The sequence below is a fragment of the Parapedobacter deserti genome, assembly GCF_042646065.1.
Taxonomy (GTDB): Bacteria; Bacteroidota; Bacteroidia; order Sphingobacteriales; family Sphingobacteriaceae; genus Parapedobacter; species Parapedobacter deserti.
Window position 1 is genome coordinate 346,030 of sequence record NZ_JBHRTA010000008.1, and the last position, 56,976, is coordinate 403,005.

A 56,976-nucleotide genomic window follows, 5' to 3' on the forward strand; every position below is an offset into this window, starting at 1 on the left:
TTATTTGCCATTTACAAACTATTGATGCAACTTTGCTGCGAAATTAATGGGTTGTAAAAAACATATCGCCGACTTGTTCATGTGTGTTGCTGCTTTGATTACGGTCATGGTAGTAATTGCTGTACCTGTGGTATATGCTACGCACACCCATGATGAAACGGCTGACCGGCTGGAAGCGCATGGCGACTGTGGGCAGGGTCATGATCATGACACTGAGGATTGTAGTCTCTGTGAATTTTATATCCGGTATTTCCCAAAAGATGCTGAACCGGCCTCGTCGTTTGGCTTTCGGGCGTCCGTTGCTCCATTAGCCAAATCATTGGTCAACCGGCCGAGATGCCAAGTACTTTTTAACGGATTGCAGAACGTACACATCAATAGAGGACCCCCTTCTTCATTAACAGTGCCGAATCCCTGATCGGTCACCTTGGGGAGCTCGTGGAGTACTCCATGGTAAACAACACTTGATGTCGCTTGTTTTTATTAGTCATTGATATTTCATACCCCATGAAGATAGTTATTGGTATGCTTGCTGGGCTGCTGTGCTTCGGAAGTGTAACCGGGCAGGATTACCGGTTGTCGGGGCGCATCGTCGACACTGCCGATGTTCCCCTCGTTGGAGCGCGGGTTGCATTGCCGGAAGCGGGGATTCACACGATCACTGGACGGACGGGGTCGTTTTTTTTTGAAGGCGTCAAAAGCGGTGTTTATCGGATCGATGTCGGGAAAGAAGGGTATGAAAGCCTGAGCGAAAAAATCACATTGGACGGGGACCGCCAAGTGGTTATGCGACTTGAGCGTACCATGCGCGTACTTGATGAAGTATTAGTAGTAGATAACCACGTGACGCGCAGGAAACAGGAAGAATCGCTGAACGTTGAGATCGTCGGCAAAGACTTCATCCATAAAAATCTCGGCGGCAGCCTAATGAAGACGCTGGAGCGTTTGCCAGGCATTCAGACCATTGGCATTGGATCGGGGCAGTCCAAGCCGCTTATCCGGGGTCTGGGGTTCAATCGGGTGGTAGTACTGGACAAAGGCATTAAGCACGAAGGGCAGCAGTGGGGGGCAGACCATGGCCTTGAGCTCGACCAATTTGCAGCAGGGGAGGTTGAAATTGTCAAGGGGTCAGCTTCCTTCGTTTATGGTTCGGATGCCATTGGTGGCGCTATAGATGTAAAACCGGAAGCTCTGCCCGCACCGAATACCGCTTTTGCTTCGGTCGATCTTGCCGCCCGAACCAATAACGGCAGCTACGGTACCTCCGTACGTGTCGGTGGACGTAGCGACAGATGGTATGCAGATGCGCGCGTCACCTACCTGCAATATGGCGACTACCGGGTGCCCACAAATACGGTCTATGTATATGACTACGCCGTGCCACTTCACAATCAGCGGCTGCGGAATACAGCTGGAAGGGAGACAAACTTGCACTTCGCGGGAGGATATCTCGGTGAATCATTCAATTCCATTCTTTACGTAAGCAATACCTACAGCAAAGCAGGCTTCTTTGCCAACGCGCATGGCCTGGAACCGCGGAGGGTCGACATCGGACTGCACGACCGTTCAGCAAGGGACATCCTGATGCCGAGGCAAAACGTGAACCATTTTAAGGTCATCAGCCGGAACGCCCTTCACCTTGGGCCGCACCACCTGCAGATCGAGCTGGGTTTTCAACACAATTTCAGGCAGGAATACAGTCAATACGCCAATCACGGATATATGCCCCCTGTCTTCCCCGATACGCTCGGCACGCCCCCCGGCCTGGAACGGGAATTTGACAAACACGTCTATTCGCTGAACATGAAGGACTATGTGAAGTTGGGGCGCCATGAGCTGACTTTCGGCGTTAACGGCGAGTATCACGACAATGCCATCGGTGGGTGGACGTTTCTTGTCCCTGCTTTCGAGCAGGTAACGGCAGGTGCATTTGTTTACGATAAGTACCGCTTGGGCGACAAGACATTGCTGCATGCGGCTGTGCGTTATGATCATGGCAATCTGCGGATGTTCGAATACCGCGACTGGTTTCCATCTGAGGTAGACGGGAGCGGCGCACAGGAACACGTTATTCGGGCGGCAGACTTGCGTCGTCACTTCAACAGTTTGGTCTGGTCTGCCGGGGTAAATTACGATCCGACCGATGCCTTCTCGCTGAAGGCCAATGTGGGAAAGAGCTTCCGAATGCCAATTGCCAAGGAACTGTCAGCTAATGGCGTAAATTACCATTATTTCAGCTACGAGCAGGGCAACCCGTCTCTATCGGCGGAGCAATCGTACCAGGCAGATCTTTCTGCCGAATGGACCAATGGGGGATGGCGCGTTCAGTTAAGCCCATTCTACAATTATTTCCCCAACTATATATACCTGAACCCGACCGCGTTTTTTGACCACTACTACGGTGCGGGCAACCAGGTATTTCGCTATGAGGAAAGCCGTGTCGTGAGGTATGGAGGCGAATTGCAGGTGTCTCGTCAGATCGGTGACGCGCTGAAAGCGGAAGTGCTCGGGGAGTACTTGTTTTCCAAGCAGCTATCGGGTACCAAGAAAGGGTTTTCACTGCCGTTTGCCCCGCCTCCATCCCTGCTGATGAACCTCACATGGGCACCGCAATGGACCGGAAATCCCTTCGTATCGTTGGATTACAAGATAGTCGCCAAGCAGGACCGGATCGTACCCCCTGAGAGAAAGACTGACGGCTATGGGGTGGCCGCTATACAGGCCGGCTACACGGTGTCCGTGGCACATAATCCCGTACATTTGAATTTACAGGTTCAAAACCTGTTGAACACAAAATACATGGATCATACAAGTTTCTACAGGTTGATTGAATTGCCCGAAATGGGCAGAAATATCGTCCTTTCCGTGCGAATCCCGGTTATGATGGCGAGTAAGCACAGAAGTAATGATCATCATTAATTTAATGGCAGATGAAAGCGCAAAAAATTAATTATATTATCGGATTTATCGGATTTGCGGCATTGGGCGCATCATCCTGCAAGAAGGATACGGCACCCGACCCCATCGCGCCCGTGATTGAGAATGTCGAAGTTGGGCGGGGCGATAATGGTATCGGCGTCGCGGGTGAGGACTTCCACTTAGAAATTGATGTTGTCGCCGGCGATCGGATCGATATCATCCTGATCAGAATCGAGCAGCGCCCTGATGAAACCTACGCGCGGGAATGGAGCCACGAGGTTACCTGGGAGCAATACCGGGGTGCGAGAAACACCAATGTACACCAGCATTTTGATATTCCCGAAGACGCCCCGGCAGGCAGGTACGACTTCGTCATCATCGTCCACGACCAAAACGGTACCAGGTTAGAGGAGCGAAGAACGTTGAATATTTCTGCTCCTCAGGTCCTCGGGATGGTTTATATCCACTCAAATATAGCGGTCGCCTAAATAAGTTTTAGAAAACAAAAAATGCAGATCATGAAAAGAATACTTAGCGTCTTAGTTCTCGTATCCACGGTGCTGTCGTGCAGCAAGGATACTGCCACCGATACGGAATATCCGGAGATCGATGCAGCTTTTGCAGATGCCTTTCCTGTACAATGTAGCACCCTTCAACGTGGGGAAACTTTCGTGTTCAAGGCACGGTTCAGTGATAATGTAGCCTTAGGCTCCTTCAGCTTGGATGTACATCAAAATTTCGACCACCATTCTCACAGTACCGAAGTGGAGGAGTGCGATATGGATCCGGTAAAGGCGCCGAAAGATCCTTTTGTGTACATCCAGTCATTTGATATCCCGGATGGGTTGACGAGCTACGAAGCCACCGTCGAGATTCCGGTACCCGAAGGCGTTGATTCCGGCGATTACCACTTTATGATCCGGGTAACCGATAGGGCAGGGTGGCAAACCATGAAAGGACTGAGCATAAAAATCCATTAGACTCATCATTAACATCCGTCAATGGACTTGAGGATGCCCGGTGTCTAGTGCGCCATTGCCGCCAGACCGGCCCGGTGAATAGATCAGGCAGGCCGGTGCGGCAGCACTTCGACAGGTTTTACATAATGTATGATCCGCAGCCATTTCAGCAGCATCGCAATGGGATACACTGGATCGATTTCATGCCAGCGCCTGCCAAAGTTGATTGATGAGGGGTGTTTATGATGGTTGTTATGATACGATTCGCCCAGCATCAGGACGTCGACTACCAATAGGTTCCGCGACGTATTCTTCAGCTTGAAATTGATGTACCCGTATTTGTGTGCAAACCAGTTAACCACCGCGCCGTGGAAGGCACCTGATGTGATAACAATGGGCAACAGCAGGAACCACCAGAAACTGGTTGCGAATAGCCAGAAGTAGGCCACGTAAAGGAGTACCCACAAAGCGCGCGAAAGGAACGAATTGCCCCAGCGGTCAAGCGACTTCCACTCCGGTAGTCCTTTTGTAAAGCGTTCCTCCACCGGATATCTGCCCTTAACGATGTCGACGTAAATGTTCCGTGTACGCCACATCATGGCGAAGATATTACGCGAAAAACTTGGTGAATGGGGATCCTTCTCCGTATCAGTATACGCATGATGCATACGGTGCATGATGGCGTAGGCACGGGGGCTCATATAGGAGGAGCCTTGCGTTACATAGGAAAAAAGGAAGAAAAAGCGTTCCCAGAATCGGCTCATTGTAAAAGAGCCATGCGCGGCATACCGATGCTGGAAAAATGTTTGAGAAAACAGTGAGAAATACCATATCCCGATAAAAAACAATAAAATAGCCATAACAATGAGCTTTAATGTGAAGAAATGGAGACAGAAAATTAAATGCTAAAGCTCACTTGGTTACAGGTTGAAAGGAAGCGGTAACTAAAGATCTGTTTCTGAAACTTTCTAATTCCCGTAAAAATAAGCAAATAATTCCGGAAGTGCAAATTGCAATGCTGTTGTTCCCTAGTTTTATGATTGAACTGACGGAATAGCACACGTACAGCAGTTAGCAAACCCTTCACTCCCGGTGCCATCGGTGCATTTATACGTTGCAAACCGTGCAGCGATTTGCTGTACGATACTCAAATTGACCAGGGCTGATTCATATGGTGAACGCATCATTGCGCACTATTTTTGCAGCATAAATTGCCCATAGCAAATAAAACTTGCATATTAGCGCCAACAATTATTCGCTTTACGACCATCATAAAAAAATGAAAAGATTCACTTTCATCCGCTTTGCTTTCGCCGTATGCGGAGCACTGTTTTTGACATTATCTGTGTTCGCCCAGTCTCGCCCACCGCACCCCATCCAAGTGCTGGTGTCGCCCGACAAACCCGATTGGAATTACGCGCTGGGAGAGGAGGCTACGTTTACCATCCGGATCTTGAAGCATCAGGTACCTTTGGAGGAAGCCGATATTTCTTTTTCGGTAGGGTTGGAAAAAATGACTCCGAACAATCAGGGTACCATAAGACTGAAACAGGGCATCGCCAAAGTAAAAGGTAGGCTTACAGAGCCCGGCTTTTTGCAATGTCAAGTGCGGATCAACGTAGATGGTATCAGCTACCGCGGCTTAGCTACTGCGGCGTATGCGCCCGAGGCGATTCAGCCGAAGCAGACGCTGCCGGACGACTTTTGGGATTTCTGGAACAACGCCAAAGCCGAGGCAGCAAAAATCCCCATGGATGCTAAGCTGACCCTGCTGCCGGAACGTTGCACGGAGAAAGCAGATGTTTACCAGGTGAATATTCAGAATCACGAAACAGGAAGCCGTATCTATGGTATTTTAGCCAAGCCCAAGGCCAGCGGCAAGTATCCAGCTGTGCTGCAAGTGCCGGGTGCCGGTATCCGTCCTTATGGCGGGGTTGTCGACCTTGCCGAAAGAGGAATTATCACGCTGCAGATCGGTATTCATGGCATCCCGGTGATTTACGAGACCGCATTATACGACGATCTCCGGGCAGCGGCGTTAAAAAACTACCAGTTTTTTAACCTGGACGACCGGGATAAGTATTATTATAAGCGCGTTTACCTGGGCTGCGTGCGTGCTGTTGACTACATCTTCTCGCTTCCTGAGTTCGATGGCAGCAACCTTGCCGTATGGGGCGGAAGCCAGGGCGGTGCGTTGTCTATCGTCACGGCAGCATTGGACAGCCGGGTAAAATGCCTCGTTTCGTTGTATCCGGCACTGTGTGACCTGACCGGTTATCTTCATGGCCGTGCCGGCGGGTGGCCGCACATGTTCAACGAAGCCAATGCACCGTTCATGGCGAAGGACGAAAAGATTAAGGTGTCTGCCTATTACGATGTGGTCAACTTTGCGCGTTCAGTCAACGTGCCGGGATTTTATACCTGGGGTTATAATGATGAAACCTGTCCGCCGACTTCCTACTATGCGGCTTACAACCAAATTGCCGCGCCTAAAGAGCTTTATTTGATCCAGGAAACCGGACACTGGACCTTTCCTGAACAACAAGCTATGATTCAGGAATGGCTATTGAAACAGTTAGTAAAATAATTTTATAGCGGGTTCCGATATATTATGCTTACCTTTACAGTAATTAATTAAATATTCATTCTTACTTACACAAAAAGCCATGCAAAAAGGCGTAGTAAAATTCTTCAATGAAACCAAGGGTTTCGGATTCATAACCCCCGCCGATGGTGGACGCGAGATTTTTGTCCATTCATCAGGGTTGGTTGAGACAATCCGGGAAAACGACGACGTTTCATTTGAAGTAGCCAACGGCCAGAAAGGCCTAAATGCGGTAAATGTCAAAGTGATTTAATTCATTTTTCCAGATATTGTATAAACCATCCGGTGTATTTGCCGGATGGTTTTTTTTTCGAATGTGTAGAGATAGGCAGGATTTAAGTGGAAGAATGAGCAAAATAGCATGAGACAGCTGAAAATATCCGAGTCGATTACTAACCGGAGTAACCGATCGTTAAATACTTACCTGCTTGAGGTTGGAAAATATGATATGCTTTCCTCTGACGAAGAAGTTTCGTTGGCCGTTCGGATACGGGCGGGAGACCTGGTCGCCCTGAACAGATTGGTCAATGGAAATCTGCGGTTTGTTGTCTCCGTGGCCAAGCAATATCAACACCAGGGGTTAGTGCTTGAAGACCTAATCAACGAAGGCAATCTGGGCCTTGTGACCGCAGCTAAGCGGTTTGACGAAACAAGGGGTTTTAAATTCATTTCTTATGCCGTTTGGTGGATCCGGCAAAGCATAATGTCAGCTATTTCTACGCAGTCACGCACGGTGCGTTTGCCTATTAACCAAATCGGCGACCTTATCAAAGTCAAAAGATCACAATCGGCGTTAGAACAACAATTAGAACGAGATCCCACTGCTGAGGAATTGGCAGAAGCATTGAATGTTACTGTAGACAAAGTTAGCCGGACATTGCGGAATGGCGAGAAGCAGGTCTCTATAGATGCGCCGTCCCTGCACTCGCCGGATATTACATTGTTGGATTCGCTGCCTGACGGCGGGGCTCCGGCAGATCACGGAGCGATGGGCGGTTCGCTGAAAATTGTGATACATAGCGTGCTCCAACACCTCCCTGAGCGGGAGCGAATGGTTCTTAGTCTGTTTTACGGCCTTGAGGAAGCTGAGCCGAAAGGGTTAGCGGAAATCAGCCTACAACTCGGCCTGACTCCGGAGCGAGTCAGGCAAATCAAAGCTAAGGCGTTGATTTGGATACAGCGTTCGAGATATGGACAAAGTTTGTCAGCATATCTCTGATTTGACCCCTGGTGCGTTTAAGACTGCGTCAGTTGCTTTGTCTTTCCCCTGTTGGGTTTCTGTGGCTCTTTAATTTTGATGTATACATGCTTGATCTTAGTTTTTTCCGTGCTCTTTTCTTCGACGTCAAAATATGCACTTAGCGATTTGAACAAGGGTGAAAGTTTGGAAAAACCATAAACTCGGGGATCAAAGTCCGGCCTTCTTTTATTAATTAATGTACCTATCGCAGCCAACGGAGCCCATCCGCCTTCATCCGCCACGTCGTTGACCGTGGCCTTCAGTAAGTCAATCGTTTCCCGGTCTATCGGCTCGTACGCTTGTGCACCTTGTCCAATTTGTTTGGTAGCTTTGCCTGCGGTCGCAGCCGCCTCGGGTACCGGTTTTTCCTTGGCCTGTGATCGAACAGCAGCCTCTTTGTCCAATATTTCAATGTAGATGAACTTGTCGCAGGCCGCTATGAAGGGTTTGGGCGTTTTTTTCTCACCTACGCCGATTACCATTTTTCCCGACTCCCTCAGGCGGACGGCCAGCCGCGTAAAGTCGCTATCGCTTGATACGATGGTAAACCCATCCACTTGCTGACCGTGTAAGATATCCATGGCATCGATGATGAGTGCCGAGTCCGACGAATTTTTACCGCTTGTGTAGCTATATTGTTGTATCGGCGTGATGGCGTGGGTGAGGAGCGGCTCCTTCCAGCCTGCCACGTGAGATTTTGTCCAGTCGGCATAAATCCGTTTGATAGATGGGATGCCGTATCTTTTCACCTCGTCCAGAATGCTTTCAATTTTAACGCTCGACACATTGTCGGCGTCGATCAATACTGCTATCTTTAAATCGGTCTCTTGGGCCATAGTTTTTCCCGCAAGGTAGTCAATTTCCCTGGAATCCTATCTACAACAACGAGCACGTCAATAGCCAGTACCTACAGTGGTTTAATCTTTCCTGCGTTTCTCTGCCTGCTTCAGCTTTTTATCTGCTCTTTTTTCTTTGAGGTTCTTTACGGCTTCTTTTTTGCCGCTTTCCTTTTTCGCACCTTTATCTTTGGCCATAATCCTGAAATATTTTTTGGTAAGATAATGTATTTAACTGAAATATCGTACATGCCGACCAAATAAATTATTACAGTAAACACGCGCTCATCAATAAAAATTCGCATCTTTGGGTATGCGGAAAACATTCATCTACGGTGCTGGCTTTGTTCTGGTCGGCGTTGCATTGCTCAGCATTTGGTGGCCTCCGATCCTCTGGAGCTTTTTGGTCATTGGTCCACTCATCCTGTTAGGTGCATTTGACATGATCCAAACCAGACAGGCTATACGGCGCAACTTTCCGTTGTTCGGACGCCTAAGGTACCTGTTTGAAAGCATCCGGCCGGAAATACAGCAGTATTTTGTCGAAAGCGATACCACCGGGCGGCCATTCAGCCGGATGTTTCGCAGCGTGATCTATCAACGGTCCAAACGGGTGCTGGATACCACACCCTTCGGCACGCAACTCGATGTTTACGATAATAACTACGAGTGGTTGAGCCACAGCATCGCCGCCATCGACTATTTCAAGATAAACGAGCACCCGCGGGTAACAGTTGGCGGCCCTCAATGTACGCAGCCATATTCCAGCAGTGTCTTCAATATATCGGCGATGAGTTACGGCTCATTGAGTAAGAATGCTGTGATGGCGCTGAATGAGGGGGCAAAGATGGGTGGCTTTTACCATAACACCGGCGAGGGAGGGCTTACCGACTATCACCTAGAGGGTGGTGGCGACGTCGTATGGCAGATCGGGACGGGATATTTCGGGTGCCGCCAACCGGACGGAAACTTTGATGCGGAGGCATTCGCTAAAAAAGCCAGCCATCCGCAAGTGCGAATGATCGAGATCAAACTGTCGCAGGGAGCCAAGCCCGGCCACGGAGGTATCCTGCCGGCGGTGAAGGTAACACCGGAAGTAGCGCGCATTCGCTCGGTAGAGGTTGCCAAGGAAGTCGACTCACCACCTTTTCACCGGGCGTTTTCTACTCCTATAGGCTTGTTGGAGTTTGTCATGCAGTTGCGCCAGTTGTCAGGTGGAAAGCCTGTAGGCTTCAAGCTTTGTATCGGGCATCGCAGCGAGTTTATAGCGATCTGCAAGGCCATGGTGGAGACAGAGATCTATCCGGATTTCATTGCGGTTGATGGTGGTGAAGGAGGAACCGGGGCTGCCCCGTTGGAGTTTTCCAACTCTGTGGGAATGCCCTTGCGAGACGCGTTGGCTTTTGTCTACGACTGCCTGACAGGCTTCGATCTGAAACGACACATCAAAATAATTGCTGCGGGGAAAATCGCCACAGGATTTGATTTGGTAAAGTACTTTGCGCTTGGCGCTGATATTTGCACCAGTGCCCGGGGGATGATGATGGCGCTTGGGTGTATCCAAGCGCTGCAATGCCACGCCAATACCTGTCCAACAGGAGTGGCAACCCAAGATCCGGAACTGGTAAAAGGGTTGGTGGTAGCCGACAAACGGGCTCGCGTAGCCAACTTTCACCGTGAAACAGTGAAAAGCGCGGGCGAACTAATGGGCGCAGCGGGCATTAAACATCCGGACGATATTCATCGTGTGTACATTCACCGGCGGATATCACCCAACAAAGTGGAAACGTATTTAGACACCTATCCCTACATTCCCACGGGAAGTCTGCGCCAAGCGCCCTGGCCCAAGTCGTTTGAGTTGCTGATGAAGATCAGCCGGCCCGATTCGTTTAAGCCGGATTTTTCACCGATTGACTTCGTAGAATATTCCTGGGCGAAAAAGCCCATGACAGGGTGATGGATGCACCACCATCCATAATGCTTAGTATCCTACCCCGGTGCGCCTCGGCTGCCGGATGACAGGCCATTGCTGCGGCTGCCCGTCCCTGCCCAAAGGCATGATTCGCTTTTCGCGATTAACCAGTTCCGGTTCTTCGCTTGCTTTATAGGCGAGGGTGGCAATAAGAATGACATTGTCCCTTAGGTCATCGAAGACGAGCTTATCATAAGTATCCAGATTCGTATGCCAGGTGATGGTGCCGTAGCCCCATGATAGTGAACTCATCATAAACGCCGGGATCCCTGCGGCGACGAAAGACGCGTGGTCCGATCCGCCGCTGCCGGGCGAGCCAGGGTAGTCGGTTCGAATGTCGCGTGTAATTTCGCGCGGAGCGGCAGCCATCCAACGACCCATGAAATCATATGCATGGATGAAACCCGAACCGTTGAGGTTGGCCACTCGTCCCGTACCGTTATCCTGATTGAATACCGCCTGCGTCTTTTCGACGATCTCCGGATGGTCTAAGACAAACGCTCGGGAGCCGTTCAGCCCTTGCTCTTCACTCCCCCAAAGGCCAACTAATATGGTGCGCTTGGGATTCGGGTATAATTTTTTAAGAATGCGTGCAACTTCCATCATGGTAATCGTTCCTGTGCCATTATCGGTGGCACCTGATCCGCCTTCCCAAGAATCGAGATGCGCAGAGAGAATTACATACTCATCCGGCTTTTCCGTTCCCCTGATTTCCGCGATCGTATTGAAGGTCGGTACCGTACCCAAATCTTTGGAGTCCGTCTCCACCTTAATGCGTGGCTTCAATCCGTTCTCCGCAAGCCGGTAGAGCATTCCGTAGTCTTCCAGTGAAATGTCAAGCGTGGGGACCTTCGTTGTACGCGCTCCGAAGATCTTGTTAGAGCCGAACTCGCGTGACCAATAGCATTCGAGAATTCCTGCAGCGCCTGCATCTTCCAATATCCGCGGCAAGGAGCGCGCCGAAACGCCTGTGGCTTGGATTTTTTCATTCCACACACTCGTCAATGAGTCGCGTTCTTTTTTCATTTTTTCGAATGATTCGGGACGCGCATATTCTTCCCAGTTGTAATCAGGGCGCCCCGTAGGTTGGGGCATCGAAACCAGTACGTACTTGCCCTTTACATTGGGCAGCCATGCCTGAAAGGCCACTGAATCTTGCACGTCAGGCAAGGTGATGACTTCGCCTTCAACGGCTTTTCCTCCGGTGGTCGGACTCCAAGCCAGTTGGGTTCCTGCCAAGGTTTTCATACGGGGGTGCACCATGTCGATATGGGAGATGCCGCGCTCCCATCCACGCCACTCGCCGAACTCGTCATTCCGCGCTTCAATACCCCACTCCTTGTATTTGGCAACGGCCCAATCGTGGGCATGCTCCATTTGTGGTGTGCCGACGAGCCGGGGGCCTACTACGTCCAGCAATTCATGGGCAAGCTGCTTCAGTTGCGAGTGCTCGCTGGCTTCTTTCACGATTTGTTCAACGATCGGCTCCAGCTTCTGCTCCTGCACCATCCATTGGGGCTGGGCGTTTACAAGCGTCAGGCTTACTGCGAATACAAAAATCAAGGCTAAGCATTTGGCCTTACCGTGTGAGCTAAGTAAAACGTTCATGTGTTTCATTTTTGGTTAAATAAGCAAGTTAAAAGAACCAACCGAAGTAGCCCTATCCAATAGGGTGCTCAAGCTACCTGCAGTAAGCAGGCGAAATTCATTGCTAAAAAGCAGACGATTCTAGTAAAAAATGCTGAGAAAAACGATTGTGTGGCAGAAATTTTACGTATCGGAAGAGGAGATAGATCAAGCCGGACCGGCGAGCGCGCTATTTCGGCCATGTGGCAGGCGGCTATGGCAGTACGGACCGGTATACGACCGGTGGCAAACTCAATTTCTTCGGCGGAGACCGCCGGCTTCACTTACGCTGTCGCAAACAATGTGAACCAGCAGGGCTTCGGCATGGCTGATATCGGTGGCCGCGGCGGAGGAGGCATGGCAACTATTTTTATTGGCGTGTATTCGTTAGTTGTGCAACTTGTCATAATCATCCATCGTTGTTCCCCGCGAAAAATACCGCAAATCATACGTAAAACTCAACATGAAATAGCGCTGCAACACGTTCGACTGCGAATCCTGTATATATGTTTCCGTGATATTGCGCTGAATGTTGTTGTTCTGCCCGAACAGGTCGTAGACATTTACACTGATTTCGGCACGTTCGCTTCTGAGTAATTTTTTGCCGATTGCCATGTTCACCAAAAAAATGCTGTTGTCATATCCTTCAGACAACCCGGTATTGAGCTGATGGTCGATATTCAGCCGGTAGACTAGGTTCTCCCAAAGAATCCAATTGTAATTGATGCGAGTCGTCTGGTTAAAAAAGTTGTTGTTGAGTGCCGGGCGTAGTGAGTTTTGGACTGTGTTGTAGGACGATCGCGTCCAGACGTTGAAATCGATGCGGTCACTGATGTTGCTGCTCAGCGAGACGCCCCCACTATAGCGCGTGGTATTGACTGCATTGACCTGGTCATTAATCATTCCGGGGCTATGGGTGTACCGAATGCCACCGTGAAAATTAAAATTGGAAGGGACTATGCGTACGGGTAAACCGTAGTGGAAAAACGAACGCAGGTGCCAGTACCCGTCCAGGTTAACCGGGCGGGTGAGCTGTGATCCCCGCTCCAGTATGATTCCTTGGGCCAATTCAATTGGCTCCTCGGCGACGGTCGTATTCGTGACAACATTGTTGGAGGTTACCGTAGAATGTATCATTGCAAAGAAGCTGCGCTCCGTTTGCGGGTTGTAGCTGCGGTAGCGCAGGTTGAAGCGGTTGCTATACGATTGGTCGAGGTTAGGGTTCCCTGTTCGGAGGTGCAGTGGGTTCGAGTTGTCGATGACGGCTTGCAGGTCGCCGACGCTCGGCGCATTCGTACGTGCGTCGTAATCAAACTCTAGGTTTTTTGAGGCCGAGAACTGGTAGTCGAGCCGCACTGAGGGCAATATGCTCCGGAAAGTCCGATGCAGCGCAAAGATACTGGGAAACTCTTGATTGTTTTTCAGCTGTGCATGCTGAAATTCTGCTTCTACCTGAACGCGGAGTTTTTCCATCCGATATTGATAACCGATTTCAGCTTCCTGCGTGAGGTACCTGCTGTCGAAGGTGTTGCTAAGCGCTGTGTCGAGCCGTATGCGGTTTCCCGGGCCGTCTATGTCATACGTCAGTTGATCAGAGTCGTTGTGCCGGTTGCCGATTTCATACTCAAGTTCAATGATGCCACGCTTGCCGATCGGCTCAGTATACGAGGCGCTGGCTTCCCAATCAAATCCCTTGCGTGTACGCACAATCTGCTGGTTAATGGTCTCAATACGTTCTGCTGGATCGAAGAATATATTCTCCGCTTGCCGGGTGGCGTCATCGTTGTTTCTATGATCGCCGGTTTCCAAACCAAGTCGCAGGCTTCGGCCGGCTTTGGCAAAGCGTCGGCTATAGTGCAGTCGGCTATTGAAGTCAATATCGGAGTTATCCGCCTGCCTGCTGTTTTCCGTTTGGTTCATGGGGCCGCTATCAGCAAAAGTATTTCCCTTGAAAAAACTGTTTTCTTTATCTCGTTGAGCTGAAAAGTCAGGCCGGAACAGGATATGGTTATTGCTGTCGATTTGATATTCGAGCCGCATGTTAAATCGGTGGTCGGTGTTCCGGCGGGTGTTGGAGTTCGACTCCGTATAGCGCTGCCCGTCATCGGTTGGAAGCACATACTCGCGCAGCAACGAAGCTTCACCAAAATTTTTCCGGTGGTTAAACAGGTAGCTCGTGTTAATTTCAACTTTTTCCCCCCAAGTGTCCGTATAATTTAACCCGATTCGGTTTGTAGTGATAATGCCATTTTGTGGGCGGGTCTCTCCCTGGCTATTAGGAGCAGCTGAATAGTCGACCGCGTTGATGTTGTTTGTCAGCCCCGTTATGGTGAGCCGCTGGTTCTCGTTAAAAGCATTTACGCTGGCCCCCACCATGTAGCGTTCGTCATTGCCGTATCCAGCTGAAGATTTACCGAAAAGACCTCTCCGGCTATCCGGTTTAGTAATGATGTTGATGGTTTTCAGCCGCTCGCCGTCATCAAAGCCGCTTAGCTCGGCCTTATCGCTTAATTTGTCAAATACCTCAATGCGCTGGACGACCTCCGCGGGCAGATTCTGCAGGGCAGCTTTTACGTCCGTACCGAAAAACGGCTTGCCGTCAACCAAAATCTGTGCAATATTTTCGCCTTGAGCTTGCAGGTTGCCGTCTTCGGCGCCCATACCTGGCATCTTTTCAATAAGGTTTTGGGCAGAGGCGTCTTTCATGGTCTGGAACGCTGCCGCATTGAAATGAATGGTGTCACCCCGTTGTCCACCTACAGGAGGACGACCGATAATGGTTATTTCGTCGAGTAGCCGTGCGCCTTCCCGGAGGGGCAGTGTGCCTATGTTCAAATCGCTGTCCACTTCTATGGCTTTATCCAGCTTTTCATAACCTAGATACTGTACGCGTAGCAGATAGTTTCCAGCATCCACCTCTTCGAAGTCAAATGTGCCATCAGCGTTGGTTACAGTCTCTTGGGTGACCGTTGAATCCGGCACGGTCAGTAATGAAACCGTAACGTTTGGAAACGGAATATTGTCGCTGGCGCTGCGCACCATACCCTTGACTTTATATTGTTGAGCAATGGTTGACTGAATACATAGCAATGAGAGCACCGCATAAAGTAAGTATTTCATTTAAGAACGTATGTTGTAGTATCTGCTTTGGCCGCACAAATATCAGACCGCCATTAGCGTCATACGTCGGTGAACCAGCGTTGTCACATGTTCGTTATGTAAAATAAATGTTAAGTTGAACGAAACAAGCGATGGTGCAGTACCGCTAAAAAGCGATTTCCGCGTGGCTGGCTTCAGCTCCTTCCATAAGCCCTTCCTCTTCGGTTGGCTCCCGGTCGTCATCGCGTATCGAGTGCTCGTCAGAAATGTCGGCAACCCATTCCACGATATCGTCTGGAGAAGGATAAAGGTTCGCAATGCGATCTTTGTATATTTGCGGAAGTTCTGGATGGTTCAAGATAAAAGATTTCGTAGCGATAATGTACTCGCCCAATCCGTGATTCATCGCAAACGAGTCGGCGCGGTATTCTGCGCTTTGTATGAATGGACGAGATAGCCAATATGACAGACCGAAGCCAATCAGATTCCACGTACTACGTGTTTCATAGTCCATGATATGTCCGAGTTCGTGGGCTAACCATCCAATCATGACGCTGTCTGGGATATGCTGTCTGGGATCGTTGTGGTGCCCCAGCTTAAAGGCCGGATTAATCAATATTTCATAGCCTCGCTTATTACGACTTTTGAATAATGTGCCAGTAATGGGCCGGGCTGCCATCACCGTACGTTTAAGCTTACTGGTAAAAACAAACCTGATTGAGGTTTCCTCGAGCTCGGGATAATGGGATAATGCCACCAAGGCCGTTTTTTCGATAGCCGCCGGAATGATTTTATTCGTATGATTGTTAGGCGAATTTTCGCGGATGGAATCGGGTTGCAAAAGATGTGAAAACGTTAACGCAATAAGTAACAGCATAATATAAGCATGAAGTGACTGGGAAACCAAATCGTAAGGACGTACCCTGGCTTACAAACTTAACCAAAATTTCCGCTTTTCGCAAATGTGGGCTTTTATCTGGCTCCTCCAAAGTAAGGTGATACGCAACAGCAAGATAAAAAAAATACTCGTACCTTTGTATTCTATGGAACGGATAGCAGTATTGGAGCGGTTTGACGTTGATCGGGTCAGGAAAGACTTTCCGATCCTCACCCGTACGGTCAATGGAAAGCCTTTGGTATACCTTGACAACGGCGCTACGACGCAGAAACCGCAGCAGGTGATCGATGCCATTGTAGACTATTATACCCAATTGAACAGCAATGTACACCGAGGTGTTCACCATCTTAGCCAATTGGCCACAGATGCTTTTGAGGTAACGCGTCGAAAGCTGCGGCCTTTTCTCAACGCAGCCTACGAACACGAAATAATTTTTACCAAAGGCACCACCGAAGCCATCAACTTAGTGGCCAGCTGTTATGGCAAGGCTTTTGTCAACGCCGGGGATGAAATTGTTATTTCTGCTATGGAACACCATTCCAACATCGTGCCTTGGCAGATGCTTTGCGAAGAACAGGGTGCCATACTGAAAGTGATTCCGATCAATGAAGCCGGCGAATTGGATATGGATGTTTATCAAGCTACGGTCGGCAGTCGCACCAAGATGGTAGCCATCACCTACGTATCCAATGCGCTTGGAACAATAAATCCGGTAAAGGAAATCATTGATGTAGCGCATGCAGCCGGGGCACCCGTATTACTTGATGCCGCCCAGGCGGTGCAGCATCTACCGGTGGATGTGCAGGCGCTGGATGTAGATTTCCTAGCATTTTCTGGGCATAAAGTATATGGTCCTACCGGTATCGGCGTTTTATATGGAAAGGAGAAATGGCTCAATGCGATGCCGCCCTATCAAGGCGGTGGAGAGATGATTAAGGAAGTATCATTTGCCCAAACAACGTACAACGAATTGCCATTTAAATACGAGGCCGGTACACCCAATATTGAAGCTGGTGTCTGTCTGGCGCATGCGGTTGACTACCTCACCGCGATAGGACTGGACCAGATAGCGCGTCATGAGCAAGAACTACTGGACTACGCTACCGAGCGTTTGCTCAGTATTCCGGGAATCCGCATCGTCGGCACAGCTAAGCAAAAATCGAGCGTTGTATCTTTCCTGCTTGGTGGAGTACATCCCTATGACGTAGGGGTTATCCTCGACAAGTTAGGCATAGCCGTACGCACGGGTCATCATTGTACACAGCCGCTCATGGACCGGTATGGCATCCCCGGCACTGTGCGCGCATCAATTGCAATGTACAACACCAAAGAAGACATTGATGCGCTGGTAGCTGGCGTGGAGCGGGCCGCAGCCATGTTGCTGTAGCAGCTAAACAAGGTCCGGCATCTCAACTATCATATTTTTCTTATGACCATAAACGAAAAACAGGACGAGCTGATAGATGATTTTGCATTCTTTGACGATTGGATGGCGAAGTACGAATACATCATCCAACTTGGAAAAGATTTGCCGCTGATAGACGACCAATATAAAAAAGATGAATACCTCATTAAGGGCTGTCAATCCAAAGTTTGGCTGCATGCCGATCATTTGGACGGCAAGGTAGTGTTTTCAGCGGATAGCGATGCAATCATTACGAAAGGACTGGTCGCGTTGATGGTGAGGGTGTTGTCGAATCACACTCCTGAAGAGATAGCCAATAGCGAGCTCTATTTTATTGACCAAATAGGTCTAAAAGAACACCTTTCACCTACGAGGGCCAATGGGTTATTATCGATGGTCAAGCAGATGAAACTCTATGCGTTGGCGCTGAGTTCAACTTGATACGGTAGCAAACTAAAAAGGCCGTCACCGATGCATCCTGATTCCGATGATTCTGAATTAATACGGCGATTGCAGGAAGGCAACGAAGAAGCTTTCAGGTACATCTACGATGCCTTTGGCAAAAGGCTATTCTATTTCGCGCGTAGCTTAAACCTAAATACCGAAGACGCACAGGAAATTGTGCAGGAGACGTTTATACGGCTATGGGAATCCCGTCATCGAGCAGATGCAAAGCAGTCTCTCAGTGCTTACGTATTTTCCATTGCACGCAACCTCATCTACAACCAAATGAAGAAATGGGCGGTAAGACAGCGGTATCTTACCAACGTGTTGCAAGGGGATGAGTCGGTTAGCGAAATACGCGACAGCGAGCTTGGGTCGCTCATAAACCAAGCAATGGAAGAAATGCCTGAAAAACGGCGCGAAGTTTTCCGGATGAGCCGATTTGAAGGCTACCTCAACCAACGGATAGCTGATGAACTGGGTATTTCCAAAAGTACCGTGGAAAACCATCTCAATAAAGCTTTGAAACATATGAAAAAGCGATTAGCACAGTTTGGTTATGGGGCTGGCATAGCGTTATGCTTCTATTTTTTTGAAAATTTTTGAAAAAAAACAAAAACAGAGTAGGTGCGATGGGTAAGCTAGTTGTATATCGTATTAAATACTGCTCTGATATAAACTTTATATGAATTGTGGAACGAAGCGTTTTAGAACGGTATTTTGATAATACCTGCTCGCGGGAAGAGCGAGAGGAAGTTCGGGAGTGGCTAGCGGATGAACGGCATAGCGAAGATGTGAAGCACCTACTATCAACGTTGTGGAGCAATTTTGATGAAGCTAAATGGGCAGCTATGGGGGGACAGCCCCCACAATATGAGCAGATTCAATCAGCCATTCCGGCATTGGCCGTTGGTGCTGAAGGGGTACCCGTCAAGCGTTTAAAAAGGTCGTCGATATACGACAAGTGGTTGTACGTGGCCGCTGCTTGCGTGGGGTTTGTAGTGACCATTGGAGCCCTGCTATGGCTGGACCGCGGTAGCATAAGCGGTGACGAATACATCACCGTACATACGGAAAAAGGTGAGCGGAAACAGATCACCCTTAGTGATGGTTCCGAGATTTACCTAAATGCCGATAGCTGGGTGGCCTATCCCCGGGAAATGGAAATGCAACATGCTGCCATTTACATTGAAGGCGAAGCGTTCTTTAACATGACGGAAAGTGACAAACCCAGGATCATCAAAGCTGGCGGAGTAGAGACCCGCGCTGTTGCTGGGTCTTCAAAGTTCAACATCACTGCTTTTCCAGCTGACAGTGTGGTTACGGTGTCTGTAGATGATGGCAGGGCTGAGATCCGTACAGAATACGGGCCACTCCTCAAATTGCGAAGACCCGAACAATCTCGAGATAGCGTATTGCCACTGACGAAGCTGCGTTTCCCCGAGACAACACCTTTAATCAAGCTGCGTCCGGCAGTGAAGATGGAAAAGCGGGAATATGCGGTGGTGCACAAGGAGCGCGGAGAGGTAAACTCATCAGCTATATTGGATGAAAAAAAAGCATTCGGCTGGAAAGACGGTATTCTCTACTTTGAAGATGCCGGTGCGCACGAAATAGCTCATACGCTGGAACGTTGGTATGGCGTAAAGATCAGCTTTTGCAAAGAATACCTACATCTGGACACGTATTCGGCTGAATTTAACAATGCGCAGCTACCCAGCGTGTTATCTGATCTAAGCCGCTCATTACAACTCAACTACACGCAAGAAGGAAACGAAATTTACCTGTGTAGTAAGTAGCACCTTCTTCCTTCCTCGCTGATATCCTTGGTTGTCCGTTTTCAACTTAGCTAAACCAATGCCCCGGTCTTTGCCGTGGCCTTGCTATATTTTCCACTATATAGTTGTTTTATCAGTTAACCATCTAATCAATTAAAAAATGAAAAGAACATTACAACCTGTTTCAGGCGCTAGGCGTTATGTACTCTTATTTGTCGTGGGAGGCCTGACGATGCTGGGTCAGCAAGCGTGTAAGAAGAACAAGGAAGCCCTAAGCAATCTGACTGGCATTTCTTCCTTCGCGATTAAAGATTTCGAGGACCACACCTTCACCATTGACCAAAATACGCTGACCATAAGCAATGTAGACAGCCTGCCGTACCTTACCGATCCATCGGCATTGATCGCCGTTTTTTCGGTCATACAGGGGTCGGTGGTCGAAGTCAATGGCGTGATACAAGAGTCTGGCGTCACGCCGAACGACTTCAGCAATGAGCTAACGTACAAAACAACGGCCGAAGATGGCATGACCATACGCAATTACAAGGTTAAGGTAAACATTGAGCAGATCGACCCCAATACGGTGTCGTGGCAACGGCTTACCGACAATGGCCAATGGGGCCCATACCGCACCGTAATGGCAGGGTACTTTGGTGATCGTTTCTGGGTATTGGGATCCAGCGGCGGAGGCTTCGGTGCTTATAGCTATGGTGTCTTTTCGTCTACGGATGGTATCTCCTGGAACAGCGTCGCAACCAGCATCGACAGCATACCACAAGCCGAAAGGCAAACCGCGGTGTTTGGCTTTCAAGACAAAATGTGGCTGTTGGGCGGACTGGTTCCGGCGAAAGGTTTTGCGTTCTCCTATGTGACCAACCAGGTATGGAGTTCATCGGATGGTGCAACGTGGTCTGTCAGCCCGCGGATTGCAACGCCGGCGGAAGGTGAGCTATGGACGGGTAGAGAGCGCATCAATGCGGTGGTATTCCAAAACAAACTATGGGTTATTGGGGGCAATAATTATCCGGCCTTTGGCAATGTAAATGCTCCGGGTGTACCGCTTAATGATGTGTGGTCCACCACGGATGGGGCAAGTTGGACGCAGGTGACTGCCACCGCACCTTTTGTAGCTCGTACCAATCCGGCTGTTTTTGTACACAACAACAAGATTTATGTAGCCGGTGGGCGGAATGCTAGCGGTACGTTGCTTAACGATATTTGGATGTCGGAAGATGGCGTTTCTTGGTCAGCATTGGCGGTAAATGAGGTGTTTACTCCTGTATGGGGGCATCAAGTGCTTTCTTATAATGGCCACTTGTTCCTGTTGGGCGGTTATGTGAAGGACGACGGTAATGCCGATGTTATTCAAAATGGCCTTTGGATCTCGGAAGACGATGGTACCACGTGGACGAAAGCGGAGGCAGGAGATCCAAGGGCCTTGCCAAACAATTTCCCCGGCAGAGCGTTTTTCAACGCATTTGTGCGGGACAATGCAATTTGGATCACTGGTGGCGAATACCTTGACGGGAACAACGTGCGTGTATATCGCAATGATACTTGGACAGGCGCTTTGGTGAAATAGCTATGGCGTACAGAATAAGTTTGCTGTTGCTGGTGCTAATGCCGCTGTATCCGGTATTGGCCCAGCGGCAGTCCGACACGAAAATCAGCGGGGTGGTACAGACGCAGGACGGGAAGCCATTGCCCGGAGCAACCGTTCGTGTAAAAGGAACGGCCGTCAGCACCGCGGCAGATGGATTCGGCCGGTTTTCGATCTCCGCAAAGCCGGGTGATACGTTGCTGGTGTTTACCATTGGCTTTGCACCGTTGGAAAAGCTGTGTACGCCACAGCCGCTCCTGCGGCTCGTGATGCGGGAGGAGGAGCAAGCGCTCGATCAAGTGGTTGTGGTTGGGTACGGCGATGAACGACGGCGCAACATCACGGGATCCATCGCTTCGATAAGCCATAAGGAGATCACAAAATCATCAGCACTTTCTTTTGACAATGCGATTGTAGGGAAGGTCGCTGGCGTGGATGTACTCTCCAGTTCGGGTCAACCCGGATCGGCCACTGCGATAACTATCAGGGGCATCAGTACGCTGAACCCGGATGGCAGCCAGCCACTCATCGTCATTGACGGCATTCCTGTATATGGTTCAGGGCGCGATATGAATGCTAGTACATTCACCCCATCGACGACGCCCGCCAGTGGCTTTGGTGGTACCACTGTGGCTGATAACCTGCAAACGCGTAATGATTTTGAAAACAACCCCTTGGCCCACCTGAATCCAAATGATATCGAATCTATCGAAGTGCTGAAAGATGCGTATGCGACAGCAATCTATGGATCACGTGGAGCAGCCGGAGTGATTTTAATAACCACCCGCAAAGGCACACGGGCAACACCGTCTTTCCAGGTAAGATACGTTACCGGCGCAGCTAAACCCGTCGGAAACCATGCTTTGTTGAGCGGTGCGGAATACGGTGCTCTTTACACCGAGTACTACCGGCAACTCGGCCGCGGCGAAACATTTGCCGCTGATCATGCCACCGATTGGGTAGAGGAAGTGATGCGTACGGCCTTCACTCAACAGATAGATCTATCCATGGCCGCGGGTAGCGACAAAATGCAATATTACCTGAGTGGATCATATCGCAGTCAGCCAGCGTATATCATCAACAACGATTACGAACGGTATACCGGACGGATGAATCTTACCTATAATGCCAGTGACGCGTTCACCGTCGGTAGCAATGTCTCGGTTTCCCATACGGACAATACCGCGCTGAACGCTGCTTCGATTTATCGGCAGGCTATCTTAAAAGCACCAAACGTGCCCGTAATAGACGAAAATGGGCAATATGTTTATGGCAGGGGTAGCAATCCGATCGGCAATATGGACTCCAACCCTGTGGCCGATGCGGTATTGAATACCAATGCGCTTGAAAACGTACAGACGCTTGGCAGCCTTTACGCTCAATATCGGCCCGTCAAGTGGCTGACATTCCGGTCGGAATTTGGGACAGAACTGACGGGGTCTACGGCCTTCACACGCCGGGTAAAGCGGCCCAGCGGTTTCGGCGATGATGCCGTGGAGAGTACCGCACAAAACCGCAAGGTAGTTATGAATAATACCGTGAATGTGTTATACGGCGGCAACAGCCGGCATTACATTAACGCTGTATTAGGGCAGAGTTTCGAGCGGTCGACGGAAAACAGCCGTACCATCGGCGGATATGGTTTCTTCAGTGATGAAATCAACAATATTGGTGCGGCAGCAAATAGGTACATCTCGCGTACACGAAAACAAAGCTGGGCGTTGGTTTCATATTTTTCGCGGATCAACTACGAACATGACAACAAATACCTCGCAGGTATTACGTACCGGGTAGACGGCTCCTCCAAGTTCAGCCGCAACAGGCGGTATGTCGGGTTTCCTTCCTTTTCCCTTGGGTGGCGGCTCTCTGAAGAGTCGTTCTTAAACGGGTATACGTGGATTGACGACCTGAAACTTCGCGGAAGCATTGGCTTTTCAGGAAATAACAGTCCATTTTCATACTATGGCAGTCAGGGGCAATACCGCATCAATAGCAATGGACTGACCTACGCTGGGACGCCCATCCTCGAAATGCAGCAACCCGATAATCCCAACCTGAAATGGGAACGCACCATGTCTATCGATGTGGGAATAGACGCCACCTTCTGGAACAACCGGTTGTCCGTCACGCTTGATTATTACGAACGTCGCATTCGAAATATGATTATTACATCGGCCATTCCGCTTTATCAAGGGTGGGCGTTCCAGCCGCAAAATATGGGTGATATGCTCAATAGCGGAGTGGAGCTTACGGTTGAGGGGCATCCGGTACGAAAAGCGGACTTCAACTGGGCGGTGCGATTCAATGCTTCTCACAATGCCAACAAGCTGTTGAGGCTGAATTTCGATGGCGAGGAAGTAGGCTTGGCCAATGATGCATACAAATACTTGAAAGTGGGGGAGCCGATTTCACAGTTTTTTCTCTATGACTGGGCAGGTGTCGACCCCTATACGGGCGATCCGCTGTGGCGTGATCATTCGGGCAACGTAAGCCATGTCCCTCCGGCATCGCTGTTTGCCCAGGTTGACGATGTGAATGATTTCCGCAAGGTATACGGTACCAGCCTGCCCTTGTTTTGGGGCGGCATGGGTAATACGTTACGGTACAAAAGCTGGGAGTTGGATGTGTTCTTTTCTTTTTCAGTGGGCGGCAAGATGATCAATGGTTCAAGGGCTACCCTGCTCACATACGCCACTGATGACGCCAATAACCTGAGCCGCGAAATCCTGAACTACTGGAAAATAACGGGCGACGAGACCGATGTGCCCCGCTTAGCCAATCGGTCTATTACTACTTCGCCGGGGTCTGCCAGCAGCGTCCGTGATTTTACCACCGGCCGGACAAACAGCCGTTTTCTTGAAGACGCGTCTTATCTGCGCATGCGTACCGTCAATGTAGGCTATCAACTGCCAGCTGCGGTTCTGCAGCGTGTTCCCGGGCAGGCTGTCCGCTCGCTGCAACTTTTTTTACGTGGCACAAACCTATTCACGCTGACTGGTTATTCGGGCGTTGATCCCGAAGTGAACGCTTTTGGCTCATCGGCATTGCAATCGGGTTATGACGAGCTGAACATGCCGCAGAACAAACTTGTTGAACTGGGTATTAACATAGGGTTATAATATATGAAGAAGATTTCAATGATAGGTCCCCCGCTTCTGTTGTTGTCACTACTTGCGGCTTGTGACAAGCAATTGGACCTTACTCCAGAGGATACATTGGTTGACAGTCAGGTATTTGGCAGTGAGTTGGCTACTGAGCAAGCGCTCGCCGATGCATACATCAACCTGTTTCGGGCCGTCACCGGCAATATCGCATACGTCATTGGAGATTTTACGACCGAAAACCTGCAGCACAGTGTGTTTTATGATGTATACGAAGATGGAAGCGTGGTCACTGCTGATGACGGTGTGCAATCGGTTTGGCAAAACTATTACAGGGCCATTAACCTCGCCAACAACATCATTGTAAAAACCCAGCAGTACGCCCAGTATGCGGCTGCCAAACAGGCACAGTTTATTGCGGAAGCCCGTTTGATACGCGCATACGCCTACTTGGATTTGCTGAAGCTTTTTGGAGACGGGGCACTGATGGATCGTCCCGACGGCCTCGGCGTACCGTTACAGCTTATGCCTTTTGAAGGCTATGATACGGGTGATATCATTCCGAGATCAACCAATGCGCAAGTTTACGCACAGATCATTGCTGACCTTACCGAACCCATGGCTGACCTGCCCGACCGGCATAGTAACGATCTGCATACCCGCTCGCGAGCCACCAAAGGAAGTGCTGCGGCGTTGAGAGCCCGTACATGGCTTTATATGCACCGTTTTGAGGATGCCGCAGCTGCGGCGGCTGAAGTGTTGCAATCGCGACCAGCCATCTATCAGTTGGCTACAAACTTGTTGGACCTATTTCCGCCGAATTCGGATGGACAGGCCAAAACGCTGGTGCCAGAATATTTGTTTGCCTTCCCTGTCAGCCATATCACCAGCCCCTCCACCAGTTTGAATAATAACTTGAGCAACGGCTATTTCTTCAAACGATCATTTTGGATATCTCCCGCATTTATCAGCATGTTTGGCAGCGGAGACCTGCGAGCTCAACAATTGATTTTCAAAGGGGATAGCATATACAATCCCGATCAGTTTGGCGAGCGTACGACGTTTAAGTTCAACAACAGCAATGGCCGTGACAATGTATCGGTCATCCGCTTAGCGGAGGTGATATTGACGCGTGCCGAAGCGCTGGCACGTACCAAGGGTGTTACAGGTGAAGCCGTCTCATTACTAAATCAGGTCAGGAGCCGTTCGATGAAGGATGCCGGCACCTACTCGGTAGATGATTTCGAGAATCCAACAGCGCTACTGGCAGTTATATTGGAGGAACGTCGTAAGGAACTAGCTTTTGAAGGATTTTACCGTTATGACCGCATACGCAATGGACAGTTTCCACGTGACAACGGTTTGCCAGAAGGCAAGTGGGTACTGCCTATCCCCCAACGCGAAATCGATATCAGCAATGGAGTGATTGTCCAAAACCCGGGATACCTAAATTGATCATAGAGACCCAATTAAACTTTATATACAAAACAATAATAAATATGAGAGAGCGAACAAGTAGATCGAGGTGCATTGCCCTGTTTGGCGTGATGCTGGCAACCACAACCCTGGGTATGGCCCAAGTAACGTTTGAGCAGTTATCGTTTGAAGAAGCGCAGGCAAAGGCTCAAAAGGAAGGTAAGATTATTTTCGTCGACGTGATGCGGAGCGGCCCACCATCGGACCATAACAAGCATGTGGAAGAGCAAGTATTTACGCTGGATAGCATTAGTAATTTTTTTCGTGACAATTGTGTAAGCATTCGCATGGATATGGGATCCGAGGCAGGCAAGGCTTTTGTCCCTAACTTGAATATGCTGATGTACCCGGCTTATGTATTTTACGATGCGAAGGGTGCACAATTACAGTATACCAATGCTTATGCTGTAATGGAAGACCCGACCGTATTAATGCAGAAGGCAAGGGCTTCTGCAGCTGTAGCGGCGGAGAAAAAGACGAATACCCGGTCCATAATCTTTGCCGACGGATCATGGGCAGCAGTATTGCAACAGGCTAAAACCAGCGGTAAGCTAATCTTTTTAGACGCGCAGACTGAATGGTGCAGGCCATGCCGCATGATGGAGCGAGATGTGTTTACACTGGATAGGGTGGCCGACTTTTACAACGGCCAATTCATCAACATAAGCATGGACATGGAGAAGGGAGATGGCCCTGAATTGGTGAAACAGTATGGAATTATGGCGTATCCTACCTACTTGTTTATCGATGGGGATGGCAACGTCGTACATCAAGACGGTGGGTTTATGGAGGCAGACCGGTTCATTGCGGTAGGGCAAAAGGCCTTGCAGGCACGAGGACAGGCAAACCAGTATCACGCAGAACCGGGGATCTTGTTTTCTGAGGATGGAACCTGGGAAAGCTTACTGCAACAGGCGGCGGTGGAAAATAAATTGATCTTTCTGGACGGATATGCCGTTTGGTGCGGGCCGTGCAAGACAATGGACAGGGAGGTCTTTACCCGGGAAGAGGTAGGTAGCTTTTTTAACCAGACCTTTATCAACGTAAAGAGGGACATGGAAAGAGGTGAGGGCATTGCATTGAAAGAGCGCTACAACATCAAGGCATACCCGACGTACTTGTTCATCAACGCAAAAGGAGAGGAAGTGCACCGCATTGTCGGTTCATCTTCGGCAGACGAGTTTATTAACAAAGCACAGATTGCCCTACAGCCGGAAAATCAATTAGCAGCGTTGAATCAACGCTATGCCAGCGGTGATCGGTCGGCAACGTTCATTCAGCAGTATCTGAAGGCATTGTCCATGGCTTATAGGCAAGATGAAGCTGCATCCGTGGCTACAGCTTATCTTGACGCGCTGCCCCGCGCGGATCTTATCACGGAAATCAACTGGACATTAGCCACCAGTTATTTAACCGACCCTAATAGCTCGGTTTTAGGCTATTTGGCCGTCCATCGGGATGAGTTGCGTGGCGTCGGCGTAGAAAATGGAGACGAAGCGATTGAAAACTTGTTCAGCAAAGGGTTTCATCGGCTGTTTGCAGGCGATGGGACATTTGATGAGCGCGCATTCAAAAAAACGAGGGCGACCATTAAGAAGTGCCGGTTACCCCACGCTGATGAATTAATCAGATTGGCCAAACTCGTCGAAGCTGGCAAAACAGCAAACTGGAAGAACTACATCAAGCTGCTGGATAACGTCGTCAGCAAGCGCCTAACGGTATATGGGCAGAGCATTCCGGTGTCGCTGAGCGTATTTGCTGGCAAAATGCTCCGGGAAACCAGCGAAACTTATGCCAGTAACGTCCTGGGATGGGCGGATACCCTGCTGGCCACCATGGATCATGCATTGGATCGTGCTAAACTATACGACCTAAAACAGCTGGCCTACCAGCAGACGGGTGATGAAGAAAAGGCCAAGCTGGCAAGCGCCGAATCGAAGGAGCTGGTAGCGCAGTGGAGTAAGGAAAACAGCGGATCAGGCATGATGATGGCGATACCGATGAAACTTCAATAGTGCGCCCTTTTGGAAGAGGATCCATCTTGGCTTTCCCGGATTTTTGTATCTTGCGCCGCTGTAAACTAAATTTCGGTCGCTTATATGGGAAAGACAATCGGGCTTATAGCCGGGCCATTACTCTTTATTATTTTATTATCCTCATTAACATTGGACAACCTGCAACCCGGGGCTTCGCAGGTATTGGCGTTGGCGGTGTGGATGGTGGTCTGGTGGATCACCGACGCTGTTCCCTTGCCCGTGGCAGCACTGCTACCGCTAATCCTATATCCGGTATTTGGAATCTTTACCATGGCCGAGGCTGCAGCGCCCTATGCCAGTCCGATCATTTTCCTTTTCATGGGTGGCTTCCTCATCGCTTTGGCGATGGAAAAGCAAAACTTGCACCGGCGCATCGCATTGAATATTCTGAAGATGACCGGTACAAAAGCCAACGGCATTATCCTCGGGTTTATGCTAGCGACCGCGTTTCTCAGCATGTGGATTTCCAATACCGCTACTGCGGTGATGATGCTGCCCATCGCGCTTTCTATTGTAAACCTACTCGAGGAGGAAAAGCCTGAGGGAAGGGAAACAGCGTTCAGGAAATTTAAGCTCGGTCTTATGCTGAGCATAGCATACGCAGCGAATATCGGGGGAGTGACTACGGTCATCGGGACACCGCCCAATGTCGTTTTCGTCGGATTCATGAAAGAATTCTATGATCAGGATGTAGATTTCGCCCAATGGTTGCTTATTGGCATACCTGTTTGCTTTGTCATGCTAACGGTCACGTATCTGCTTATCACACGGGTGCTTTTCCGCCACGGGCTGGGGAAACTTAGCGGTTCGGGTGAATTGGTACGCACGAAACTGCGGGAACTAGGCAGCATGGGCCGCGCGGAAAGCATGGTGGCCTGGATTTTTCTCGCTACGGCTTGTTGTTGGGTATTTAAAACGCAGATCAATGCGGCGTTTGGAGGCGACTACCTGAATGATACCATCATCGCCATGGGCGGTGGCCTCTTGATGTTTGTTCTTCCAGTAAGCCTTAAAAAGCATGAGTATGTGCTTAATTGGAAGTATACCGAAAAACTACCTTGGGGCATTTTGTTGTTATTCGGTGGGGGTATGTGCCTAGCCAAAGGGTTGGAGCGTTCCGGGGCTGTGGAGTATATGGGTAATGCTATCGCGGGCGACGGAACCATGGCGCTTTGGATACTGATTGCGCTGCTCACTGCATTTACACTCTATGCCACCGAGTTGACCAGTAACGTGGCACTGACAACGATTTTTCTACCGATTGTGCTGAGCCTTTCGGACAACCTGGCCATCAATCCCATGTATCTCGCAATCCCTGTTACGTTGGCCGCCAGTTGCGCGTTTATGATGCCAATATCTACACCACCGAATGCTATTGTATTTTCCAGCGGCTATATTCGGATGACTGATATGGTCAAAGCCGGCTTCTGGCTAAATTTGATTACTGTTGTCATCCTTGTGCTGCTCACATTGGTATTGGTACCTTGGGTGTATGGGTAAGTAATTGGTTCAGCTTAGCTGAACCATTTTAACACCTCATCCTTCGTCGGCATAGGAATTTCCAGTTTCATTTTCTTGCGTAGACCTCCCATATCATTGAACACCTTGTTCGGATTGGCCGCTTTCAAGGCCTCAACCGTGTTTAACCCCATTTTTTGCAGCACAGGTACCCATTCTTCAGGAATGCCTTGTTCAACGTAGTCAGCGACTACAGCCTGTTTTACCGATTTTTCGGGACGCATTTGCGGGAAGAACAGCACATCCTGAATGCTTTGCTGGTTGGTCATCAGCATAGCTAAGCGGTCGATACCGATGCCAATGCCAGCGGTCGGAGGCATGCCGTATTCCAGTGCGCGCAGGAAATCGTAGTCAACAAACATCGCTTCATCGTCGCCACGTTCCATCAGCTTAAGCTGGTCTTCGAACCGTATCCGTTGGTCAATCGGGTCGTTCAACTCGCTATAGGCGTTAGCTAATTCTTTGCCGTTGATCATAAGTTCAAAACGCTCAACCAGCCCTGGCTTGTTGCGGTGTTTCTTCGTGAGCGGACTCATTTCGACCGGGTAGTCAATGATGAAAGTGGGTTGAATATAACGGTGTTCGCACTTTTCGCCGAAAATTTCGTCGATTAGCTTCCCCTTTCCCATGCTTTCGTCCGTGGGGATGCCTAGTTGTTTGCAGACTTCGCGCAGGCCGTTTTCATCCAATCCGTCCACCTCGAACCCTGTATGCTCTTTGATGGCATCATAAATACTTACACGAGGGTAGGGCGCAGCGAAATTGATTTCTTTATCGCCTACCTGCAGTCTGGTGGTACCGTTGGTCGCCATAGCCACATGCTCAAAAAGCTTCTCGGTAATGTCCATCATCCATAAATAGTCCTTATAGGCAACATAGAATTCGAGTACCGTAAACTCGGGATTGTGTGTGCGATCCATGCCTTCGTTACGGAAATTTCGGCTGAATTCATATACCCAGTCATAGCCGCCCACAATAAGCCGTTTAAGGTAAAGCTCATTAGCAATACGGAGATACAGCGGGATGTCCAGCGCATTATGATGCGTAATGAATGGGCGGGCCGCTGCGCCGCCTGGGATGGACTGAAGCACGGGCGTATCCACCTCCAGGGCCCCCCGTTGGTTGAGAAAATCGCGAATTGCCGTTTTCACCTTAGACACCTTCATGAATGTCTCGCGCACCTTGGGGTTTACGACCAAGTCTACATACCGCTGCCGATAACGGAATTCAGGGTCGGTGACAGCATCAAACGTTTTGCCGTCTGCTGATTTGACTACAGGCAGCGGTTTCAACGATTTAGACAGCAGAACGAGTTCTTGTACGTGGATCGAAATCTCACCCGTGTTGGTGGTGAACACAAACCCCTTGATGCCGACAAAATCGCCGATATCAAGCAACTTTTTGAAAACGGTGTTATATAATGTCTTATCTTCAGCTGGGCAAAGGTCGTCGCGTTTGAGGTATGCCTGAACGCGTCCCGTTGCATCTTGCAACTCAATAAATGAGGCATTGCCCATCACCCGGCGGCTCATCATCCGCCCGGCGATACTGATGTTTTTGTAATTTAGCTTATCGCGTTCGTAGTTCGTTAAGATGTCGCTGGCGGTCGCGTTGATTTCAAACTCCTCGGCAGGGTAGGGGTTGATCCCCAATGCCTCCAGTTTCGCCAGCGCATCCCTGCGCTGCAGTTCCTGTTCTGATAGTGCGGTACTCATCCGTTTAATTTATGCGGCAAACTTAGCTAAAAAGCGCTTTATATGCAATTGGCTAGCTCAGCGACTAACTGTCGATTTGACTGATGTTGTGTTCCATAAAGCTACAGCCTTATCTATTGCATTGTTTTCACCAGATCCTCCCACTCTTCTTCCAGCGATTTTTCCGGACGCTGCCGTCCAGCCCGCCGGTACCAGTAGTCGGCATTCCACAAATCGCCTTCTTTGCGGTGTAGGTAAGCGTGCACGTGCGCGGACAGGCGGTCGTCCAAGTCGTTTATCAGATCGTGCGCTTTATTCCACTCGCCCTTGCCATCGTACCATAGCGCTTCTTGTTGTACCGTGAGGCCAACAGGAAGGTTGTCGTGTTTCAAAAATTCTTTGAAGGTTGTGATATCCATGTCGACGTAAATTGTATCCAAAGATACAGAAACTGTTGGATTGGCCCATCTTCAACAGCGGTTCGCTGCGAAAACAATGAATCGTGTGTCGGTCTTTTCTGTTGGTGCGCTACAGGAAACTGTATGGAAGGATAAATAGTTTCTTTTTAAGATTTTTATTATTTTATTAGCAATAGCATGTATTTTTTGCGATTTTTGTGAATGAAATGAACATGTTAACTTTCATTTTCCGCCACCGAAGAAGTACAGTATCTTTTTGAAAGGAACCAATATATGCCGATGCACATTGCTATTGCCGATGATCACAGCGCAGTGAGATTAGGAATGAAATACCTTGTTCGTGGATGGATGCCCGAGTGCACCGTCCATCTTGCAGCGGATTTGCCGGCCTTATTGGAGTTGTTGTCATTGGAAAAGATGGACATGATCGTTTTGGATATCAATATACCGGGGGGAAACAATTTCCAAATGATCTCCATGATCAGGAATCTCCAGCCAAGCGTTCGGATACTGATGCTTTCAGCTTATGAAGAGGACCTTTACGCGATGCGGTATATCGATTCCGGAGCCGATGGTTACTTGCAGAAAGATAGTGATGAAGACGATATCTTGGAGGCGCTTAACGCCGTGCTCGCTGGTAAAAAGTACTTAAGCAGTGAATTGAAGAACCATCTACTGCAAAGCAGGTTGAACCAAAAAGCTTATTCTCATAATAATCCCATAGAGTATCTTACCAACCGAGAATTAGAGATAAGCCGTTTATTGATTGATGGAAAAGGCGTTGGGGAAATTGCTAAAGCTTTGTTTATCCACACCTCCACCGTGGGAACCTATAAGAGTAAAATTTTCGAGAAATTGTGTGTGCGGAACATTCGGGAGTTGATGGACGCGTTTAGCATGCATGGCTGGGCAAAATGAATGAAATGGTAGTGCCTCCTCCCAGCACACTGTGAATAGACATTTTAGCGCCGATTAAGTGAGCCATATCTTTCACCAGTAATAAACCAAAACCAATGGTTTTCCCCTCAACCCGAACGGGCAATTGTTCCTTAATCACATCATTATAGTAATCCAGTTGTTCGGGGTAAAGACCTACGCCGGTGTCTTTGATACTAAATACCACCGCGTTGTCGGTTCCTTGCTCGACATTTAGTTGTATATTTCCGTTCTGGGTAAACTTTGTCGCATTGTCCAAAAGGTTATGGATCATAATGGCCAACACGTCGGGATTGGAATGTACCTTAGTACCAACGGGAATACGGTTGTGTATGGTATTACCCCGAGACTCCGCGGCCGATTTAAAGATGTCAATTTGCCGTTGTGCAATTTCATATAACTGTACATCTGCGAGTTCTAATACATCCCGGGTCAGCATCAGTTTGGCTAATTTCGTCAGGTTATTCGAATAATGGTAAATATTTTTGGTTGATAAGTAGACCTGTTCCATTTCACGGGGTAAAAAGCCCTCATCCTTCGCGATGTCACGGATGTTGCTTAACGCTTTGACCACATAGTTGAGCGGTGCTTTGATATCATGTGTGATCGACGTGGAGAGCCGTTGTTGCCATTCATATTGGCTTTTAAGTATAAGTGTCCGTTCGTTGACTTTGTTGACAAGCAAGCGGTTTTGATTGAGGATGAATCTGGTCCGCAGAAAGATAGTCAACCACACAGTCAAACATAACACAACAAAAATAAGCAAAGGAAACCAAGTGGTTTCGTGAAATAACGGAGGTATGTAGAGGTGAAATGTCGCGTAGTTGAAGTCCCCTGGACCCATCCCTTTCCGCATACGCATCAAGATCGTGTGATTTCCAGAGGAAAGTCTATTGATGGAGAGGGTGTTGTTCGCACTATTGAGCACGAGCCAATTTCCCCTGGGCTTGTCTTCGCTGGTGACGATATATTCGATCTCCATGTTGTGCCGATTGCCATAAAAAGGCGTGGCGATTTTAATATCCAAGCGCGAAAAATCATGCGGGATGCGGATGGTATCCTGCACAGGTAATGCTTTCTCGTCTAAGGTCACCCCGTCCAGTATGATATCGCCCAATGGAAATTCATCATCAATAGCGGTGGGCTCAAATTGTATGAGGCCATCCAATGATGGAAAAGAAAAATTACCGTTAGGCAGATTAATGGCACATGGCTTACAGCCGCCATTGAACTCATTGGTATTAAATCCCCATTGTTTATTGTAGTAGAAATAAAAAGGTGCCGCCGTCTTATTTTGTTTGTAATCCAATAACTGTTGTTTACTCACTTTAAACAACCCTTTGTTGGTGCTTATCCAAAGAAATCCGCGACGATCCTCCAGCATGCAATGTGATGTTGCCAAATAGCCATTTTTGTCCAAAGGAAAAGCAGTGGCCTCCCCATTTTCATACAAAAAGAAACCATGCTGGTAAGTGGTTATCCAATGCCTGCTGGTGGATTCCCTATAAATACTACGTACCATCTTACCTGCAAATTCGGGAATTTCCTTTTTTGTGCAGTGCAACGTGTTGAAGGCAAATAGGCCATTTTTCGTGCCAATGTACAATTCTTGACGATCTCCGTCTTCAATGTACGTGATTGCCGGAAAGGACGCCATGGTTAAAAAGGTATCTCGGTCTACGTCATACTTCAGCAATTTACCTGTATCCCCTCCGATCCAAAAATTTGAGGCGTCGTCCCAATCGGCAAACTTTGCCTGCGACGGATTTGGCTTAATACTCAGAATTCGGCTAACTTGCGGATCAATAAGAAGAATGGTATCGCGTTGAAAGACCCATAAATTCCCGTGGGGGCCGAAGACCTGATGGTATTGATGTTTTTTTTCTTGCAAAAAATCGAGCAGGTGCGGTAGACCATTTTGGTCAAAAGCACGGCCATCATTCGTCAATAGCAGTCCATTGGGTAGCAATGTTTGGCTGTAAAAAGCGTTGTTAGGATAGTCAACACCCGAATGGAGCGTGTTGAAATGTCGCTTTCGCACAGTAAAAAGGCCCTTTGTAGCACTTCCCAAAAATAACTTTCCTCGCGATGGCATGTAATGTGCCGTAGTAATGCCATTCTTTTTAAAATCAAATCCAGAAACGAGCAACGTGCTGTAGAGTCTTCCATGGTCATCTTCCGATAACCAATAGAGACTTTCTGCTGCATAAATAAAAAGCTGATTTGAAGCCGTGTTCCAATAGATGGTAAAGCGAGCGTCTGCCGGTAACTCAAGCAAATCACCACCGATATTTTCACGCGTAAGCCGGTTATCTCGGTGCAATACCTCATACGATCGGAGCTGGTTTAGGTAGAGCAGCTTTCCCTTGAAACTCACAAATGCCCATGGATTTGCATTTGGAAAATGACGCTTGTGCCGAGTACGTAGATTGAGTGGAGGAGACCAAACCGTGTCTTTTGATACCACAAATCCACTTCCAGTACCGTCGGGGATAAAGAGGTATTCTGGAGATGGTTTAGGATGAGGTATCGGTAACCGCGTAGTCGTAGTCAGCTTTTTTTTCTGATTCAGCCATGGCTTATCAAAAATGTCCCAAAAGGTTGCATCCGAAGTGACTGCCCTCCCATCCTTTAACATGACAAGTGCATCATCCTCCGCCTGCGCCCAGAGCTCCCCATTCCGCCCACCTTGATAGAGCGCTACCATTCGGTCTGTACTTAACGATGCCGACAAATGATCAAACGTTCTGAATTGCCCGTTCCCGTCATAACGGACTGGGCCTTTTTCTGAAATCAGCCACAGAAAGCCTAAGTTGTCCTGGCCGATTCCTTTGATACTGTTCTGGGGGAGACCGTGCTCGTCGGTATAGTGATTAATGATGAACGTTTCATCTGCAGCAAGCGTTGGATTCGAAAGGATAAAAAACGTTGCAAGCGCTAATAAAACGATATTTTTGATTGAGGTGATAAATGAAGTCACGTCTTATGATAGATGGTATATCGGCTACAATGCGATGAATGGCGTAAAAGTATTCAAATTACTCGACGGTCACAAGAAGAATTAATTATTAGTTCGTATTTTTTTCGTTTTATTGATTATCGGCGTCTGTTTTTACTATAATATCTTACAAATGGTAGTAAATTTTCGATTTTGATTGGCGTATTTTTACGATGGCGTTGTCGCAGCGGCGGTATCAGGCGTTGCCCTCACCGTTTGTTCAATGATGATGCGTGTTATGCCCATAACTCACTTTTTCCATAGATGCAGCAGAGAAGCGCTCTCGATAAACACTCGGCGACAGGCCGGTGAAACGCTTGAAAAGTCGATTAAAGGAACTCAAGTCTTCATATCCAACACTCCGGCTTATTTCCCAAACAGATTTAAGATCGTTTTCAATCAGGTGCCTTGCAGCGTTAATCCGCACGCGTTGGAGATAATTTATGGGTGTTTCACCGGTTGCTGCTTTAAATCGACGGGAAAATGTACGAGGGCTCATATTACCTTTTGCCGCCAAAACAGACAGGTCAATGAGCTCCCGGAAATTTTTGAATACCCATTCTTGTACGTTTCTGATCTGCTCATCTTCATGATTAGTTTTGGGAGCCTCTGCTGTGTAACCCGCTTGCCAGATGCGGGGAGTACGCAGCAAAAGCGCTTTAGCTGTTTGCATGGCGATTTGATGACCACAATATTTCTCCACAATATAAAGACATAAATCCACACCGCTGTAGACACCACCACTGCAAAAAATATTGCCTGACTCAGTGACATATCGCTCTGGTTGCCAGTCTACCTGCGGATAGCGTTCCCTGCAATCATCAACGATCGCCCAATGTGTGGTAGCAGGACGGCCATCCAAGAGGCCAGATTCGGCAAGCAATGATACACCTGAGCATATTCCGGCCATGGCCGTGCCCTGCTCATAAAATTGCTTTAACAACGGAATGAGTTTTTCATTTTGCTTGCAAATATTCTCCAGCCTGCCGCCTCCGCCTGATACGATCAATAGATCAGCAGCTTCAATCTCATCGATTGAATGATCCGGTATCAGTTGCATTGGGGTAAGTGTCTGGACGTTTTGACCATCCAGCGACGCGGTACGAACATCAAAATATCGCTTGCCGTTACCACCTTTCAGCTCTTCATACAGAAATCCTGCACTACTCAAAATTTCTATCGGGGTCACTGCAGTGGTTGGTGCACCCCCGTTTACGAATACAACAACGGTTCGGATCATGTATTTTTCCTTTTTGGCAAGATCACCTGCTCATTATGTCTGTTATGCCACTTTTTGGCAAGCGAAATCTCCATCATATTTGCTTGGAATAAAAAAATGCCTCATACGCAAAAATAATCCAAATTATCATAGGGAGATTCACTAACGCTATAAATAGTCAACACCATGAAAAGAATTCTATTGTTTGCAGGAAGCACCAGCGCTCAATCCATTAACCGGAAAATCGTAGAACAGGCTGCCGGGATGCTGAACGGACATAAAGCCACGTTGATAGACCTCAGGGACTTTCCGTTACCGCTTTTTTCGGTAGATCTGGAAGAGCAGGAAGGTATTCCGGAGTCTGCTCGCAAGTTAAGGGAACTGCTTCAGGGGCACGACGCCCTCGTAGTGTCTGTTGCTGAGCATAATGCGACGATAACAACAGCTTTCAAAAACACAATGGACTGGTTGTCACGCACCCAGGAAGATTACCGTATTTTGTTGGGAAAACAGGTATGGCTGCTGAGTACCTCACCAGCAGAAAGCGGGGGAGCCGGCGCCTTGGAGGATGCCCGAGCCATCTTTTCTATATTGGGCGCGGAGGTAGCCGGGGCCGTTGCGATAGGCAGTTTCTATCACATCAGCAAGGAGGATATTCGGCAACACGTAGGCCAGGCACTTAAAAATTTTTAAGTAGAAACCGGAAAATCTTCTTATGCGGATAGGTACACTAATTTTAATTTCACTGATACTCTTTTCATCAAAAGCATTCGCCCAATCAGACGGCCATGGCCGATTCGACATTGACATTGATCCAATAGCGCTTGCATTGAACGGATTTTCCGTACACGGAGGATACCTCACCGGTGCCTGGCGTTTTGATTTGGGTGTATTTGGGCTCGATATTCCGGGTTGGGCTCATGGCAACGATGCATTCAACTCCTCGTTTGTCGGAGCGGGCTGGAAAGTAGACCGGTTTTTCAAAGGCTTGCCCGATGGTTTTTTTGTAGGTATAGATGGTGGTATTCAACGGTTGAATGTGGCCCATAAAGCCACCGGGGCTGATCTCAACCGAATCCAGTATTTGCTGGGCGTACGCGGAGGCTATCGCTGGAACACAGGTTGGGGCAACCTCTTTATCACACCGTGGCTAGGAATGGGATACGTATTGAACGCAAAAGATGTCGAAATGGAGGGAGATGCATTTAAATCTTCTTCCTTTACACCATTCCCTACGGTTCATATAGGCTGGGGGTTTTGAAGAGCTAATCGTTATTTCTTGCTGGCCTGCCGGGCCAAAAAGTTTCTTTTTATCGGCAACGGTAAAAAATTGTTTATAAAAGGAATTTAACTAAATTTGTGATGAAATATACGCGATTACCGTTTCAATTTTGAAAAAACCTTTATATGTCGATTCATGTTGTCATTGTCGATGACCATAGTTCGGTCAGGGTAGGGATGAAGTATATCGTTTATGAGTGGATGCCCAAAAGTCACGTATCGCTTGTTGACGATATGCAAGAACTGCTACATGTATTGACGTCCGGAAAGCCAGTCGATATCGTTATATTGGATATCGATATTCCAGGCGGAAATAATCTCCAAATGATTAAGACGATACGGGACGTCCAAAAAGATGTACGCATATTGATGCACTCAGCCTCCGATGAGCTGGTTTATGCCCTTCGCTACATTGATCTGGGGGCAGATGGGTATCTGCAGAAAGATAGTGATGAAAGTGAAATCAAGGCGGCGCTTGATACCGTATTGCATGGCAAAAAATACCTAAGCCCTGGGCTTAAAGACAGCCTGCTGCAAAGTAGACTGAACCTTGGATCTGTAGGGACGGCGAATCCGCTTGACGACTTCTCAAACCGGGAGCTGGAAGTCTGCCGGCTGTTGGCGCAAGGAAAGGGCGTGACGGAGGTGGCCGAAGCATTGTTTATCCACACATCTACCGTGGGCACGTACAAGGCGAAGATCTACGACAAATTGGGCGTGCGCAATGTGAAAGAGCTAATCGACAAGTTTAGGCTGTATGAGGTAACGTGATGGTTACCGTCGTACCGACGCCCCGCGTGCTTTGGATCGACATCTCGGCACGAATCAGATTTGCCATATCCTTGGCCAGCATCAGCCCCAATCCGTTGCTGTCTCCATTGCGCTCCGTTTCCTTTGCGCTCCGTGTTACTTGATAAAAAGCGGCGATTTGATCTGCTGTCAGGCCAACACCGGTATCAGTTATATGAACCGATGTCCGATTATCCGATTGTTTTTCGGCGTAAATGTTGATTGTGCCGCGCTTGGTAAACTTAATGGCGTTGTCAAGAATGTTGTGGATGATAACCGATAAGATGTCTGTCTGCGAGCAAACGGACATACCTGTAGGAATGCAATTGTGTATAATGTTGCCGCGTAAATCGGCCACGGGTCGGAAAATTGTAATCTGTCTTTCAACAATTTCATTCACGCATACGTCGCCGAGCGTGAGCCATTCTTTGGTGAACATTACCTTGGCAAATTCGGTGAGGTTGTTGGAATAGTGATAGATGTGATGGGTGGCGTGGTACAGGTGTTCTACGTCGTCCGGCGCAATGGCCTGTTTTCCAGCGACAGACTTCATGGCATATAACGCTTTTACGACATAGCTGAGCGGAGCCTTGATATCATGGGTGATCGAAGCCGAGAGGCGTTGCTGCCACTCGTATTGTTTCTTTAGGTCGTCGGTACGTTCATTTACCTTCTCGACGAGTAATCGATTTTGTCGGAGCACCAGCTGTGTGCGCAAATGGATAAGTAACCAAATAACTGCGCCAGCTGCGATACATGAAAGACCGATAAACCACCATGTTTCGTAAAAAAGCGGTTGTACGTAGAAATGAAACGTTTTGATGTAGAAATCGTCTGCATGGATGCCCTGGCGCATTCGAACCCGCACTTCGTGATGTCCTGACGATAACTCGTTGATTGATAGCGTATTGGTTTGTAGGTTAAGCGGAACCCAGTCGCCTGATGTTCGCCGCTTACTGTACAGCATGTAGTCGATTTCAACATTGTTCGGGCTGCCATAGAATGGCGTAGCCAATTTGATGTCCAACCGGGAAAAATGATGCGGTATAGGTATGACATCTGTTAGCGCAAGCGATTGGTCATCCACGGTTACATCATCGAGTATAATTTCGCCTGACGGAAATTCTTCTACAACAGCCAACGGGTTGAATTGCACAAGTCCATCCAGCGACGGGAACGAAAAGTAGCCATTTGAAAGTTCAACGGTACAGGGCTGGCATCCCCCGTTGAATTCGTTTGTCTGAAATCCCCACCGTTTGTCGTAATAGAAATAGAACGGTGTTTTTTTGCTGTTGTTTTTGTATTCCAGCAATTGCTGTTTGCTTACTTTAAAAATGCCTTTATTGGTGCTGATCCAGATAAAGCCATTCCGGTCTTCGAGCGTGCAATGGGAGGTAGCCAGGTGAAGGGATTTATCAAGGGGAAAGCCAGTAATTTGCCCGTCTTCAAACAGATAAAAGCCGTGTTGATAAGTGGTGATCCAATGCCTGCTGTCCGACTCCTTTCGGATACTGCGTACCTGCTTGTTTTTGAATTGCGGTATTTCCGTCCAGGTGCCGTTTACCACATCGAAAATAAAAAGTCCGTCTTCGGTGCTGACAAATAGCTCCCCGTCACCTTTGTTCTCCAGATAGGTAATTATACTAGGAAAAGATGCTTGTGTCTGGAACTCGTCCCCATTAACATCATATTTAAGCAGCACGCCCATTCCTCCGCCAATCCAATAGTTATTGGAGTCATCCTTAAATGCCACTCTGGGATACTCCGGAACTGATTTTATGCCGACGATACGGTCGAGGTCAGGTGTAACAACAAGGATACTATCATGCTCCAAAATCCAGACGTTTCCATCGGGTCCGATAATCTGGCCGTGTTGAAATTTGTCTCGTTTCAGCAGCGGAGCGAAATGAAACTGCCCCGTGGAATCAAAGGCCATGCCATTATTCGTCAGCAACAATCCATGGGGCAGCACCGTCTGGTTATAAAACAGGCTTGAGTAAGCCTCGTTAGCCACGAGCGATTTAAAGAAACGTTTTTTGATTACAAACAAGCCTTTCGTGGCGCTACCTAGCAAAAGTTGGTTTTGCGATGGCATATAGTGAGCCGTGATGATGTCGTTTTTATCAAAGTCAAAGTTGCTTATTAGTAGTTGGCTATGTAAACCGCCCTCGCCATCTTGCGATAAACGGTACAGGTTATGCGCGGTGTAAATGAAAAGTTGATTAGACGCGGAATTCCAAAAAATGTTGAAACGTGTGTTGGGTGGCAACTGCTGTATATCACCCAGAATTCTGTTCCTTTTGATACTAAAATTCCTGTCGATTTCAATGTATTCGAGCGTTTCATTAAAGTAGATCAGTTTCCCGTGATTACTGGCAAAATTCCAATGGCCTTTGTTGGGAAAATAGAATGCTGGTGATAAGCTGCCATCGTTGCTGACGTGCGAAATGGAATCCTGCGAAATTAGAAACCCGCCTTCCAAGCCGTCTGGAATGAAGATATGTTTGTTCTGGTACTGCGAATACGGCGATGGTAGGGATAAGTTAAAATAGATAGCTTCCTGGTAACGTAATGATAGGTTGCTGATGATATCATTGCCGGACTGAAGTGAAGTTGCTGTACCGTTTTTTAATAATACCGTTTCACCGTATTCACCTCGGCCAATCAGGTCATCAAATTGGTCAATTTTATATAAGGCCACCATTCGGACGGATTTCATCGCGTTTGACAGGCTGTTAAATGTTTTGAAACGACCTTCGCCGTCATACCGTACAGGCCCTTTTTCAGTAATCAGCCAGACAAAGCCCATATTGTCTTGTCCGATCCCTTTGATGCTGTTCTGAGGCAGGTTATGCTCATCCGTGTAGTGGCTGAGGATATACGGGTTATCCGCGGCAAGGGTATAATGGCAGACGGCGAGCACTACAGTGCATGAGAAGAAAACAGTCCTGATAAGGTTTGTAGGCTTACACACGTTAAGGTAATTATACGAATCGTTGAATACTCAAGCGACCTAAAGGTTTTTCCATGGATAGAAAATTTTCGGTAAAAATAGCGAAAAAATATAATCCAAAAAGACCTGTGTAACGAAATCGCCTATGCCGCCTGGGGTGTGTGCAGCAAACGAATAACCGCTATGGTTCAATAAACACGGGCAAACCTGTTAAGGGAATGGTGCGAGTTACCTTTGTATGCTGCCAATCGAATTGCGTAGCAGCCTAAATCAAAAGCGACCTTAAAAACCGCATTCGGCGACACGGTTTATGTTGCGCCATCCGTTTTGGCCCACAGCAAACAGACCTAATCTTCATGGGCAGCGGAAGCAAAGGTCCTGACGTCGATGTTGACCGGCAGTTGCAGCTAGCCGTTGCTGCGCGTCCCGCTTAAACCGTCCGTGGGTTTGCGTTCAAACTTAATGCGCGGGCCTGGATAAATAGAAAGTTTTCGATATCGGATCGCTTACTTTGTCGAACCGCATTTCCAAAGGGAACGATTGTGCCGTGGGTTGCATTCAGATACTTTTGTTTCGGTCAAAAGATCATTCTACCAGAACAGATACTCGTTTACCATGAAAAAGATTTTACTTGCATGTCTTTCCTTTTTTATTGTTGTTCAACTCCAGGCGGCCGATTATTATTGGGTACGTGGCGCCGGTTCCTGGTCGGACCTCGGCCATTGGTCCACGACCTCGGGAGGAGCTCCCAACCATTCAATCGTTCCCAGCCTGAACGACAACGTATTTTTCGATGCCAACAGCGGGCTGGCAGATGGTGATAACATCGACCTGCCTACCACCAGCCCGGCATATTGCCATAACATGTCTTGGGTGGGGGTGACCGTTTCGGCGGGCTTAATCAACAGAGGCCAACCTTTATACGTTTATGGAAATTTGGAGCTGGCCGCTTCGGTCCGGTACGGTACCCAGGGTATAACGTTCATGGGAAATACCCCCGCAACGTTGAAGATGAACGGTGCCGGCAGGCATCCTGCTACCGGATGGTATAATCCCATCACCGTCAACAAACCGGGGTCTTCCCTCAAATTGTTGGATGGTATCCCGCAAGGCTTGGTTGTCAATTCCATAACGCTGACGGCTGGGACACTGGACATGTCGGATCTTACGCATAGCTTTGGCCACTTTTACGGTGGCAATCATAACGTGCGGAGCCTGGATATCAGCAATGCCACGTTGAACATGGACGGTAACTGGGATTACCGGGGTACCAACAACACCATTTATACCACCAATTCCTACATCAGTGCGGTGGTGTTCCATTCGGACCGCTTCACGTTCCCGAAGGTGGACATCACCGCGCCGAGCAGTTCGAATATGGTGATCAACAATACCACGTTTGGCGAACTGACCTTTACCAGTACCACAGCGGCCGCCAACACATCGCGGATCGGTGCGAATAATACCGTGGACCGCCTGGAATTCAAAGGCGGCGGCGCATTGGCCGGTGGGGGCAATGTGATTAAAGACCTCATTATAGCGCTCAGCAATCCGGGATTTCTGTTTGCGGGCAACAATACGATCACCGGATCGCTGCACGCCAATACACCCGACTGTAATGCGCTGTCGCAGATCAGCGGTGGCAGCGGCGGGACCATCACCTTTGGCTCCGGTGCGGTGGTGGACGTACAAAATGTACTATTAACCAACCTGGCCGCCGCCGGCAGTATAACGCTGCCCATTACGGTAACCGGCGCGGATGGGGGCGGCAATACCGGATGGGACATTCAGCCGCGCACAACGGGCAGGACGCTGTACTGGGTAGGCGGCGCGGGCGACTGGAACGATAAAGACCACTGGTCTGCTACCAGCGGTGGCGCCGGCGGTTATTGCGTGCCATTCACCGGGGATGATGTGGTGTTTGACGAACGAAGCGGTTTCACGGCGGGCAACAATACGGTTACCGCGACAGCAGGTACGGCCTGGTGCCACAACATGACCTGGACCAACCTTACCGGCGCTCCGGTATTCGACAACCGGGGTAAAATTCTCGAACTATACGGCTCCCTGGTGCTGGACCCCACGCTGACCGTATACGGCAACATTTCGTTTAAAGGGACGGAAGCTGGTACATTGACGGCCAACGGCTTTAATTTAGGTAGTCCTGTTTTCCGTGTCGAAAGAACCGGCACGGACGGCGGAATAGCGCTGATGGACGATATCACGCATCTTGGGCTCGGTATTTTTCATAATTCCGGCAAATTGCTGATGCCTAATCGGACACTGCAGCTTCACCGGATTGCCGTTGGAACCGCTGGCGTCCGGACGTTGGACATCAGCAATTCAACAATCACCCTGGAATATGAATGGCATGCAACCGCTACGAACTGTACCTGGGTGAATGATGGAGCGGGTTCGTTTATCATTGCGAAAAACCGTTTTCTGACCAGTGGCCTTATCTATCCGAAAGTGCATTGTGGCGCGAGGGATTCTGATGTGGACATCCGTAATGCCAGTATTGAGGATTTGTTGTTTACCGATACCAGCCTCACCGTTCGGACCATCGCGCTTGGTGGCAATAACACGATCGGTACCGTTGAATTTAAAGGGGCGGCGGAGATACGTGGAAACAATACCATCACCAACCTCTTGCTGGCTCCCTCACGCAATTATTATTTCAGGAATACCCAAACCATAAACGGTCTTTTCCGCTATAACAATCCCGGCTGTTCCGGCTTGGGAGAGTTGAGAGGCCTGGGCGGTGTCGCTACGCTCAATTTCGGGCCGGCGTCAACCAAAGAGATCCAGAATGTGCTGCTTCAGAATATGGCGGCTACAGGAACCGGTGTTCCGGTAGCTGTTACCGGCGCGGATGCCGGCGGCAATTCAGGTTTTAACTTTACGGCTTCCGCTGACGGTGCCCGCTACTGGGTGGGGGGCAGCGGCGACTGGAACGAGGCTGAGCATTGGTCTACCACGCCGGGCGGACCTGGCGGGGCTTGCGTGCCTACCGTAGCCAATGACGTGTTTTTTGACGCCAACAGTTTCACCAGCGGCAGCAGTACGGTAACCATCAACCAGGGACATGCCTATTGCCGCAATATGGACTGGACGGGAGCGGGCTTCGCGCCGACCTTTACAAAAAACGGGACCTTCAACCTGGAGATCTGGGGCAGCCTGGTGATGAACCCGGCGGTCACAATGAATACACCCATTACTTCTGCAGGCGCTGCGGTGCTTTTCGCCGGCCCGGACAACAGCACCATCACCTCCAACGGCGCGGGACTGGGTGATTTCGATTTTGCCATCAGCAAGCCGGAAGGCAGCACGGTAACGCTTGCAGACGACTTCAACAATGCAAACACGAACCTGGAAGTGCGCAGCGGGGGGCTCGACTTCAGTGGCCGTACGGTCACCGTGACCTGGATCACCGATAACTCTACCGCAAATCCGATCCATTTGAACATTACCAATGCCACCATCAACGGCGGATTGCATGCCATGGGCGCCAACAAGACCGTTCAGGCCGCAGGCTCCCAAATACGGGGGGGAGTCTTCAGATCCAATGCCGGCGTATATCATAACGTGGAAGTGACGGCTGTTAACAATAGTGCAATAACGGTCAGCAATACCACGATCAACAACCTGTTATTCAGTAATTCGAGTACGGCATCGCAGGCGCTTATCGGGGCCGGCAACACGATCAGCCGCCTCGAATTTATGGGAAGGGGTCACATCGGGGGAACCGGCAATAGCATCGATACGCTTATCTTTGCACCCGGTAAGATATACACGTTCCTGGCCGGCAGCAATACAACGATCAACGATGCCTGGTATGGCAGCGGTACACCCTGTAACCCCACGCAGATCGAAAGCTCATCGACAACAAATGCTACCGTGACCAAAACGAACGGTACGGTGGATTTTGATTACGTCCGCCTGAACCGGATTACCGCCGAGGGTAGCACACCCTTTACGGCCCGGGAACATTCGGTTGATCTTGGTGGCAATGTAAACTGGGATATTGCACCCTACGACAACTCGGCCGAGATTACCGGTTTTGGCCCCGACCGTACGGTCTGTGCAGATGGCTTCCCCATCGTGCTAAATACGGACGGATTCTTTGCTGGCCCTTCGGCCACGTTTTTATGGAGCGACGGCAGCACCGAAAACACGCTGACCGTCACTGACGAGGGCACCTATAGCGTGACGGTGCGATACCCCGATGGTTGCAACATATCCGATGAGATTGTAATTACCAAAAGCACCGTAACCGTAGAGCCGATCACCGGCGCTGACGCGGTGTGCGTCGGAAGTACGACAACGTTGCAGAGCATCACCGAAGGGGGTGTCTGGAGCAGCAGCGATGCGGCCATAGCTACGGTTGATGCGGCTACCGGGGTGGTAACGGGGATTGCCCCCGGAACCGCCACCATTACCTATACGGTGACCAACGAGGAGGGCTGTACCGAGAGCCAGCAGATGACCATCATGGTAAATCCGCTGCCCGAAGTCGATGCCATCACGGGCACACTTGACATCTTCGAAGGCGAAACCACCACCCTTTCCAGCACCACGCCGGATGGGGTATGGTCCAGCAGCAACACGGCCATAGCGACTGTCGATGCCAGCGGCGTGGTAACCGGCGTATCCGACGGCACGGTCGACATTACTTATACGGTGACCAACGATGACGGCTGTACGGCATCCGTTACCGCCACGGTAACGGTGGATGGCTTTTCGGCTACCAAACGCGAGCTGAGCGTTACGAAAACAGCCGACGCGCAGGAACCCTCCACCAACGGTGGTTTCCTGATCAGCCTGCCAACGGGCGTATTGGCTGAAGAGGACATTACGGTGAGTTACACCGTTGGCGGTACGGCAGGGGCAGCCGATTACACGCCCTTGAGCGGGACTGCGGTAATTCCCGCCGGGCAAAACGGAGTTGCCGTGCCGGTGATTGTTGCCAGCGATATGCTTTTTGAGGGCACGGAAACCGTAATAATTACGCTGAGCAGCGCAACGGGCACCGACTATACATATACCATCAGTGCCACCAATGGCAGCGCCACGGTAGAAATTGCGGATGATAACACGACATTTGCGCGGGAGCTACATGTATCGCTTGTTTCGCAACTTCGCGAAGGACCTTTCCCGGCATACTTCCGCATCAGGCTACCGGGAAACATGCGGGCATCGGAAGACATCACTGTTAGCTATACCCTGGGCGGCACCGCCATTAACGGCGTGGACTACACCAGTCAGAGTTTGGAGCCATTGAGCGGCACCGCTGTCTTGCTTGCAGGTCAGGAGAATGTTGATATCCTGGTGAGACCCGTAGACGACAGGATCATAGAAGGGACGGAGACCGTGATTGTAACGCTGACCGGCGGCACGACGGCCACCATCGGCAATTTTGCGCCCAACGCCACCCAAGGCAGCATGAACGTGCCCTTGATCGACAACGACGACACGGATGCGAACCGGACACTGAGCGTCACCGCCGATGGCGACGCCGCTGAACCGGCTACACACAGCTCGTTTACGATCAGCCTTCCGGAAGGCATCACCGTCTCCGAACCGGTTACCGTGAATTATACCATAAGCGGCACCGCATTGAACGGTACTGATTATTCCACCATCCCTGGCTCCGCCGTGATACCTACCGGGGATAACAGTGTGGTCATCCCCGTTACCGTTATAGACGATGAACTTCTGGAAGCGGATGAAACGGTGATATTGACGCTAAACAACGGAACATCTAGCTCGTTCGCGTTTACGGCCAGTGCCAGCGCCGGAAATGCCACGGTAATTATTACCGACGACGAAAACACCCCGGCCAACCGCGTGCTGAGCATCACCAAAACGGCTGATGCGGCGGAGCCAGCCACGCCGGGTGCCTTCACGATCAGCCTGCCAACCGGTGTACTAGCGTCGGAGGGTATTACCGTTAGCTATACGGTGTCCGGAACTGCCACCGAAGGGATAGACTTTGCCGTGATCCCCGCGACAGCCACGATCCCGGTCGGCCAGAACAGCGTGGAAGTCCCATTGAACGTAATGGATGACCATATCATTGAAAGCACGGAAACGGTGACCCTTACCCTTACCGGAGGCACTTCCGCAAATCTCAGCTACACCGTCAGTCCCACCGATGGCAGTGCCACTGCGGAAATTGCAGACGATGACTTTGATACCAACAGCCAGGTGGTGTTGCTGACCAAAGTTTCCGATGCCATCGAAGGTGGTGCTCATGGGCAATACCGGATCTCTTTCCCGCCGGGCGTCATCAGCTCGGAAGACGTGCTGATCACCTTCAGTGTTGATGGTACGGCGACAAACAGTGTTGACTACGAGTTGCTTGGGTTAAATGGCGGCAATATTATCATACCCGCAGGGGAAAATGAAGTGTTTATCGATGTTGATGCCGAGGATGACAACATTATTGAAGGGCCGGAAAATGTCATACTCAACCTCATCGCTGCTACGTCCAGCTCTCATGTTTATACAATAGATCCGTCCTCTAACGGTGCGGTAGTGAATATCATTGACGCCGTCGACACTGACAGCACGCCGCTACAGGTGATCAACGGGACGAATGGCGCAGAACCCTTGACCAACGCTTCCTTCACCGTACAATTAGCCGGTGGTGCCACTGCGGTATGGCCGATCACCGTTGGCTACAGTCTTTCCGGCACAGCCACATCCGGCATAGACTACCGGGTCGGGACGATCATCATACCGGCGGGCCAGAACAGCGTCACCGTAAACATAGAGGTGCTAAACGACCAGGTGATCGAGCCTACGGAAACCGTGATCTTTACGTTGCTCTCCGGCAGCGCGATCGACGACGAGGGCAACGTCCCTTTCATTTTCCCGCCTGACCCTAACAGTGACCAGATCACGATCAATATCGAAGACGACGATGCTATTGCCGACAATCAGGTATTGAAAGTAACGGCGACGACGGATGGAGCCGAACCGGACAAGAATGGCAGCTATACCGTCAGTTTGCCGGATGGTTACAGTGCTGCCGCCGACATCACGCTCAGTTATGCGATGAGCGGCACCGCTGTCCGCAATACGGATTACACCGTGAACACGATAACGCTGCCCGCCTACCAAAACAGTGTGGTCATACCGCTTACAGTGATTGATGATAAAGTTATTGAAAACACGGAATCAGCCATCCTTACTTTGGGTGCCCCGGTTGCAGGAACCGACGGTAACGGCTTCACTTATACCCGTGACGCAACGGAATACCAAGCCACGGTTAATATTATTGACGATGATAATACACCGACCAACCGTATGGTAAAAGTAACGAAACTCCGTGACGGTGCCGAAGGTGGCAGTACGTTGAGGTTTGGCTTCGAGCTTCCCCATGGAATAACGTCTTCCGAGGGCATAACGATTAATTATACGATAGCGGGTAGTGCCGTGAACGGGACCGATTATAATGGTATGTCTTCAGGTCATTTCAGTGGCACAGTGGTAATTTCAGCGGGCTATCCCGCCACAACTGTGATCGGCAACGTTGTAGACGACCAGATAATAGAAGGTGCCGAAACGGTGATCCTTACCATCACCGACGCTTCATCTGCCAGCTTTGCTTTTACCGCTGATCCTGCTGCGAGCACGGCCACGGCGAACATTACCGATAACGACGATCTCCCCGAAAACCGCGTACTGAGTGTGGAAACAACCACCGAACCGGCAGAACCGGGTACGGATGGCGTCTTTACCATCAGTCTGCCTGCCGGGATAACTGTAGCGGAGGACCTTACGGTGAATTATACCGTAAGCGGCACAGCCACCCCGAACGTGGATTACACGGATATCGGCACTTCGGTGGTGATCCCTGCGGGACAAAACAGCGTAACGGTAACGGTTCCCGTGATCGATGACCACGTGATCGAAAACACTGAAACCGTCGTGCTGACGATTGTAGACGGCAAGGCAGGCAACATCGCATTCACGGCCAGCACCACTGAGGGCGAGGCAACCGCGCATATTGCAGATAACGATAACGTGGCAAGCAACTTGATCGTAAGCGTACAGACTACGTCTGACGCTGCGGAACCCGCTACCAATGGTGCCTTCAGGATAAGCCTGCCCACAAGCATAACGGCATCTGAAGATGTAACCGTAAATTATACCATCGGTGGTACCGCCACTGCAAGCGATGACTACATGGCGATTGCAGGCGCAATAACGATTTTAGCCGGGCAAAACGGTATCACCGTTCCCGTAACGGTTGTGGACGACCAGGTGATGGAACCGACCGAAACGGTTGTGTTGACCCTGTCAGGCGGCAGCAGCACCAGCTTCGCCTTCACGGGCACGGGCAGCGCGACGGTGGAAATCGCCGACAATGAAAGCACCGTACCTTCGAATCTGGAGCTTACCATCAGCAAAACAGCTGATGCTGCCGAACCGGGCACAGACGGCGGCTTTACGATCATCCTCCCAACCGGCATTACCGTATCCGAGGACGTATCGGTAACTTACACGGTAGGTGGTACCGCCACCGCGGGCGATGACTACGTAGCGCTCACGGGCACAGCGGTGATTCCCGCAGGTCAGAACGCTGTCGCCATCCCTGTGGTGGTCACGGATGACCAGCTCATCGAACCGACCGAAACGGTCATTGCCACGCTCACCGGCGGCAGCAGCGCCAGCTTCACCTTCACGGGCACGGGCAGCGCGACGGTGGAAATCGCCGACGATGACAGTGCGGTGCCGGCAAACTTGGAGCTTACTATCAGCAAAACAGCCGATGCTGCCGAACCGGGCACGGACGGCGGCTTCACGATCAGCCTCCCAACCGGCATCACCGTATCCGAGGACGTAACGGTAACTTATACAGTAGGCGGCACGGCTACCGCGGGCGATGACTACGTGGCCCTCACGGGCACGGCGGTAATCCCCGCAGGTCAGAACGCTGTCACCATCCCCGTGGTGGTTACGGACGATCAGCTCATTGAACCGACCGAAACGGTTATCGCCACACTTGCCGGCGGCAGTAGCGCCAGCTTCACCTTCACGGGCACGGGCAGCGCGACGGTGGAAATCACCGACGATGACAGCACGGTGCCGGCGAACCTGGAGCTTACCATCAGCAAAACAGCTGACGGTGCTGAGCCGGGTACGGACGGTGGCTTCACGATCAGCCTGCCCGTCGGCATCACCGTATCCGAGGACGTAACGGTAACCTATACGGTAGGCGGCACCGCCACCGCGGGCGATGACTACGTCACGCTCACCGGCACGGCGGTGATTCCCGCAGGGCGAAACCGGGTCAATTTGCCGGTGGCCGTCATCGATGACCAACTGATAGAAGGCACGGAAACGGTTGTGATGACCCTGGCGGGCGGCAGCAGCACCAGCTTTACCTTCACCGGTACGGGCAGTACGACGGTCGAAATCATGGACGACGACAATGCGCCGGAAAATCTGGTGCCGAATGTGACGAAAATTGCGGACGCGGCGGAGCCTTCCACCGACGGGGCATTTAATATCGCACTTCCGGCCGGTTTGACGGCAACGGAAGACATTACGGTAAATTATTCCATCACCGGTACGGCGACCGGCAGCCAGGATTATATTCAACTCCCGGGCGAAGCGGTGATCCCTGCCGGAGATAATAGCGTGGATATTCTGTTGACTGTAATCGATGACCAGGTGGTTGAAGGCACCGAAACCGTAATTGTCGGCGTGACCGGTGGTAGCAGCGCCAGCTTTACCTTTACCGGTGGCAGCAGTGCAACCCTGGACATAGTTGACGATGACAATATACCGGATAATCTCGACCTGAGTATTCGGAAAACAGCCGACGCGGCCGAACCGGATACAGACGGCGGCTTCACCGTCAGCCTACCTGCGGGTGTGACTGTAGCGGAAGATATTACCGTGCATTACACCGTCTCGGGTACGGCCACCGGTGGCGAGGATTATGCCGCTCTTTCGGGGACCGTGATTATTCCCGCCGAGCAGAACAGTGTAAGTATCCCGGTTATCGTAACAGACGATCATGTCCTTGAAGTGACGGAAACCGTAATAGTTACACTAACCGGCAGTACCAGCGCAAACTTCAGTTTTACCGCCGTCGGCAACGCGACAGTAAACATTGCTGACGATGACAGTACGGTGCCGGCAAACCTGGAGCTTACCATCAGCAAAGTAGCTGACGGTGCCGAGCCGGGTACGGACGGCGGCTTTACGATCAGCCTCCCAACCGGCATTACCGTATCCGAGGACGTAACGGTCACCTATACGGTAGGCGGCACCGCCACCGCGGGCGACGACTACGTGGCCCTCACGGGCACGGCGGTAATCCCCGCAGGTCAGAACGCTGTCACCATCCCCGTGGTGGTTACGGACGATCAGCTCATTGAACCGACCGAAACGGNACAACCGTAACAGCGGGAAGCGATGCCGGGCTGACGTATACCTACTACACGGATGCTGCGGGTACCAGCGAGCTGGATAGCCCAGATGCGGTAGCCGTATCGGGCACCTACTATATCCGGGCGACCGATCCGGTAACGGGTTGCAGTGCGATTGCACCGGTTATGGTGCAGTTTGTGGATCGCCCTGTAGTGGTTGTCACGCATCCGGATTGTGCCGACGGCGCAACGGGCGCGATTGCCATCACCGGGCCATTGGGTGACGGTTTCGAATATTCCATCAACGGCGTGGATTACCAAGCCGATCCATTGTTTGAGGACGTGGCTTCCGGCACATATCGTGTAACCGCGCAACATGTGTCGGTACCCGGATGCGTGAGCGAGGAGATGGAGGTAACCATCAATGCTACGCCGACGACCTACACACCTGCGGTTGTACACCCGGGTTGCGGGGAGACGGCAGGCACCATCGAATTCGCGGCTGATGCGGATTACGAATACGCGGTGTACCGCGCCGGTGAAACACCGGTATACCAATCATCACCGGTCTTTGCGGACTTGGCTCCGGGCGAATACATGGCGCAGATGCGGTCGGTGGTGATCGACTGCGAAGCGCTGGCTGTGCCGGTGAACATCAACGCTGCACCGGTGGTTCCGGCGGCTCCGTTGGCCGAAGACCAGATGGCATGCGAGGAAAGCCCGCTGCAGACACTGACCGCCGTGGCTGCCGTTCCGGAAGGAACAGCCGTTGTCTGGTACGACGCGCCAACGGGTGGACAGGCAGTGACCGATCCAAGCCTGAATTCAGTCGGAACCGTCACCTACTACGCAGAAGCCAGCAACGGTGACTGTGTGAGCCTGACGCGCACGGCGGTGACGCTGACCATCCATGCTTTGCCGAATGTAGTCATCACCGATCCGGCGGTAGCCTGTGCGGGCGGCACCGTAGACCTTACGGNCATCGCCACGCTCACCGGTGGCAGCAGCGCCAGCTTCACCTTCACGGGCACGGGCAGCGCGACGGTGGAAATCACCGACGATGACAGCGCGGTGCCGGCAAACCTGGAGCTTGCCATCAGCAAGACAGCCGATGCTGCCGAACCGGGCACGGACGGCGGCTTCACGATCAGCTTCCCAACCGGCATCACCGTATCCGAGGACGTAACGGTAACTTATACAGTAGGCGGCACGGCTACCGCGGGCGATGACTACGTAGCGCTCACCGGCACGGCGGTAATTCCCGCAGGTCAGAACGCTGTCGCCATCCCCGTGGTGGTCACGGATGATCAGCTCATTGAACCGACCGAAACGGTCATTGCGACGCTCACCGGCGGCAGCAGCGCCAGCTTCACCTTCACTGGCACGGGCGGCGCGACGGTGGAAATCACCGACGATGACAGCACGGTGCCGGCGAACCTGGAGCTTACCATCAGCAAAGCAGCTGACGGTGCTGAGCCGGGTTCGGACGGCGGCTTCACAATCAGCCTCCCAACCGGCATCACCGTATCCGAGGACGTAACGGTAACTTATACAGTAGGCGGCACGGCTACCGCGGGCGATGACTACGTAGCGCTCACCGGCACGGCGGTAATTCCCGCAGGTCAGAACGCTGTCGCCATCCCCGTGGTGGTCACGGATGACCAGCTCATCGAACCGATCGAAACGGTCATTGCCACGCTCACCGGCGGCAGCAGCGCCAGCTTCACCTTCACGGGCACGGGCAGCGCGACGGTGGAAATCACCGACGATGACAGCGCGGTGCCGGCAAACCTGGAGCTTACCATCAGCAAGACAGCCGATGCTGCCGAACCGGATACGGACGGCGGCTTCACAATCAGCCTCCCAACCGGCATCACCGTATCCGAGGACGTAACGGTAACTTATACAGTAGGCGGCACGGCTACCGCGGGCGATGACTACGTGGCCCTCACGGGCACGGNGCGGCGATAACGGCGGGAAGCGACGCCGGGCTGACGTATACCTACTACACGGATGCTGAGGGAACCATCGAGCTGGATAGCCCAGACGCGGTGGCCGTATCGGGCACCTACTATATCCGGGCCACCGATCCGGTAACGGGTTGCAGTGCGATTGCACCGGTTATGGTACAATTTGTGGATCGCCCTGTAGTGGCTGTTACGCATCCGGATTGCACAACGGGTACCGGATCGATCACCGTCACCGGGCCATTGGGCGCCGGTTTTGAATACGCAATCAATGGCGTGGACTACCAGGCAGCTCCATTGTTTGAAAACTTGGCTCCCGGCACATACCGTGTAACCGCGCAGCATGCGTCGGTACCCGGATGCGTGAGCGAGGAGATGGAGGTAACCATCAATGCTACGCCGACCACCTCCGCACCTGCGGTTGTACACCCGGGTTGCGGGGAGACGGCGGGCACCATCGAATTCGCGGCTGATGCGGATTACGAGTACGCGGTGTACCGCGCTGGTGAGACACCGGTATACCAATCATCGCCGGTCTTTGCGGACTTGGCTCCGGGCGAATACATGGCGCAGATGCGGTCGGTGGTGATCGACTGCGAAGCGCTGGCTGTGCCGGCGACCATCAACGCTGCACCGGTGGTTCCGGCGGCTCCGTTGGCCGAAGACCAGATAGCATGCGAGGAAAGCCCGCTGCAGGCACTGACCGCCATGGCTGCCGTTCCGGAAGGAACAGCCGTTGTCTGGTACGACGCGCCAACGGGTGGACAGGCAGTGACCGATCCAAGCCTGAATACAGTCGGAACCGTCACCTACTACGCAGAAGCCAGCAACGGTGACTGTGTGAGCCTGACGCGCACGGCGGTGACGCTGACCATACTGGAGGCTTTGGCTGCCGACGCCGGCCTTGACCAGACGAAGACCGGGGAATCGGTGTTTAGCCTGGGCGCTGATTTGCCTGCCGGTACGACCGGAATGTGGAGCGTGGTTTCCGGTACGCCCTCGGTTGCAATATCCGATATTAACAATCCGCGGGCTTCTGTATCCCTGACTCCGGGAACGTCGGTCACCCTGCGGTGGACCGTCAGCAATGGCAGCTGTGAGGCGACCGATGAAGTGGTGCTCACTCATCAGCCGGCAGCACCGGAACACCGGGCCGATCTATCGGTTACCATCGCGGTGGACAACGCATCGCCGCTGCCTGGCGATCAAGTGATATTTACGATCGAAGTGAGCAACGCGGGCCCTGACGATGCAACCGGGGNGATCGCCACGCTCACCGGTGGCAGCAGCGCCAGCTTCACCTTCACGGGCACGGGCAGCGCGACGGTGGAAATCGCCGACGATGACAGCACGGTGCCGGCAAACCTGGAGCTTACCATCAGCAAAGCAGCTGATGCTGCCGAACCAGATACGGACGGCGGCTTCACGATCAGCCTGCCCGCCGGCATCACCGTATCCGAGGACGTAACGGTAACCTATACGGTAGGCGGCACCGCCACCGCCGGCGATGATTACGTAGCCCTCACGGGCACGGCGGTAATTCCCGCAGGGCAGAACAGTGTTACCGTACCGGTAATCGTCTTGGATGATGACCACACAGAGCCTGTCGAAACAGTGATCATGACCCTCACAGGTGCGTCTTCTCCCGGCCTTACCCTTACGATAGGCTCAATTAACAGCGCGACGGTGAACATCGCCGATGATGACAAGATCACTACGGATCTATCGGTTACCATCGCGGTGGACAACGCATCGCCGCTGCCTGGCGATCAAGTGATATTTACGATCGAAGTGAGCAACGCGGGCCCTGACGATGCAACCGGGGTAGCGGTAATTGGTAACCTGCCATCGGGATACACGTTTGTAGCTTCAGAAGTGTCACGTGGCACCTATGACGAAGAATCGGGTGTCTGGACGGTTGGCGGCCTGGCAAGCGGTGAAAGCCGGACGCTGCGGATCACGGCCCTGGTGAACGGTGAGGGTGACTACGTAAACCGTGTTGAGGTACGCGGCAATGAGGATGACCCGGATGCCGGCAACGATGAATCAGAGGTTTCGGTATCGCTGGTTCACCCGCCACAGGTGGTAGATGATGCAGCCAGCGGAAATTCAAACAAGGCCCTGGTCGTTCCGGTACTGGCCAATGACGAGGCGGGCACCCATCCGCTGGATGCGGCATCCGTGGAGATCGTGACCCATCCGCAGCACGGCACGGTGGTCGTGGGTACGGACGGCACGATAACCTATGTGTCGGCACATGGCTATGTTGGGGAAGACCGTTTTACGTACCGGGTGCAGGACAGTGAAGGCAACTGGAGCGATGTCGCCAATGTGGTGTTAACGATAACGGCCAATCCGCTGAAGGTAACCAACATTTTCACACCCAACGGTGACGGGCAGAACGACCTGTTTGAAATCGTTGGCCTGGAAGGGTATGACCGGGCTGAGCTGGTGGTGTTCAACCGCTGGGGCACCGAGGTGTACCGGCACAACAATTATGACAATTCATGGGGAGGCGGCGACATCCATGAGGGCACGTATTATTATGTGCTGAGGCTGCATAGGGGCAACAGCAGCCAGGTGGAAAAAGGCTGGGTGGTATTGAAAAGGAAATAGGGAGACAAGCGAATCATTGGAATCAGTCAACTAAAGGTAAATGAAAAACATAGGAATAATCATATGCATACTGGTGGCAGGCGCCCCGTTTGCACTGCGTGCCCAGCAGAACATCCAGTTCACGCAGTACATATTCAATTCGATGAGCATCAACCCGGCCTATGCGGGCTACAAGGAGGAGTGGTTCGGCCAGCTGGGCCTGCG

At 50.7% G+C, this 56,976-nt stretch carries 35 protein-coding genes; 25 read left to right on the plus strand and 10 right to left on the minus strand.

The genetic code is table 11. From position 1 onward, the window contains the following. Positions 1–106 precede the first annotated feature (106 nt). The 4 genes from ACFOET_RS03335 to ACFOET_RS03350 all read left to right on the plus strand — a co-directional run bounded on the left by ACFOET_RS03335 (position 107) and on the right by ACFOET_RS03350 (position 3,899). Positions 107–418 carry a hypothetical protein gene (locus ACFOET_RS03335; RefSeq protein ID WP_379019537.1) on the plus strand — a complete coding sequence of 104 codons (312 nt, stop codon included), beginning with the start codon at positions 107–109 and terminating at the stop codon, positions 416–418. An 89-nt stretch (positions 419–507) separates the two neighbouring features. Then, positions 508–2,919: a TonB-dependent receptor gene (locus ACFOET_RS03340; protein WP_379019539.1), complete on the plus strand. Its 2,412-nt coding sequence runs from the start codon at positions 508–510 to the stop codon at positions 2,917–2,919. Positions 2,920–2,930: 11 nt separating this feature from the next. Next, a complete protein-coding gene (locus ACFOET_RS03345; protein ID WP_379019541.1) occupies positions 2,931–3,407 on the plus strand; it encodes a DUF4625 domain-containing protein in 477 nt (158 codons plus the stop codon). Between the two features lie 30 nt (positions 3,408–3,437). Further along, a complete protein-coding gene (locus ACFOET_RS03350) occupies positions 3,438–3,899 on the plus strand; it encodes a DUF4625 domain-containing protein (protein ID WP_379019543.1) in 462 nt (153 codons plus the stop codon). An 83-nt stretch (positions 3,900–3,982) separates the two neighbouring features. Here the strand turns inward: ACFOET_RS03350 and ACFOET_RS03355 are convergent, their stop codons facing one another. Further along, the gene (locus ACFOET_RS03355; protein WP_379019545.1) at positions 3,983–4,738 is read right to left on the minus strand and encodes an acyl-CoA desaturase; all 756 of its coding nucleotides are present in this window, start codon (positions 4,736–4,738) and stop codon (positions 3,983–3,985) included. Between the two features lie 419 nt (positions 4,739–5,157). Between ACFOET_RS03355 and ACFOET_RS03360 the strand changes: the two genes are divergently transcribed. The 3 genes from ACFOET_RS03360 to ACFOET_RS03370 all read left to right on the plus strand — a co-directional run bounded on the left by ACFOET_RS03360 (position 5,158) and on the right by ACFOET_RS03370 (position 7,702). After that, complete coding sequence (locus ACFOET_RS03360; RefSeq protein WP_379019547.1) at positions 5,158–6,465, plus strand: acetylxylan esterase; 1,308 nt, start codon at positions 5,158–5,160, stop codon at positions 6,463–6,465. Between the two features lie 79 nt (positions 6,466–6,544). After that, complete coding sequence (locus ACFOET_RS03365) at positions 6,545–6,736, plus strand: cold-shock protein (RefSeq protein WP_379019549.1); 192 nt, start codon at positions 6,545–6,547, stop codon at positions 6,734–6,736. Between the two features lie 108 nt (positions 6,737–6,844). After that, on the plus strand, positions 6,845–7,702 hold the full coding sequence (locus tag ACFOET_RS03370) for a sigma-70 family RNA polymerase sigma factor (protein WP_379019551.1): 858 nt from the start codon (positions 6,845–6,847) through the stop codon (positions 7,700–7,702). Between the two features lie 17 nt (positions 7,703–7,719). Here the strand turns inward: ACFOET_RS03370 and ACFOET_RS03375 are convergent, their stop codons facing one another. Then, positions 7,720–8,559, minus strand: a complete 840-nt coding sequence (locus ACFOET_RS03375) for an NYN domain-containing protein (protein ID WP_379019553.1) — start codon at positions 8,557–8,559, stop codon at positions 7,720–7,722. Between the two features lie 313 nt (positions 8,560–8,872). On the opposite strand from ACFOET_RS03375, the gene ACFOET_RS03380 reads away from it, so the two are divergent. Then, positions 8,873–10,516 (plus strand): FMN-binding glutamate synthase family protein, encoded by a 1,644-nt coding sequence (locus ACFOET_RS03380; protein ID WP_379019555.1) that lies wholly within the window; start codon positions 8,873–8,875, stop codon positions 10,514–10,516. A 24-nt stretch (positions 10,517–10,540) separates the two neighbouring features. Here the strand turns inward: ACFOET_RS03380 and ACFOET_RS03385 are convergent, their stop codons facing one another. The 3 genes from ACFOET_RS03385 to ACFOET_RS03395 all read right to left on the minus strand — a co-directional run bounded on the left by ACFOET_RS03385 (position 10,541) and on the right by ACFOET_RS03395 (position 16,133). Continuing rightward, positions 10,541–12,139 (minus strand): M20/M25/M40 family metallo-hydrolase, encoded by a 1,599-nt coding sequence (locus ACFOET_RS03385; protein ID WP_379019557.1) that lies wholly within the window; start codon positions 12,137–12,139, stop codon positions 10,541–10,543. 405 nt (positions 12,140–12,544) lie between these two features. Then, positions 12,545–15,277, minus strand: coding sequence for an outer membrane beta-barrel protein (locus tag ACFOET_RS03390; RefSeq protein WP_379019559.1), 2,733 nt, complete (start codon positions 15,275–15,277; stop codon positions 12,545–12,547). Positions 15,278–15,422: 145 nt separating this feature from the next. After that, the gene (locus ACFOET_RS03395) at positions 15,423–16,133 is read right to left on the minus strand and encodes a M48 family metalloprotease (RefSeq protein ID WP_379019561.1); all 711 of its coding nucleotides are present in this window, start codon (positions 16,131–16,133) and stop codon (positions 15,423–15,425) included. A 166-nt stretch (positions 16,134–16,299) separates the two neighbouring features. Between ACFOET_RS03395 and ACFOET_RS03400 the strand changes: the two genes are divergently transcribed. The 9 genes from ACFOET_RS03400 to ACFOET_RS03440 all read left to right on the plus strand — a co-directional run bounded on the left by ACFOET_RS03400 (position 16,300) and on the right by ACFOET_RS03440 (position 29,494). Further along, complete coding sequence (locus tag ACFOET_RS03400) at positions 16,300–17,541, plus strand: SufS family cysteine desulfurase (RefSeq protein WP_379019563.1); 1,242 nt, start codon at positions 16,300–16,302, stop codon at positions 17,539–17,541. Between the two features lie 42 nt (positions 17,542–17,583). Further along, positions 17,584–18,000 (plus strand): SufE family protein, encoded by a 417-nt coding sequence (locus ACFOET_RS03405; RefSeq protein WP_379019565.1) that lies wholly within the window; start codon positions 17,584–17,586, stop codon positions 17,998–18,000. A 30-nt stretch (positions 18,001–18,030) separates the two neighbouring features. Next, the gene (locus tag ACFOET_RS03410; protein ID WP_379019567.1) at positions 18,031–18,609 is read left to right on the plus strand and encodes an RNA polymerase sigma-70 factor; all 579 of its coding nucleotides are present in this window, start codon (positions 18,031–18,033) and stop codon (positions 18,607–18,609) included. A gap of 86 nt (positions 18,610–18,695) precedes the next feature. Continuing rightward, positions 18,696–19,802: a FecR family protein gene (locus tag ACFOET_RS03415; protein WP_379019569.1), complete on the plus strand. Its 1,107-nt coding sequence runs from the start codon at positions 18,696–18,698 to the stop codon at positions 19,800–19,802. A 139-nt stretch (positions 19,803–19,941) separates the two neighbouring features. Continuing rightward, positions 19,942–21,363, plus strand: coding sequence for a DUF6242 domain-containing protein (locus ACFOET_RS03420; protein ID WP_379019571.1), 1,422 nt, complete (start codon positions 19,942–19,944; stop codon positions 21,361–21,363). A gap of 2 nt (positions 21,364–21,365) precedes the next feature. Continuing rightward, on the plus strand, positions 21,366–24,500 hold the full coding sequence (locus ACFOET_RS03425; protein ID WP_379019573.1) for a SusC/RagA family TonB-linked outer membrane protein: 3,135 nt from the start codon (positions 21,366–21,368) through the stop codon (positions 24,498–24,500). A 3-nt stretch (positions 24,501–24,503) separates the two neighbouring features. Continuing rightward, positions 24,504–25,937 (plus strand): RagB/SusD family nutrient uptake outer membrane protein, encoded by a 1,434-nt coding sequence (locus ACFOET_RS03430; RefSeq protein WP_379019575.1) that lies wholly within the window; start codon positions 24,504–24,506, stop codon positions 25,935–25,937. Positions 25,938–25,981: 44 nt separating this feature from the next. Continuing rightward, positions 25,982–27,973 carry a thioredoxin family protein gene (locus ACFOET_RS03435; protein ID WP_379019577.1) on the plus strand — a complete coding sequence of 664 codons (1,992 nt, stop codon included), beginning with the start codon at positions 25,982–25,984 and terminating at the stop codon, positions 27,971–27,973. An 84-nt stretch (positions 27,974–28,057) separates the two neighbouring features. Further along, complete coding sequence (locus ACFOET_RS03440; protein WP_379019579.1) at positions 28,058–29,494, plus strand: SLC13 family permease; 1,437 nt, start codon at positions 28,058–28,060, stop codon at positions 29,492–29,494. A gap of 14 nt (positions 29,495–29,508) precedes the next feature. On the opposite strand, the gene lysS is transcribed toward ACFOET_RS03440, so the two are convergent. Together lysS and ACFOET_RS03450 are read right to left on the minus strand one after the other, a co-directional pair. Next, the gene (gene lysS / locus ACFOET_RS03445) at positions 29,509–31,227 is read right to left on the minus strand and encodes a lysine--tRNA ligase (RefSeq protein WP_379019581.1); all 1,719 of its coding nucleotides are present in this window, start codon (positions 31,225–31,227) and stop codon (positions 29,509–29,511) included. A gap of 113 nt (positions 31,228–31,340) precedes the next feature. Beyond that, positions 31,341–31,625, minus strand: coding sequence for a hypothetical protein (locus ACFOET_RS03450; protein ID WP_379019583.1), 285 nt, complete (start codon positions 31,623–31,625; stop codon positions 31,341–31,343). 273 nt (positions 31,626–31,898) lie between these two features. Between ACFOET_RS03450 and ACFOET_RS03455 the strand changes: the two genes are divergently transcribed. Then, positions 31,899–32,543: a response regulator gene (locus tag ACFOET_RS03455; protein ID WP_379019585.1), complete on the plus strand. Its 645-nt coding sequence runs from the start codon at positions 31,899–31,901 to the stop codon at positions 32,541–32,543. Here the strand turns inward: ACFOET_RS03455 and ACFOET_RS03460 are convergent. Together ACFOET_RS03460 and ACFOET_RS03465 are read right to left on the minus strand one after the other, a co-directional pair. Continuing rightward, positions 32,518–35,541, minus strand: coding sequence for a sensor histidine kinase (locus ACFOET_RS03460; RefSeq protein WP_379019587.1), 3,024 nt, complete (start codon positions 35,539–35,541; stop codon positions 32,518–32,520). The two genes, ACFOET_RS03455 and ACFOET_RS03460, sit on opposite strands and share 26 nt — an antisense overlap. Before the next feature lie 238 nt (positions 35,542–35,779). Continuing rightward, positions 35,780–36,799 (minus strand): GlxA family transcriptional regulator, encoded by a 1,020-nt coding sequence (locus ACFOET_RS03465; protein WP_379019589.1) that lies wholly within the window; start codon positions 36,797–36,799, stop codon positions 35,780–35,782. A gap of 165 nt (positions 36,800–36,964) precedes the next feature. Here ACFOET_RS03465 and ACFOET_RS03470 point away from each other — a divergent pair, with 165 nt between their 5' ends. The 3 genes from ACFOET_RS03470 to ACFOET_RS03480 all read left to right on the plus strand — a co-directional run bounded on the left by ACFOET_RS03470 (position 36,965) and on the right by ACFOET_RS03480 (position 38,830). Continuing rightward, positions 36,965–37,471 carry an NAD(P)H-dependent oxidoreductase gene (locus tag ACFOET_RS03470; RefSeq protein ID WP_379019591.1) on the plus strand — a complete coding sequence of 169 codons (507 nt, stop codon included), beginning with the start codon at positions 36,965–36,967 and terminating at the stop codon, positions 37,469–37,471. A gap of 22 nt (positions 37,472–37,493) precedes the next feature. Continuing rightward, positions 37,494–38,039 (plus strand): hypothetical protein, encoded by a 546-nt coding sequence (locus ACFOET_RS03475; RefSeq protein ID WP_379019593.1) that lies wholly within the window; start codon positions 37,494–37,496, stop codon positions 38,037–38,039. A gap of 146 nt (positions 38,040–38,185) precedes the next feature. Continuing rightward, a complete protein-coding gene (locus ACFOET_RS03480; protein ID WP_379019595.1) occupies positions 38,186–38,830 on the plus strand; it encodes a response regulator in 645 nt (214 codons plus the stop codon). On the opposite strand, the gene ACFOET_RS03485 is transcribed toward ACFOET_RS03480, so the two are convergent. Beyond that, positions 38,808–41,822, minus strand: coding sequence for a sensor histidine kinase (locus ACFOET_RS03485; RefSeq protein ID WP_379019597.1), 3,015 nt, complete (start codon positions 41,820–41,822; stop codon positions 38,808–38,810). The genes ACFOET_RS03480 and ACFOET_RS03485 overlap by 23 nt on opposite strands. A gap of 3,699 nt (positions 41,823–45,521) precedes the next feature. Here ACFOET_RS03485 and ACFOET_RS03490 point away from each other — a divergent pair. The 4 genes from ACFOET_RS03490 to ACFOET_RS03505 all read left to right on the plus strand — a co-directional run. Continuing rightward, on the plus strand, positions 45,522–52,223 hold the full coding sequence (locus ACFOET_RS03490; protein WP_456320322.1) for a Calx-beta domain-containing protein: 6,702 nt from the start codon (positions 45,522–45,524) through the stop codon (positions 52,221–52,223). Between the two features lie 572 nt (positions 52,224–52,795). Then, entirely contained in the window at positions 52,796–54,160 is a 1,365-nt protein-coding gene (locus tag ACFOET_RS03495) for a Calx-beta domain-containing protein (RefSeq protein ID WP_456320323.1), read from the plus strand. Positions 54,161–54,729: 569 nt separating this feature from the next. Further along, the gene (locus ACFOET_RS03500; RefSeq protein ID WP_456320324.1) at positions 54,730–56,772 is read left to right on the plus strand and encodes a T9SS type B sorting domain-containing protein; all 2,043 of its coding nucleotides are present in this window, start codon (positions 54,730–54,732) and stop codon (positions 56,770–56,772) included. A gap of 40 nt (positions 56,773–56,812) precedes the next feature. Further along, positions 56,813–56,976, plus strand: a 164-nt coding sequence (locus tag ACFOET_RS03505; RefSeq protein WP_379019620.1) for a type IX secretion system membrane protein PorP/SprF, incomplete at its 3' end; no start/stop codon positions are given.

What these genes read in the sequence shown, in the direction of transcription:
- ACFOET_RS03335 (WP_379019537.1), top strand. Translation starts at nt 107, where the DNA reads ATGGTAGTAATTGCTGTACCTGTGGTATATGCTACGCACACCCATGAT.
- ACFOET_RS03340 (WP_379019539.1), top strand. Translation starts at nt 508, where the DNA reads ATGAAGATAGTTATTGGTATGCTTGCTGGGCTGCTGTGCTTCGGAAGT.
- ACFOET_RS03345 (WP_379019541.1), top strand. Translation starts at nt 2,931, where the DNA reads ATGAAAGCGCAAAAAATTAATTATATTATCGGATTTATCGGATTTGCG.
- ACFOET_RS03350 (WP_379019543.1), top strand. Translation starts at nt 3,438, where the DNA reads ATGAAAAGAATACTTAGCGTCTTAGTTCTCGTATCCACGGTGCTGTCG.
- ACFOET_RS03355 (WP_379019545.1), bottom strand. Translation starts at nt 4,738, where the DNA reads ATGGCTATTTTATTGTTTTTTATCGGGATATGGTATTTCTCACTGTTT.
- ACFOET_RS03360 (WP_379019547.1), top strand. Translation starts at nt 5,158, where the DNA reads ATGAAAAGATTCACTTTCATCCGCTTTGCTTTCGCCGTATGCGGAGCA.
- ACFOET_RS03365 (WP_379019549.1), top strand. Translation starts at nt 6,545, where the DNA reads ATGCAAAAAGGCGTAGTAAAATTCTTCAATGAAACCAAGGGTTTCGGA.
- ACFOET_RS03370 (WP_379019551.1), top strand. Translation starts at nt 6,845, where the DNA reads ATGAGACAGCTGAAAATATCCGAGTCGATTACTAACCGGAGTAACCGA.
- ACFOET_RS03375 (WP_379019553.1), bottom strand. Translation starts at nt 8,559, where the DNA reads ATGGCCCAAGAGACCGATTTAAAGATAGCAGTATTGATCGACGCCGAC.
- ACFOET_RS03380 (WP_379019555.1), top strand. Translation starts at nt 8,873, where the DNA reads ATGCGGAAAACATTCATCTACGGTGCTGGCTTTGTTCTGGTCGGCGTT.
- ACFOET_RS03385 (WP_379019557.1), bottom strand. Translation starts at nt 12,139, where the DNA reads ATGAACGTTTTACTTAGCTCACACGGTAAGGCCAAATGCTTAGCCTTG.
- ACFOET_RS03390 (WP_379019559.1), bottom strand. Translation starts at nt 15,277, where the DNA reads ATGAAATACTTACTTTATGCGGTGCTCTCATTGCTATGTATTCAGTCA.
- ACFOET_RS03395 (WP_379019561.1), bottom strand. Translation starts at nt 16,133, where the DNA reads ATGCTGTTACTTATTGCGTTAACGTTTTCACATCTTTTGCAACCCGAT.
- ACFOET_RS03400 (WP_379019563.1), top strand. Translation starts at nt 16,300, where the DNA reads ATGGAACGGATAGCAGTATTGGAGCGGTTTGACGTTGATCGGGTCAGG.
- ACFOET_RS03405 (WP_379019565.1), top strand. Translation starts at nt 17,584, where the DNA reads ATGACCATAAACGAAAAACAGGACGAGCTGATAGATGATTTTGCATTC.
- ACFOET_RS03410 (WP_379019567.1), top strand. Translation starts at nt 18,031, where the DNA reads ATGCATCCTGATTCCGATGATTCTGAATTAATACGGCGATTGCAGGAA.
- ACFOET_RS03420 (WP_379019571.1), top strand. Translation starts at nt 19,942, where the DNA reads ATGAAAAGAACATTACAACCTGTTTCAGGCGCTAGGCGTTATGTACTC.
- ACFOET_RS03425 (WP_379019573.1), top strand. Translation starts at nt 21,366, where the DNA reads ATGGCGTACAGAATAAGTTTGCTGTTGCTGGTGCTAATGCCGCTGTAT.
- ACFOET_RS03430 (WP_379019575.1), top strand. Translation starts at nt 24,504, where the DNA reads ATGAAGAAGATTTCAATGATAGGTCCCCCGCTTCTGTTGTTGTCACTA.
- ACFOET_RS03435 (WP_379019577.1), top strand. Translation starts at nt 25,982, where the DNA reads ATGAGAGAGCGAACAAGTAGATCGAGGTGCATTGCCCTGTTTGGCGTG.
- ACFOET_RS03440 (WP_379019579.1), top strand. Translation starts at nt 28,058, where the DNA reads ATGGGAAAGACAATCGGGCTTATAGCCGGGCCATTACTCTTTATTATT.
- lysS (WP_379019581.1), bottom strand. Translation starts at nt 31,227, where the DNA reads ATGAGTACCGCACTATCAGAACAGGAACTGCAGCGCAGGGATGCGCTG.
- ACFOET_RS03450 (WP_379019583.1), bottom strand. Translation starts at nt 31,625, where the DNA reads ATGGATATCACAACCTTCAAAGAATTTTTGAAACACGACAACCTTCCT.
- ACFOET_RS03455 (WP_379019585.1), top strand. Translation starts at nt 31,899, where the DNA reads ATGCCGATGCACATTGCTATTGCCGATGATCACAGCGCAGTGAGATTA.
- ACFOET_RS03465 (WP_379019589.1), bottom strand. Translation starts at nt 36,799, where the DNA reads ATGATCCGAACCGTTGTTGTATTCGTAAACGGGGGTGCACCAACCACT.
- ACFOET_RS03470 (WP_379019591.1), top strand. Translation starts at nt 36,965, where the DNA reads ATGAAAAGAATTCTATTGTTTGCAGGAAGCACCAGCGCTCAATCCATT.
- ACFOET_RS03475 (WP_379019593.1), top strand. Translation starts at nt 37,494, where the DNA reads ATGCGGATAGGTACACTAATTTTAATTTCACTGATACTCTTTTCATCA.
- ACFOET_RS03480 (WP_379019595.1), top strand. Translation starts at nt 38,186, where the DNA reads ATGTCGATTCATGTTGTCATTGTCGATGACCATAGTTCGGTCAGGGTA.